61 protein-coding genes (2 of these 61 running past the window's edge) are annotated in these 54,463 nt (G+C 66.8%); 23 read left to right on the forward strand and 38 right to left on the reverse strand.

What is annotated here, in order from left to right; genetic code table 11:
- Positions 1-132, forward strand: partial view of a DUF7576 family protein gene (locus U5919_RS03410; protein WP_336022118.1) — the 3' portion only. Its footprint begins 57 nt before the window's first position; 132 of the gene's 189 nt are visible here — the last part of the coding sequence; its start codon lies off the left edge, out of view; its stop codon occupies positions 130-132.
- A 62-nt stretch (positions 133-194) separates the two neighbouring features.
- On the opposite strand, the gene U5919_RS03415 is transcribed toward U5919_RS03410, so the two are convergent.
- Both U5919_RS03415 and U5919_RS03420 read right to left on the reverse strand, forming a co-directional pair.
- On the reverse strand, positions 195-2,603 hold the full coding sequence (locus tag U5919_RS03415) for an ATP-dependent DNA helicase (RefSeq protein WP_336022119.1): 2,409 nt from the start codon (positions 2,601-2,603) through the stop codon (positions 195-197).
- Between the two features lie 121 nt (positions 2,604-2,724).
- Complete coding sequence (locus U5919_RS03420; RefSeq protein ID WP_336022120.1) at positions 2,725-3,111, reverse strand: ArsR/SmtB family transcription factor; 387 nt, start codon at positions 3,109-3,111, stop codon at positions 2,725-2,727.
- Positions 3,112-3,275: 164 nt separating this feature from the next.
- On the opposite strand from U5919_RS03420, the gene U5919_RS03425 reads away from it, so the two are divergent.
- Positions 3,276-4,709 carry an NAD(P)H-hydrate dehydratase gene (locus U5919_RS03425; protein WP_336022121.1) on the forward strand — a complete coding sequence of 478 codons (1,434 nt, stop codon included), beginning with the start codon at positions 3,276-3,278 and terminating at the stop codon, positions 4,707-4,709.
- Positions 4,710-4,759: 50 nt separating this feature from the next.
- On the forward strand, positions 4,760-5,284 hold the full coding sequence (moaC, locus tag U5919_RS03430; RefSeq protein ID WP_336023859.1) for a cyclic pyranopterin monophosphate synthase MoaC: 525 nt from the start codon (positions 4,760-4,762) through the stop codon (positions 5,282-5,284).
- Positions 5,285-5,332: 48 nt separating this feature from the next.
- On the opposite strand, the gene hflX is transcribed toward moaC, so the two are convergent.
- A complete protein-coding gene (gene hflX, locus U5919_RS03435) occupies positions 5,333-6,709 on the reverse strand; it encodes a GTPase HflX (protein ID WP_336022123.1) in 1,377 nt (458 codons plus the stop codon).
- Positions 6,710-6,942: 233 nt separating this feature from the next.
- Between hflX and U5919_RS03440 the strand changes: the two genes are divergently transcribed.
- Positions 6,943-8,007, forward strand: coding sequence for a DMT family transporter (locus tag U5919_RS03440; protein ID WP_336022124.1), 1,065 nt, complete (start codon positions 6,943-6,945; stop codon positions 8,005-8,007).
- 128 nt (positions 8,008-8,135) lie between these two features.
- Positions 8,136-8,282, forward strand: a complete 147-nt coding sequence (locus tag U5919_RS03445) for a hypothetical protein (RefSeq protein ID WP_336022125.1) — start codon at positions 8,136-8,138, stop codon at positions 8,280-8,282.
- A gap of 190 nt (positions 8,283-8,472) precedes the next feature.
- Here the strand turns inward: U5919_RS03445 and thrS are convergent, their stop codons facing one another.
- From thrS to U5919_RS03475, 6 genes are all read right to left on the reverse strand, one after another.
- On the reverse strand, positions 8,473-10,398 hold the full coding sequence (thrS, locus tag U5919_RS03450) for a threonine--tRNA ligase (RefSeq protein WP_336022126.1): 1,926 nt from the start codon (positions 10,396-10,398) through the stop codon (positions 8,473-8,475).
- Positions 10,399-10,476: 78 nt separating this feature from the next.
- Positions 10,477-11,025 carry a hypothetical protein gene (locus U5919_RS03455; protein WP_336022127.1) on the reverse strand — a complete coding sequence of 183 codons (549 nt, stop codon included), beginning with the start codon at positions 11,023-11,025 and terminating at the stop codon, positions 10,477-10,479.
- A 54-nt stretch (positions 11,026-11,079) separates the two neighbouring features.
- A complete protein-coding gene (locus tag U5919_RS03460) occupies positions 11,080-11,889 on the reverse strand; it encodes an endonuclease V (RefSeq protein ID WP_336022128.1) in 810 nt (269 codons plus the stop codon).
- An 8-nt stretch (positions 11,890-11,897) separates the two neighbouring features.
- Positions 11,898-12,833, reverse strand: coding sequence for a rhomboid family intramembrane serine protease (locus U5919_RS03465; RefSeq protein WP_336022129.1), 936 nt, complete (start codon positions 12,831-12,833; stop codon positions 11,898-11,900).
- A 100-nt stretch (positions 12,834-12,933) separates the two neighbouring features.
- Complete coding sequence (locus tag U5919_RS03470) at positions 12,934-13,128, reverse strand: hypothetical protein (RefSeq protein ID WP_336022130.1); 195 nt, start codon at positions 13,126-13,128, stop codon at positions 12,934-12,936.
- A gap of 163 nt (positions 13,129-13,291) precedes the next feature.
- A complete protein-coding gene (locus U5919_RS03475) occupies positions 13,292-13,825 on the reverse strand; it encodes an inorganic diphosphatase (protein ID WP_336022131.1) in 534 nt (177 codons plus the stop codon).
- 296 nt (positions 13,826-14,121) lie between these two features.
- Here U5919_RS03475 and U5919_RS03480 point away from each other — a divergent pair, with 296 nt between their 5' ends.
- Positions 14,122-14,481: a PadR family transcriptional regulator gene (locus tag U5919_RS03480; RefSeq protein WP_336022132.1), complete on the forward strand. Its 360-nt coding sequence runs from the start codon at positions 14,122-14,124 to the stop codon at positions 14,479-14,481.
- Between the two features lie 36 nt (positions 14,482-14,517).
- On the opposite strand, the gene U5919_RS03485 is transcribed toward U5919_RS03480, so the two are convergent.
- Both U5919_RS03485 and rnhA read right to left on the reverse strand, forming a co-directional pair.
- Positions 14,518-15,198, reverse strand: a complete 681-nt coding sequence (locus tag U5919_RS03485; RefSeq protein ID WP_336022133.1) for a DUF7108 family protein — start codon at positions 15,196-15,198, stop codon at positions 14,518-14,520.
- Positions 15,191-15,787, reverse strand: a complete 597-nt coding sequence (gene rnhA, locus U5919_RS03490) for a ribonuclease HI (RefSeq protein WP_336022134.1) — start codon at positions 15,785-15,787, stop codon at positions 15,191-15,193. Before rnhA ends, U5919_RS03485 begins: the two co-directional genes overlap by 8 nt.
- 200 nt (positions 15,788-15,987) lie before the next feature.
- Here rnhA and U5919_RS03495 point away from each other — a divergent pair, with 200 nt between their 5' ends.
- The 3 genes from U5919_RS03495 to U5919_RS03505 all read left to right on the forward strand — a co-directional run bounded on the left by U5919_RS03495 (position 15,988) and on the right by U5919_RS03505 (position 18,930).
- Positions 15,988-16,971, forward strand: coding sequence for a transcription initiation factor IIB (locus U5919_RS03495; RefSeq protein WP_336022136.1), 984 nt, complete (start codon positions 15,988-15,990; stop codon positions 16,969-16,971).
- A 163-nt stretch (positions 16,972-17,134) separates the two neighbouring features.
- Complete coding sequence (gene nreA, locus U5919_RS03500; protein WP_336022138.1) at positions 17,135-18,400, forward strand: DNA repair protein NreA; 1,266 nt, start codon at positions 17,135-17,137, stop codon at positions 18,398-18,400.
- A 131-nt stretch (positions 18,401-18,531) separates the two neighbouring features.
- Positions 18,532-18,930 (forward strand): TRAM domain-containing protein, encoded by a 399-nt coding sequence (locus tag U5919_RS03505; RefSeq protein WP_336022140.1) that lies wholly within the window; start codon positions 18,532-18,534, stop codon positions 18,928-18,930.
- A 27-nt stretch (positions 18,931-18,957) separates the two neighbouring features.
- Here the strand turns inward: U5919_RS03505 and U5919_RS03510 are convergent, their stop codons facing one another.
- The 12 genes from U5919_RS03510 to dapA form a co-directional block, all read right to left on the reverse strand.
- Positions 18,958-20,691, reverse strand: coding sequence for a radical SAM protein (locus tag U5919_RS03510; RefSeq protein WP_336022142.1), 1,734 nt, complete (start codon positions 20,689-20,691; stop codon positions 18,958-18,960).
- A gap of 207 nt (positions 20,692-20,898) precedes the next feature.
- Positions 20,899-21,684, reverse strand: a complete 786-nt coding sequence (psmA, locus tag U5919_RS03515) for an archaeal proteasome endopeptidase complex subunit alpha (RefSeq protein ID WP_336022144.1) — start codon at positions 21,682-21,684, stop codon at positions 20,899-20,901.
- Between the two features lie 4 nt (positions 21,685-21,688).
- The gene (locus U5919_RS03520; protein ID WP_336022145.1) at positions 21,689-22,168 is read right to left on the reverse strand and encodes an Rpp14/Pop5 family protein; all 480 of its coding nucleotides are present in this window, start codon (positions 22,166-22,168) and stop codon (positions 21,689-21,691) included.
- A 6-nt stretch (positions 22,169-22,174) separates the two neighbouring features.
- Complete coding sequence (locus U5919_RS03525) at positions 22,175-22,843, reverse strand: class I SAM-dependent methyltransferase (protein WP_336022146.1); 669 nt, start codon at positions 22,841-22,843, stop codon at positions 22,175-22,177.
- Positions 22,827-23,579, reverse strand: a complete 753-nt coding sequence (locus tag U5919_RS03530; protein ID WP_336022147.1) for an RNase P subunit p30 family protein — start codon at positions 23,577-23,579, stop codon at positions 22,827-22,829. Before U5919_RS03530 ends, U5919_RS03525 begins: the two co-directional genes overlap by 17 nt.
- Before the next feature lie 203 nt (positions 23,580-23,782).
- Positions 23,783-24,334 carry a BGTF surface domain-containing protein gene (locus U5919_RS03535; RefSeq protein ID WP_336022149.1) on the reverse strand — a complete coding sequence of 184 codons (552 nt, stop codon included), beginning with the start codon at positions 24,332-24,334 and terminating at the stop codon, positions 23,783-23,785.
- Between the two features lie 101 nt (positions 24,335-24,435).
- The gene (locus U5919_RS03540; protein WP_336022151.1) at positions 24,436-25,563 is read right to left on the reverse strand and encodes a M20 family metallopeptidase; all 1,128 of its coding nucleotides are present in this window, start codon (positions 25,561-25,563) and stop codon (positions 24,436-24,438) included.
- On the reverse strand, positions 25,564-26,496 hold the full coding sequence (gene dapF, locus U5919_RS03545) for a diaminopimelate epimerase (protein ID WP_336022153.1): 933 nt from the start codon (positions 26,494-26,496) through the stop codon (positions 25,564-25,566).
- Complete coding sequence (lysA, locus tag U5919_RS03550; protein WP_336022154.1) at positions 26,493-27,743, reverse strand: diaminopimelate decarboxylase; 1,251 nt, start codon at positions 27,741-27,743, stop codon at positions 26,493-26,495. Before lysA ends, dapF begins: the two co-directional genes overlap by 4 nt.
- Entirely contained in the window at positions 27,740-28,585 is an 846-nt protein-coding gene (locus U5919_RS03555) for a 2,3,4,5-tetrahydropyridine-2,6-dicarboxylate N-succinyltransferase (protein WP_336022155.1), read from the reverse strand. The genes lysA and U5919_RS03555 overlap by 4 nt, the downstream gene beginning before the upstream one ends.
- A complete protein-coding gene (gene dapB / locus U5919_RS03560) occupies positions 28,582-29,427 on the reverse strand; it encodes a 4-hydroxy-tetrahydrodipicolinate reductase (protein WP_336022156.1) in 846 nt (281 codons plus the stop codon). Before dapB ends, U5919_RS03555 begins: the two co-directional genes overlap by 4 nt.
- Entirely contained in the window at positions 29,428-30,342 is a 915-nt protein-coding gene (dapA, locus tag U5919_RS03565) for a 4-hydroxy-tetrahydrodipicolinate synthase (protein ID WP_336022157.1), read from the reverse strand.
- Positions 30,343-30,706: 364 nt separating this feature from the next.
- On the opposite strand from dapA, the gene U5919_RS03570 reads away from it, so the two are divergent.
- Together U5919_RS03570 and U5919_RS03575 are read left to right on the forward strand one after the other, a co-directional pair.
- Positions 30,707-31,204 (forward strand): LabA-like NYN domain-containing protein, encoded by a 498-nt coding sequence (locus U5919_RS03570; protein ID WP_336022158.1) that lies wholly within the window; start codon positions 30,707-30,709, stop codon positions 31,202-31,204.
- A gap of 117 nt (positions 31,205-31,321) precedes the next feature.
- Positions 31,322-31,816, forward strand: coding sequence for a PUA domain-containing protein (locus U5919_RS03575; RefSeq protein ID WP_336022159.1), 495 nt, complete (start codon positions 31,322-31,324; stop codon positions 31,814-31,816).
- Between the two features lie 26 nt (positions 31,817-31,842).
- Here U5919_RS03575 and U5919_RS03580 read toward each other — a convergent pair whose 3' ends face one another.
- A complete protein-coding gene (locus U5919_RS03580) occupies positions 31,843-32,862 on the reverse strand; it encodes a presenilin family intramembrane aspartyl protease PSH (RefSeq protein WP_336022161.1) in 1,020 nt (339 codons plus the stop codon).
- Positions 32,863-32,972: 110 nt separating this feature from the next.
- Between U5919_RS03580 and ddh the strand changes: the two genes are divergently transcribed.
- The gene (gene ddh, locus U5919_RS03585) at positions 32,973-33,926 is read left to right on the forward strand and encodes a D-2-hydroxyacid dehydrogenase (protein WP_336022163.1); all 954 of its coding nucleotides are present in this window, start codon (positions 32,973-32,975) and stop codon (positions 33,924-33,926) included.
- 64 nt (positions 33,927-33,990) lie between these two features.
- On the opposite strand, the gene U5919_RS03590 is transcribed toward ddh, so the two are convergent.
- The gene (locus U5919_RS03590) at positions 33,991-34,218 is read right to left on the reverse strand and encodes an H/ACA ribonucleoprotein complex subunit GAR1 (RefSeq protein WP_336022165.1); all 228 of its coding nucleotides are present in this window, start codon (positions 34,216-34,218) and stop codon (positions 33,991-33,993) included.
- 2 nt (positions 34,219-34,220) lie between these two features.
- Positions 34,221-34,502, reverse strand: coding sequence for a signal recognition particle subunit SRP19 (gene srp19 / locus U5919_RS03595; RefSeq protein WP_336022166.1), 282 nt, complete (start codon positions 34,500-34,502; stop codon positions 34,221-34,223).
- Positions 34,503-34,817: 315 nt separating this feature from the next.
- Here srp19 and U5919_RS03600 point away from each other — a divergent pair, with 315 nt between their 5' ends.
- The gene (locus U5919_RS03600) at positions 34,818-36,008 is read left to right on the forward strand and encodes a M24 family metallopeptidase (protein ID WP_336022167.1); all 1,191 of its coding nucleotides are present in this window, start codon (positions 34,818-34,820) and stop codon (positions 36,006-36,008) included.
- Between the two features lie 37 nt (positions 36,009-36,045).
- Here U5919_RS03600 and U5919_RS03605 read toward each other — a convergent pair whose 3' ends face one another.
- A complete protein-coding gene (locus U5919_RS03605; protein WP_336022168.1) occupies positions 36,046-36,549 on the reverse strand; it encodes a hypothetical protein in 504 nt (167 codons plus the stop codon).
- A gap of 340 nt (positions 36,550-36,889) precedes the next feature.
- Between U5919_RS03605 and U5919_RS03610 the strand changes: the two genes are divergently transcribed.
- The 3 genes from U5919_RS03610 (at position 36,890) to surE (ending at position 40,003) form a co-directional block, all read left to right on the forward strand.
- Positions 36,890-37,648 (forward strand): prephenate dehydrogenase/arogenate dehydrogenase family protein, encoded by a 759-nt coding sequence (locus U5919_RS03610; RefSeq protein ID WP_336022169.1) that lies wholly within the window; start codon positions 36,890-36,892, stop codon positions 37,646-37,648.
- Positions 37,645-39,132 (forward strand): small ribosomal subunit Rsm22 family protein, encoded by a 1,488-nt coding sequence (locus tag U5919_RS03615; protein WP_336022171.1) that lies wholly within the window; start codon positions 37,645-37,647, stop codon positions 39,130-39,132. The genes U5919_RS03610 and U5919_RS03615 overlap by 4 nt, the downstream gene beginning before the upstream one ends.
- A gap of 67 nt (positions 39,133-39,199) precedes the next feature.
- On the forward strand, positions 39,200-40,003 hold the full coding sequence (surE, locus tag U5919_RS03620) for a 5'/3'-nucleotidase SurE (RefSeq protein ID WP_336022172.1): 804 nt from the start codon (positions 39,200-39,202) through the stop codon (positions 40,001-40,003).
- Positions 40,004-40,046: 43 nt separating this feature from the next.
- Here surE and U5919_RS03625 read toward each other — a convergent pair whose 3' ends face one another.
- Positions 40,047-40,850 (reverse strand): class I SAM-dependent methyltransferase, encoded by an 804-nt coding sequence (locus U5919_RS03625; protein ID WP_336022174.1) that lies wholly within the window; start codon positions 40,848-40,850, stop codon positions 40,047-40,049.
- Positions 40,851-40,966: 116 nt separating this feature from the next.
- On the opposite strand from U5919_RS03625, the gene U5919_RS03630 reads away from it, so the two are divergent.
- Positions 40,967-42,289, forward strand: coding sequence for a HEAT repeat domain-containing protein (locus U5919_RS03630; protein ID WP_336022175.1), 1,323 nt, complete (start codon positions 40,967-40,969; stop codon positions 42,287-42,289).
- Positions 42,290-42,368: 79 nt separating this feature from the next.
- On the forward strand, positions 42,369-44,081 hold the full coding sequence (locus U5919_RS03635) for a phospholipase D-like domain-containing protein (protein WP_336022176.1): 1,713 nt from the start codon (positions 42,369-42,371) through the stop codon (positions 44,079-44,081).
- A 22-nt stretch (positions 44,082-44,103) separates the two neighbouring features.
- Here U5919_RS03635 and han read toward each other — a convergent pair whose 3' ends face one another.
- Positions 44,104-46,029, reverse strand: a complete 1,926-nt coding sequence (gene han / locus U5919_RS03640; protein WP_336022177.1) for a Hef-associated nuclease — start codon at positions 46,027-46,029, stop codon at positions 44,104-44,106.
- Positions 46,030-46,170: 141 nt separating this feature from the next.
- Here han and U5919_RS03645 point away from each other — a divergent pair, with 141 nt between their 5' ends.
- A complete protein-coding gene (locus tag U5919_RS03645) occupies positions 46,171-46,680 on the forward strand; it encodes a Mov34/MPN/PAD-1 family protein (RefSeq protein ID WP_336022178.1) in 510 nt (169 codons plus the stop codon).
- The gene (locus U5919_RS03650) at positions 46,677-47,162 is read left to right on the forward strand and encodes an FAD synthase family protein (protein WP_336022179.1); all 486 of its coding nucleotides are present in this window, start codon (positions 46,677-46,679) and stop codon (positions 47,160-47,162) included. Before U5919_RS03645 ends, U5919_RS03650 begins: the two co-directional genes overlap by 4 nt.
- 36 nt (positions 47,163-47,198) lie before the next feature.
- Here U5919_RS03650 and U5919_RS03655 read toward each other — a convergent pair whose 3' ends face one another.
- A complete protein-coding gene (locus tag U5919_RS03655) occupies positions 47,199-47,708 on the reverse strand; it encodes a hypothetical protein (protein WP_336022180.1) in 510 nt (169 codons plus the stop codon).
- 146 nt (positions 47,709-47,854) lie between these two features.
- Positions 47,855-48,571, reverse strand: coding sequence for a cytochrome c oxidase subunit II (gene coxB / locus U5919_RS03660; RefSeq protein WP_336022182.1), 717 nt, complete (start codon positions 48,569-48,571; stop codon positions 47,855-47,857).
- Positions 48,572-48,705: 134 nt separating this feature from the next.
- Between coxB and cyoE the strand changes: the two genes are divergently transcribed.
- Both cyoE and U5919_RS03670 read left to right on the forward strand, forming a co-directional pair.
- On the forward strand, positions 48,706-50,133 hold the full coding sequence (cyoE, locus tag U5919_RS03665) for a heme o synthase (protein ID WP_336022184.1): 1,428 nt from the start codon (positions 48,706-48,708) through the stop codon (positions 50,131-50,133).
- 1 nt (position 50,134) lies between these two features.
- Positions 50,135-50,809: a DUF7546 family protein gene (locus U5919_RS03670; protein WP_336022185.1), complete on the forward strand. Its 675-nt coding sequence runs from the start codon at positions 50,135-50,137 to the stop codon at positions 50,807-50,809.
- A 30-nt stretch (positions 50,810-50,839) separates the two neighbouring features.
- On the opposite strand, the gene U5919_RS03675 is transcribed toward U5919_RS03670, so the two are convergent.
- The 4 genes from U5919_RS03675 to U5919_RS03685 form a co-directional block, all read right to left on the reverse strand.
- Positions 50,840-51,028 (reverse strand): hypothetical protein, encoded by a 189-nt coding sequence (locus tag U5919_RS03675; RefSeq protein ID WP_336022186.1) that lies wholly within the window; start codon positions 51,026-51,028, stop codon positions 50,840-50,842.
- Positions 51,029-51,124: 96 nt separating this feature from the next.
- A complete protein-coding gene (locus tag U5919_RS03680; RefSeq protein ID WP_336022188.1) occupies positions 51,125-51,382 on the reverse strand; it encodes an MTH865 family protein in 258 nt (85 codons plus the stop codon).
- Positions 51,383-51,635: 253 nt separating this feature from the next.
- Positions 51,636-51,962, reverse strand: a complete 327-nt coding sequence (locus U5919_RS15860) for a DUF7521 family protein (protein WP_425604194.1) — start codon at positions 51,960-51,962, stop codon at positions 51,636-51,638.
- Complete coding sequence (locus tag U5919_RS03685; protein ID WP_336022189.1) at positions 51,962-52,303, reverse strand: ArsR/SmtB family transcription factor; 342 nt, start codon at positions 52,301-52,303, stop codon at positions 51,962-51,964. Before U5919_RS03685 ends, U5919_RS15860 begins: the two co-directional genes overlap by 1 nt.
- A 364-nt stretch (positions 52,304-52,667) precedes the next feature.
- Between U5919_RS03685 and U5919_RS03690 the strand changes: the two genes are divergently transcribed.
- The gene (locus U5919_RS03690) at positions 52,668-53,219 is read left to right on the forward strand and encodes a plastocyanin/azurin family copper-binding protein (protein WP_336022190.1); all 552 of its coding nucleotides are present in this window, start codon (positions 52,668-52,670) and stop codon (positions 53,217-53,219) included.
- Between the two features lie 134 nt (positions 53,220-53,353).
- Here the strand turns inward: U5919_RS03690 and U5919_RS03695 are convergent, their stop codons facing one another.
- The 3 genes from U5919_RS03695 to U5919_RS03705 all read right to left on the reverse strand — a co-directional run.
- Positions 53,354-53,935: a DUF7965 family protein gene (locus tag U5919_RS03695; protein ID WP_336022191.1), complete on the reverse strand. Its 582-nt coding sequence runs from the start codon at positions 53,933-53,935 to the stop codon at positions 53,354-53,356.
- Positions 53,928-54,359, reverse strand: a complete 432-nt coding sequence (locus U5919_RS03700; protein WP_336022192.1) for a CopD family protein — start codon at positions 54,357-54,359, stop codon at positions 53,928-53,930. The genes U5919_RS03695 and U5919_RS03700 overlap by 8 nt, the downstream gene beginning before the upstream one ends.
- 76 nt (positions 54,360-54,435) lie before the next feature.
- A protein-coding gene (locus tag U5919_RS03705; protein WP_336022193.1) for a glycosyltransferase crosses the window boundary here: on the reverse strand, positions 54,436-54,463 show its 3' end. It continues 1,031 nt past the right edge of the window; only the last 28 of its 1,059 coding nucleotides appear in the window; its start codon lies beyond the right edge, outside the window; its stop codon occupies positions 54,436-54,438.

The following is a 54,463-nucleotide window of genomic DNA, read 5'->3' on the forward strand; positions in this document are numbered from 1 at the left end:
TGTGCGGCCTGCGGTTCGAAGATCATCCAATCGCCGACGCACCGCGTCGTCACCCGGGTCGAAGACGGGACGGTACGGACGCAGCACTTCTGTTCTGACGCGTGTCGAACGGACGGCGACGCCGACGCGTAAGCGCTAGCATACGCCCGCCTATAGCGAATTAACGCCGCTCGTCGACCGATCGACTAGTTCGATTAACGCCGCTCGTCGACGCCCGTCCAGAACCGTTCGACGCCGTATTCGAGCATGTCCGGACTGACCGGATCGAACTCCGTCCGCTCGGTCTCGGGGAGATACTCGCGGACGCTGTCCCACGAGGCCCGCGCGTAGCGCGCGTCGACCAGCGCGCGGACGCCGACCTCCTCGCGCCCGCGGATGACCCGCCCGATGGCCTGTCTGGCCTTTCTGACCGCCGGGACGGTGAGTGCCGTCTCGAAGCCGCTTCGGCCGCCCCGTCCGTCTGAGCCGAACCGTCGGTCGTACGCGGTTTTCAGCGCGCGCGTCCGGGGACTGGACGTATCGATGATCGGGACGCCACAGACGACGGCCGCGGCCAGCCGGTCGCCGCGGTAGTCGACGCCCTCGGTGAGCGTTCCCCGGAGGCTGGTCACGAGAACCTTCGGCTCGCCGCCGAAGAATTCGGCCTTCAGCGACTCGGTCTCGTCGTCGCCGGAGGACTCATCGATGAGCACCGGGCGGTCGAGCCGTTCGGTGAGCGATTCGGCCATCCACGACGCCTCCGCGTAGTTCGGCATCCCGACGAGCACGTTCCCCGGCGATCGCGCGACGTCGCAGACGGCGTCGACGTGCGCGCGTCGCGTCGGGTTCTCCTCGCTCTGTCCCCCGCGGTTTTCGTGCGTGAACTTCGGGACGTCGACGGCGAACGACGCGCGGTTCTCCGGCGGGAACGAGAGCCCGTAGGTACGGGTCTCGACCGGCCGCCCCGCGTCGGCCAGCGCGTCCAACCCCGTCACTTCGCGGAAGACGTCCATCGGCGCGAGCGTCGCCGACATCAACACGCCGCCGCCGAACTCGCCGATCCGCTCGGCGATGGCGTCCCCCGGAACGCAGTTGTGCAGTGCGAGCCGGGCGTTGTAGGCGCGTCGCCACGAGTCCGGCTGCGCCGTCTCGTCCCACGTCCGTTCGAGTTCGATCTCGCGGAAGTACGCCACGTGGTCGGTCCGCGTCCAGTTCGCGAGCGTCCGCCCGACGCCGGGGGCAGCGCGGCGAACGTCGTCTTCCTCGGCTTCGTTGAGGATGCGGGCGACGACCGCGCCGACGGATTCGGCGCGCAGCCACGCCGCCTCGTCGTAACCGGATTCCTCGGCCCACCCGGTCAGCTCGTCGACGGCGGGTTCTTCCGGCTCGCGCAGCGGGATCTCGTCGTCGTCGAGCCGTGAGAGGTCCGCCCGCCAGTCCGGAAGCGTCCGATCGAGGTGCGCCTTCACGCGCCGGTCGAGTTCCGCGCGGAGGTCGGAGACGAACTCCCGCGTCTCGCGGATCTCCCGGAGCGTGACGTCCGCGTCGGCGAGTTCCCCGCGGACGAGGTCGGCGTCGGCGCTGCCGCCGCCCCCGTGATCGCCCCCAGCAGTCTCCTTCCCGGCGTCTTCGAACTCGACGGGCTGGATAACCCGGGTCAGTTCGTTCTCGGCGTCGCGGAGCGTCGCGTCGGCGACGCCGTCGCTCACGAGGTCGCGCACGCGTGGTTCGAGCATATGCGCCTCGTCGCAGACGACGAAGGTCGTCTCGTCGACGAGCGCGCCCGTGAACGAGCCGACCGTCGTCGGGTCGAAAGCGTGGTAGTAGTTACCGAGGACGACTTCGACGTGGGGGAGCACCGCGCCCATCACCGAATGCGGACACGTGCCGTAGCCAGCGCTCAGGCGGACGAGTTCGTCGGTGTCGACGTGGCCCAATTCGGTGACGTCGAACGGGACGGCCTCGATCGGGTCGCCGTCTTCGGGCACGTCGTCGAGGAACGTCGCGTAGAAGGGGCAGTACTCGGTGTCACCGTACTCGGCCGTCTCGGGGAGGTAGGGCGTCGGCTCGCCCGCTGTCGAGAGATAGTCCGGTCCCCGCGTCGATCCCGAATCGAGGAGGCCGGTCTGCGCCTGACGGGCCTCCGAGACGAGGTTTCCGGTCGAGGTCTGGCCGCCCTCTCCCACGAGATTCCGCGTTCGCTCGCGGAGCCCCTCGCAGCGGTCGTACACCGTCTCGTCGTCGACGCCCGCGACGCCCTCGCGGCTGTAGGGGCAGACGTCCGCCTTCCCGACGAGCGTCAGCCCCGAGACGGGGTTCCAGTCGTCCGGGAGGCCGTCGTTGATCGTCCGGAGGTCCGCCTCGAACTGTCTGAGTTGCTGTTTGACGCTCGTCAGAACCAGCACGCGCTCGTAGTCGGAATCCGGGTCCCGAACGCGGTCGATACCCGCGGTGAGCGCCAGCATCGTCTTCCCCGTTCCGCAGGCACCCTCGACGACCAGAAACCCGTTCTCCTCGGCGGTCCCGACCGCCGCGTCGATACCGTCGGCTTGCTCCGGATACGGCTCGTCGTGGCCGAAGACCGCCTGCCAACTCACGTCATCCAGTCGCTGCGCCGCGTTCATATCGGTGTCGGTGACTGGCGGCGTTCCCGTATTTGAACACTCGGAAGATCGGAGGAGGAACTCGTCGTCGAGCAAACGGGCTCTCGGCGGATCGGAGGACGGACTCGGAGGGCCGAAGCGATTATTCGAGCGATCGACCGACAGTCCGGACGTCGTCGTCGTCGCCGACGCAGACGACGAACGAGTCGCGCGTCGGCGCGTACACCGTCATTTCGCGTCCTTTGACGGAGTAGCGAGTGTTGACGATGCGGACCAAGTCGGCGTCTTGGAGGTTGTCGAGGTGGTGTCGCGCGTTCTGCAGCGACGTGTCGACGGCGTCAGCGAGTTCGGATGCGGTTGCGGGGTCGTCGTGGAGGGCCGAGAGTATCGACCGGGCGTTGTCGGCGGAGAGACAAGCGATGAGCTGAGCGGCATCGGGGTCGTCGAGCGAAAGCACGCGAACGTCGCCGCCGGTCTCGTCGGCGACGCGCGACTCTGTCTCTGCCTCTGCTGGGAGCAGGCTCGACATACTACTCGAATCCGCGTTCTTCAACCTATAAGTTTCGGATTTCCGACACACTTCCAGTCACGCGTGACCGGATAGGTCACACCCGCTTTCGGAGGGGCTCCTCCCGCGGAAGTGCCGACGGTACCCACCGCCTTTTAGGGCGTTTCGACGCGAACCAAGAGGTGATGATCACGAGCGACCGGATGGCCGCGGTCGATCGCAACGCCGAGGCGCTTTCGGTCCCGCGCAAACAACTGATGGAATCCAGCGGGAACGCCGTCGCCCGCGCGGCGCGTGACCTCGTCGAACCCGGCGGACGGATCGCGATCGTGGCCGGGCGCGGCAACAACGGCGGCGACGCGTTCGTCGCGGCGCGCTTTCTGGACGCGTACGACGTCACCGTCCACCTGCTCGGCCGCCCCGAGTCGATCGCGACCGACATCGCCCGCGAGAACTGGGAGGCGCTCCGCGCCGCCGAGTACGACGCGCGACCCGTCACCGACTCAGCCGACCTCGACCTCGGCGATCCGGATCTCGCGATCGACGGGCTGTTGGGAACGGGCGTGACCGGCGCGCTACGAGAGCCGGAGGCGACCGCGGCCGGGGCGATCAACGACCTCGACGCCGCCGTCCTCTCCGTCGACGTTCCCTCCGGCGTCGACGCCGACACCGGCGAGGCCGCGGGCGTACGCGTTGACGCCGACCGCGTGGTGACGTTCCACGACGAGAAGCCGGGGCTGTCGACGCTCGACGCCGAGGTGACCGTCGCCGACATCGGCATCCCCGAGGCCGCCGAGCTGTTCACCGGCCCCGGCGACCTGCTCGCGCTCGGCCGTCCGTCCGAGAGTCATAAGGGCGACTTCGGCCAGGTGCTCGTCGTCGGCGGCGGGCCGTACACCGGCGCGCCCGCGCTCGCCGCGCAGTCGGCGCTCCGGGCCGGCGCGGACCTCGTTCGGGTCGCCTGTCCCGACGCGGTCGCCCGCGAGATACAAGGCTACAGCGAGAACCTCATCCTCCGACCGTACGACGGCGAGCGTCTCTCGCCCGAACACGTCGATCGAATTCTCGAACTGGCGGCCGACCACGACGTCACCGTGTTCGGCCCGGGACTCGGCGGTCACGAGGAGACGCTCGCGGCGGTCCGCGACTTCCTCGAACGCTACGTCGGCACGGCCGTCGTCGACGCCGACGCGCTACAGGTGGTTCCGGAAGTCGACACCGACGCCACCCTCGTCTGTACGCCGCACCAAGGCGAACTGCGAAAGATGGGTGGGGAGACCGATTCGGACTGGCGGACGCGCGCGGACCTCGTGAGCGAATTCGCGGCCGACCTCGGGCACGTCCTGCTCGTGAAAGGCGCGTACGACGTGATCACCGACGGCGCGGAGACGCGCGTGAACCGGACCGGAAACCCGGGAATGACCGTCGGCGGCACCGGCGACGTGCTCGCCGGGGCGGTCGGGGCGCTCGCGTGCGTGCTTTCTCCGCTGCAGGCCGCCGCTGTCGCGGCGTACGCGAACGGGAGCGCCGGCGACGCGGCCGTCGAGGAGAACGGCTACGGACTCCTCGCGACGGACCTGATCGACAGGTTACCCGCGGCACTTCGGAGGGACGAATAGTGACGAGCGACGAGACCCCAGTAATGACGAACGACGAGGCCACAGACGAGATGACGCACGATCCAGACGAAGACCCCGAAGAGACCGACCCCGAGGCGAGCGAACTCACCCACGTCGACGACGCGGGTGACGTCCAGATGGTCGACGTCGGCGCGAAACCCGACACGAGCCGTCGAGCCGTCGCCCGCGGGACGATCCACCTCTCGCCGTCGACGATCGAGGCGATCACAACAAACGAGATCGGCAAGGGCGACGTGCTCGCGACCGCCCGCGTCGGCGCGGTACAGGCCGTCAAGCACACGTGGGAGACGATTCCGATGTGTCATCAGATCCCGATCACCAACGTCGACACCGACTTCGCGGTCGAGGACGACCGCGTGACGCTCACGGTCGCCGTCGAGACCACCGGCAAGACGGGCTGTGAGATGGAGGCCCTAGGGGGCGTTACGACCGGGCTGAACGTCGTCTGGGATATGGTAAAGGCCGTCGAGAAGGACGACGACGGGCAGTATCCGGGGACGAAGATCGATGCCGTCGAGGTCGTCTCGAAGGAGAAGCGGCAGCTAGAGGAATAGAGAAACGGCGGCCAGCAGAGAAGCGGCGACCGGAGGAATAGCGAGGGATTACCGGCGGTCGACGCTCGCTTCCGAGGTCATTTCGTCGGGCTCGGACGTCGTGTTATCCCCGCCTGCGGACTGCGCCGGTCCGCGGAGCGCGGCGGCCTTCGAGCGCGCTTTCTCGACGATCGCCGGGCGCGCGGCGAACTCGACGAGGACCTCCTCGTCGGTGTACTCCTCGCGCTCGACGTTCCCGTGATCGTAGATCCACGAGACGAGGCTCATCGCGTCGTCCGAGAGTGGCAAGAGCAGGCGTTCCTCGCGCCATTCGGGCAGTTCGGCCTCGATCCGGTCGGTCAGTTCGGCGACGTTCTCGCCGGTCAGCCCCGAGACAGTCACGGGATTCGGCGCGAGCGCGTCGAGCGCGGCGCGTTTTTCGGCTAGCTCCTCGTCGTCGACGCGGTCGATCTTGTTGAGGACCGTCACGATCGGGGCCTCGTTGCGCTCGTACAACGTGTCGTGACAGGTGATGAGCTTCTCGCGCATCTCCTCTGTCGACTCGGAGGCGTCGACGACGAGCAACACGAGATCCGCGCGGTAGACCGAATCGAGCGTCGACTCGAAGGACTCGACGAGCCAGTGCGGCAGGTCGGAGATGAACCCGACCGTGTCGGTCAGGAGGACGTCTCTGGTTCCGGTGTCGGCGCGGCGGGTCGTCGTGCCGAGCGTCGTGAACAGGCGGTCCTCCGACTCGGCGGTCGGGTCGAGGTCGGGGTGGAGGTCCTCGTTCTCGCCGACGTCGAGGTCGTCGGCGAGCCGTCGCATCAGCGTCGACTTCCCGGCGTTCGTGTACCCCGCGAGCGCGACGAGGTCGAAGCCGGACTCCCGCCGCTGCTCGCGTCGGGTCTCCTCCTTGTCGGCGATGGTGTCGAGCTCCTGTTTGATCCGCGAGATCTGGGCTTTGATGTCCCGCTCGCGACTCTCGTCGTACTCGCCGAGCCCCATGAATCCGGGGCGCTCGTCGCGCTTGGCCAGCGACGCCTTCGCCTCCGCGCGCGGGAGTTCGTACCGGAGTTCGGCGAGTTCGACCTGCAACTGCGCTTTCCGGGTGTTCGCGCGCTGGCCGAAGATCTCCAGAATGAGCGTGAAGCGGTCGATCACCCCGACGCCCTCGGGGAGCGCCCCGCCGATGTTGTACGTCTGGTAGGGCCCAAGCCGGTTGTCGACGACGACGGCCGCGGCGTCGGTCTCGCGGACCAGCGCCGCGAGTTCGTCGACCTTCCCCTCGCCGAAGTGGTAGGCGGCGTCCTCCTCGCGCGACTGCGAGAGCTGCCCGACGACCTCGTATCCGGCCGCGCTCGCGAGCTCTGCGATCTCGGTCAGATCCGCGATCTCGCCGCCGTCGACCCGCTTTGCGACGACGACGGGGTCCGAACCGCTCATAACTCCGCCGCGAACGCGGTGGGTTCGCTGTGTTTCACCTGCACTGTCTACCTAGGGGTACGCGGCCGAACCACTTGAACGCTACCCGAGACCAACTCGAAAACAGATCAACGTTTCGTGTCTGTGTTACGCAACCACTCAGCTAGAACACCACTTTCCCGTTTCTGAAACGATCTATCACTCGTATCTTGTAGTTAAATTTAAACCCGCGCAGATATAAGAGATGACACTCAATGATACGTCGGATTCGTTCCCAATTTCTCCCACCTGACGCGGCGTTGTTCGTCGCGCTCGCGACGGCGTGGGGGCTGTCGTTCGTCGCCATCGAAGCCGGACTCGCCTACGTCCCGCCGCTGTACTTCGCGGGCGTTCGGTACGCGCTCGCCGGGGTGCTCGTCCTCGCGTACGCCGCGCTCACGACCGATCGCGTGCGGCCGCACGGTCGAACCGAGTGGTTGAACGTGGCCGTCGTCGGCGTCTTCCTCGTCGGCGGGTACCACGCGCTCCTCTATATCGGGCAGCTCTCGGTTCCCGGCCCCGTCGCCGCGGTGATCGTGAGCCTCTCGCCGGTTCTCACCGCGGCACTCGCGGCGGCGCTCTTGGACGACTCGCTGGACTGGCTCGCCGGCGTCGGCTTCCTCCTCGGACTCGTCGGCGTCGCCGTCGTCGCCGACTTCAATCCCGCGAACCTCCTCGATAGCGACCTCCTCGGGATCGCGATCCTGTTCGTCGCCGCGGGCAGCTTCGCGCTCGGATCGGTGCTGTCGACGCCGCTTCGCACGACACTCGCGGACGTGTCGATGCAGGCGTGGGCGATGCTGCTCGGCGCGGCGGCGCTGTTCGCGGGCTCGATCGCTCGCGGCGAAGCCGTCGCGACCGTCGAGTGGTCGACGACCGCGCTGGCTGCCTTGGCGTATCTGACAATCATCTCGGGCGTGATCGGCTTCCTCATCTACTTCGCGCTCCACGAGCGCGTCGGCCCGACCGAGAGCAACCTCGTGAGCTACTTCCAGCCGATCGTCGCCGCGCTCGGCGCGTGGGTGCTGTTCGGCCAGACGGTGAGCGCGACAACCGTCTTCGGCTTCCTCGGTATCTTCGCCGGCTTCCTGCTCGTGAAACACGAGGTCGTCGGCGCGCGTCTGGGCGTGGGAGCGATTCGATTCGAACCGCGGAACCCGATACTGGCCTTTAGTTTCCGGGTGATCGAACGCGGACACGGCCTCACATTCGAGCGTGACGTCGCCGCCGAGGAGTTGTACGGGTCGACGACGAGCGGGTACGGGTACGACGCCGACTGACGACAGGCATCACAGAACGCGTTACGGGGTCGTTTTCAGTTTCAGTTCTAGGAGCCAGCGCGAGATCGCTCGTGCATATCGAGCAGACTGGGAAGCATCTATACCCGGCTGGCGACGGGAACTCGCGTATGGCAATTCGGTCGACAATCGGCTGGTCGCTCATCACGTCGGGTATCGTCACCCTCCTACTCGTATTTCTCCCGTATCCGTCCTTCTATTGGGGTCTCGGTCTCCTCGTCGTCGGGATTCTCATATTCGTCACCCGTCGGACGTAGCGAGCGGCTCACCGCCGACGAGCGGCCGAAGGCCGCGAGTTCGGCGGCATTTTTCCCTCCACCGTGAGACGCTTCGCGCCTCACGAGCTTCGCTTCGCTCCGCTCAGCGAAACAGGTTTTTGTACGGTGGGTTCCCGCAGCGAACGCAGTGAGCGAGGAAACCCACCGCTAGAAAAAGGTGGGTGGGAGTCTAGTGATCGATGAAGTCGGGCTCGATCCGCTTTTCGGCGTACTCGCTGTCGAGGTGCGCGCGGAACGTCTCGACGTCGACGTCCTGCCGCTCGCGCTCCTTGCGGTCGCGCACCGAGATCGTTCCCGCTCCCTCCTCGTCGCCGCCGACGACGATCATGTACGGGACGCGATCCTCTTGGGCCTCGCGGATCTTCCGGCCGAGCGTCCACGAGCGGTCTTCGACCGAGGTTCGAAAGTCGCCGAGTTCGTTCTTGACCCGGTGGGCGTAGCCCAACTGGTCGTCGCTGATCGGGAGGACGCGGACCTGTTCGGGCGCGAGCCAGAGCGGGAACTTCCCGTCGAAGTGCTCGATGAGCACCATAAAGAAGCGCTCGTAGGAGCCGTACAGGGCGCGGTGGATCATCACCGGACGGTGCTCCTCGTTGTCCTCGCCCGTGTAGGAGAGCTCGAAGCGCTCGGGCATATTGAAGTCGAGCTGGACCGTCGGCCCGTCCCACTTTCGCCCGAGAGCGTCCTCGAAGGCGAAGTCGATCTTCGGGCCGTAAAAGGCCCCGTCGCCGGGTTCGAGGTCGTAGTCGATGCCTTGGTTTTCCAGCACCGAGCGCAGTTGCGTTTCGGCCTGCTCCCAGATCTCGTCACCGCCGACTGACTTCTCCGGGCGCGTCGCGAGCGCGACGTGGGCGTCGAGGTCGAAGGTGTCGAGCACCTCGTAGATCGCGTCCATCACCTGATTGACCTCCCCTTCGATCTGCTCGGGGCGACAGAACAGGTGGCCGTCGTCGATGGTGAACGACCACACGCGCGAGAGCCCCGACAGTTCGCCGCGCTGCTCTTTTCTGTACACTTTGCCGTCCTCGAAGTAGCGAACGGGAAGGTCGCGGTAGGACCACGACTTCTGATCGAAGATCGTGGCGTGCCCTGGGCAGTTCATCGGCTTTAGCCCGTACTCCTCGTCGTTGACGTCCATCAGGAACATGTCGTCGACGTAGTTGTCGTAATGTCCCGACTTCTTCCACAGCTCCGTCCGGAACAGGTGCGGCGTCTCGACGGGGTCGTAGCCGGCGTCCAGATTCAGCGAGCGCGCGTAGTCGCCGAGTTCGTCGAGGATCTTCTTCCCGTTGGGGTGATACAGGGGCAGGCCCGGCCCCGTGACCTCCGGAATCGAGAACAGATCCAGCTCTTGACCGAGCTTTCGGTGATCGCGCTCTGCGGCCTCCTCCCGCAGCGTGAGGTAGTCTTCGAGGTCAGACTCCGACTCGAAGGCCGTGCCGTACACGCGCGTCAGCGTATCCTCGTCCTCGTCGCCGCGCCAGTACGCAGACGAGATGTTCAGCAGTTTCACCGCGCCGATTTCGCCGGCCGAATCGACGTGGGGGCCCTGACAGAGGTCTGCGAAGTCGCCTTGGACGTAGAAGGAGACGGGATCCTCACCGGCGGCCTCGTCGTCGAGAATCTCGCGCTTGTAGCGGTTGTCCGCGTACGTCTCGAAGGCCTCCTCGCGGGAGCGCATCTCGCGCTCGATCGGGAGGTCCTCCTCGATGATCGACTCCATCTCGGCTTCGATCTCCGCGAGGTCGTCGGCGTCGAGGTCGACGTTCGTCACGTCGTAGTAGAAGCCCTCGTCCGTCGGCGGCCCGATCGCGAGCTTCGCCTCGGGATAGAGGCGCTGCAGCGCCTGCGCGAAGACGTGTGCGGCGGAGTGGCGCAGGACTCGGAGGTACTCGTCGCTCTGATCGGTCACGATGACGATCTCCGCGCCGTCGTGAACGGGGGCGGCCTTGTCGACGAGTTCGCCGTCGACGACGCCCGCGACCGTGTCGCGACCGAGTCCGGGTCCGATCTCGTAGGCGACGTCCTCGACCGTCGCGCCCTCCGCGACGGACAGTTCCGAGCCGTCCGGGAGGCGGACAACGATTTCGCTCATACGCGTTCGGAGTGCGAGCGCACGAATAAGTGTTTTCGAGTCGCCGGAGACGGGACGCGAATCGACATCAGGGACCTGTCAGCAGATCGCGTAGTAGGGGTACAACTCGCCGTTCTCGGTGATCTCGACGTGAGCGCTCCCGTAGCATTTGTTCGTCTCGGTGGTCACGCTCTCGGTCGTGTTCATCGCGGTCGCGATCACTCGGAACGACTCGACGCCGTCGGGGTTGGCGTCAGCGAGGTTGTACACCTCGCGGTCAGCGCCCGGTTCGAAGGTCGACGTCTCGTCGTAGACGGTCTCGTTCGTCGCCTCTCGGACGACCTGAATGCGGATCTCGACGGACTGATTCCAGCGGTTCTCAACGTACACTGCCTTGTCGGGATCGGGCTCCTCGGACCAGCCCGCGGTCCCCTCGAACGTCGATGGCGGACGGGTCTGCTCACCCGGCGTCGGCCCGGGCGATGATCTGTCGGTCGCTGATGAGTCCGTAATCACCGTTCGGGGTTCCGCCGTCGGGGGCGGCGTCGGCGTCTCCGACTCGGGGCCGTCCGCTGGCACGCCGCCCAGACAGCCGGCTGTGAGCAGGAGAAGGCTCAAAACGATCGTCACGCGCTTCGGGACCGTCATACCGATTCCAACGGTGACTGGTAGAAAGGGCTTTGTGGTGATTCAAACGGCCGTTTAACTCTGTGCGTCCGGCAGTTCGCGCTTCACGTCGTCGGCGTAGGCGTCCGCGAGCCGGGTCGGTTCCGGGAGCTTGTACCCCTCACAGAGCCGCTCGACGAGGTCCGTCGCGGTGTCGACGCTCACGCGGTGACCGGGGCTCACGTAGAGCGGATTGACGATCGGTCGCGACTCGTACTGTCGGGACTGCAGGGCGTGACCGATTCTTTCGCCGGGTTCCGCGTTCTCGACGTCCTCGTCCGCGCGGATCGCCGTCCGCCATCCCTCGGGCCGTCCGTCGACGTCGGCGTCGGGCGTCCCGCAGAGCAGCCCCTTCGCGACGCCGACGCTCGGGAGGTCGAGTATGACGCCGATGTGGGTCGCCAACCCGGCCTGTCGGTAATGAATTCGACCGCTGCCGTCGAAGACGACGAGGTCCGGCTCACAGGACAGCGCCTCGAACGCGGCGAGGATCGGCCCGCCCTCACGGAACGCCAGCAGCCCGGGAATGTAGGGTATTTCGAGGTCGGTGACGGCGTGAGCCCGCTCGACGACCTCGTCGCCGCGGCGGACGACCACGACGCTGACGGCGCGGTCGTCGAGGAACGCCTGATCGACGCCGGCGACGAGGGGGGTGAAATCGGCGTCACCGGCCGTCGTGAGCCGTCGCTGGGCGTCGTCGACGGCAGCGGCTCCGACGCGCTCGGGATCGAAATCGAACGCGTCCGTCCACGTCGCCGCCGCGGCGACCTCCCGTTGCAGCGACTCCATCTCCTCGCGGGTCAGCGACGCGTCGGGGACGAACTGGGAATTGACGGGGGAGATCATCGCCGCTTTCAGAACCGCCGTCCGGGACCGCCCATCCCGCCGCCACCGCCGCCGCGCCCGAACTGCAGGGAGCTGGGGACGCCGACGCGGCCCTTCACGCGCACGCCGTAGAGCAATCCGACGAGGAGCCCCGCGAGGTGGGCGAGGTGAGCGACGTTGCCGCCGGTGAGGCCCGCTCCGGCGGCGACGCCGAAGCCAGCGATGATACTGAACGCCGCGAAACCGAAGGTCAGCACCCACAGCGGCATCGGGATGATGAAGTACAGATACACCTTCAGGTTCGGGTTCAACACGGTGAGCACGCCGAGGACGCCCATAATCGCGCCCGACGCGCCGACGACGCCCGCGCCGAACGGGCCGACGGTCAGCAGCGTCGAGAACACCTGTGCGAGTCCGGCGACGATCCCCGCGCCGAAGAAGAGCGCCGTGAAGCGCTTCGTGTCGAGATAGCGCTCGACGACGGGGCCGAAGAAGTACAGCGCGATGCTGTTGAACGCGATGTGCGTGAAGCCGCCGTGGGCGAACATCGACGTGATCCACGTCCAGACGTACTCGATGTGGCCGGGCGAGAGCACGAACACCGCCTGCCAGAGGCTGCTCCGCGGCGACGCGCCCAGCAGGATGGGAAAGACGAAGAACTGTAAGGCGAACGTGAGCCACATCGCGCCGAGGAAGACGTAGCTCATATTCCCGCGGAAGTACCCGAGGGGGCCGCCGGTCCCGGTGATCCGATCGAGGACGCCGTCGGACCCTGACGTTCTCCCGGTGTTTTGCACGGAGGCGTCGAACCCGCTGTCGAACACGCCAGAGGGGTCGTTCCACTCGGAGAGCCCCGGACAGTCGTGGTTCTCCGGAAGCCGGTGCTCGGCGCAGAAGGAGTTGCCGCACCGACGGCACTGGTACGGCAAGTTTTCGTGTGCCCCGCACTGGTCGCAGGTAGCCATCACTCCCCGTAGTCGCGGCGGAAGTAAAAGCGGTTCCCCTCGACTCGTCGGCGTCGCGTGAATATCTCCGCCGAGACTCGCTGGAGAGTTTTGCGGTGAACTACGCGTTCCCCGACTTGGATCGCCAGTGGGCAGCGTCGTCAGCAGGGAGTACGGCCTCGTCGGTCGATGCCTCTGCGTCGTCGGTCTCGCGAGGCGGTCGCGGGACGACCGTCGGGTGGTCGACGCCGAGGCGCGGGCGGTCTGCACTCATCGCGATGGGGCGTTCGAACGCCGCGATCAAAAGATTACCCATACGCATAATACATCGAAGAACGGGGGAGAGATTACCTGTAGGTATGTCGGAGAGAGACGAGTGTCCGAGAATCGACTGGCAGCGGAGTCAGTGCGCCCGCTCGTGGGCGATTCACAAAAAGCGAAAGTTTCAGATCGAATCCGCCGGTATCCGAATTTCTGCGTTACGCGAAGTTCTCTTCGTAGAGGTCCATCGCGTGCTCGACGGCGTCCTTCGCGGCGTCGGCGTCCTGCCAGCCGAGGGTCTCGGTCTGCTTACCCGCTTCGAGGTTCTTGTACGTCTCGAAGAACTCGGCGATCTCGGCTTTCTGCTGGTCGGTGAGGTCGTCGACGTCTTCGACCTCGTCGTAGCGCGGATCCTCTGCGGGCACGGCGATGACCTTATCGTCCTTCTCACCGTCGTCGTCCATTTCCATCAGCGCAACCGGACGCGCCTCGATGATGCAGCCGGGGAACGTCTGGTCCTCGACGAGCACGAGGATGTCGAAGGGGTCCTCGTCGTCGTAGTACGTCTGCGGGAGGAATCCGTAGTCGGAGGGGTAGTGGACGTTCGAGTGGAGGACTCGGTCGAGGACGACGCCCGGGACGTCCTTGTCGTACTCGTATTTGTTCCGCTCGCCTTTCAGACATTCTACGACGGCGTAGACGACATCCGGCGCGTCCGGGCCGGTCTCGATGTCTTCCCAGAGGTTCGTCATACCTGTGCTCTTTCCGAACGAGGAAAAAGGCCTTTCGCATCGTCGCCAACGACCGCTACCACCGAACTGTCCCGTATTACGGGACGGTATGACACGTGATATCAGGATATACTCCACTAGTATTCGTACAAGAATATCCAAATCGGACAACTGTCCGACAAGAACGACTCACTAGTGTCCAGAAGTGGTGACTGAAAGTGGATAAATCTAGAACGATGGGCCGTTAAACAGTCGAATTACCCTAACAAACGTCTGAGTTGAGAAGGGTTATATATCCCGACGCCATTCTCACTGGTATGTCAGAGGCACAAACAGTTACTGACAGAGATAGCGTGGTGCGCGACCTCACGGCGTTTCAGCAGAACATTCTGGTGATTCTCGCGGAGGAACCGATGTACGGGCTCGCGATCAAGCGACATCTCGAATCGTATTACGGGACGGAAGTGAACCACGGTCGGCTCTACCCCAACCTCGACGACCTCGTCGAGATGGGGCTCGTCGAAAAGAGCGAACTCGACAAACGGACGAACCAGTACGAGCTCACCGAGGAGGGCCACGACGCGCTCCTCGATCAGTTCGACTGGATGTTCGGGAAGTTCGTCGCCGACGACGACCGCGCCGACGAACTCGCAGACCTCGTCGAAGCGCACCGATAACGGCGTTCGACGAGCGAACCGACACCGGCGTCCAGTTCAGGTTCCGGGCACTTCGTCGCCGACGTCGTCCACGAGGGCGATGCTCTCGGCGACGATGGACTCCTGTTCTTTCGACGGCCACGCGTTGCGAGGGTAATACTCCGTGAGGAACTCCTCTCGCTCGTCGTCGGTGGCGTCGTCGACGCGTTTCAGGTAGTGATTTCCCATAAAGTCCGCGAACGCGCGGACGTTCGTGGCGTGATCGGGGCCGTATTCGGCTTCGACGGCCTCGACGATCGCCTGATTCGCCTCCTCGACGGCCTCCCAGTCGGCACCGAGGTCCGGGCCGGACAGCGACACCTCGACGGCGCGGTCGGTGTCGTCGATCCGATCGAACTGCACGACGCTGTCGTCGACCCACTCCTCGGGGTAGAGGACGAGCGTGTCGTCCTCCCCGCGGACACGCGGGGTGAAGCTATGTTCTTCGACGAGTTCGTCGCGGCGTTCTCGGTAGGCCGCCGCGGCGTCTTCGACGGCGGCCTCCTCGGCCAGTCGCGTCAGTCGCTCGGCCTCGTCGACGACGTCCTCGGGGACCTCGCTCTCCGTTTCCGTCTCGCTTGCTGTTTCTGTCTTTTCTTTGCCCTCCGTCTCCGCTTCGGCCGACTCGACTGCGGCCCCGTCCGTGTGAGCGGTCGTCTCTTCGTCGGTCTCACGCTTCGCCGGGTGTTCATCAGCCATCGTCCAACGCCTCGTTGGCCAGTGAGTCGGCGCGCTCGTTTACCTCTCTCGGTACGTGTTCGATCGACCACCGGTCGAACGACGAGAGGAGTTCCAGCACGCGAACGCGACGCTCCCGGAGCTCGGGGTTGTTGGTGTCGTACTCGCCGCGCACCTGTCGCACGATCAACTGGGAGTCCCCGCGGACGTCGACCTCGTCGAACCCGTAGTCGCTCGCGGCTTCGAGGGCCCGTTCGAGCGCCGCGTACTCCGCGCGGTTGTTCGTCGTCTCATCGATTCGCTCGCCGCCTTCGGCGACGATGCCGTCGCTCGTGACGATCGCCCACCCGATCGCGGCGGGGCCGGGATTGCCGCGGCTCGCGCCGTCGAAATACACGTGTGCTCGACCGCCCGCCTCCGACCGGAGCAGCGCGAGCAGGTCCGTCGGCCGCGACCCCTGCACCACCACCTTGTCGCCGTAGGCGACCGCGGTCGCATCGCCTCGCTCGGCGCGCCAGCGTTCGTATTCGGTGTTTCCCGCCTCGACTGCGACACCCGCGGCTTCGAGTCGCTCGCGGGCGACGTCCGGGTCGCACTCCACACTCGGCATAGCGGAGGGTAGCGGAGGAGCGGAAAGAAGGGTTCGATGTCGGCGACGGGTTGTCGATTTCGGACCGTGCGGCGGACATCGATGGCACCGCTGACCGCTCTGTCGTCGACACGCGGGGTGGTTGGCGGCAGTGGAGACGGGGCCACACCCCATTTCGGCAAAGGGTTTAAATTTCGCGAGACGGCGAATATAAAAATGCGATGACACGGCCCACCCGCCAGCGGGAACAGGACGGTGAGCGGACGCGATGGCAGGGAGCGCGCGAGGAAGCGGACGAAAACGAAACCGACGACATCGATTTCGAGGAAATGGACGAGGAGGACCTCGTCCGGACGGGAGACGGCGAACTCATCCACGAACCGACCGGCATCGTCGTCGAAGAAGAGCAGATCGATCCCGGTCCGGAGTGGCGGGCGTTCAACCACTCCGAGCGACAGGAGAAATCGCGCGTGGGCGCGCCGACCACGCAGACGATGCACGATAAGGGGCTGACGACGACGATCGACTGGAAGGACAAAGACGCCTACGGTCGCTCGATCTCCTCACGCAAGCGTTCGCAGATGCACCGCCTCCGGAAGTGGCAGGAGCGAATCCGGACGAAGGACGCGGGCGAGCGCAACCTCCAGTTCGCGCTTTCGGAAATCGATCGGATGGCCTCCGCGCTGGGCGTTCCTCGGTCGGTGCGGGAGGTCGCTTCCGTCATCTACCGCCGCGCGCTCAACGAGGATCTCATCCGCGGGCGCTCCATCGAGGGCGTCGCCACCTCCGCGCTCTACGCCGCCTGTCGAAAGGAGGGCATCCCACGCTCGCTAGAGGAAATCGCCGACGTCTCGCGGGTCGACAGAAAGGAGATCGGTCGGACGTACCGCTACATCTCCCAAGAACTGGGACTGGAGATGCGGCCGGTAGACCCGAAGAAATACGTTCCGCGGTTCTGTTCGGAACTCGAGCTCTCGAAGGAGGTCCAATCGAAGGCCGACGAGATCATCGAGACGACATCGGAGAAGGGACTGCTCTCGGGGAAATCGCCGACCGGCTTCGCCGCGGCCGCGATCTACGCCGCGTCGCTGCTCTGCAACGAGAAGAAGACCCAACGCGAGGTCGCAGACGTCGCGCAGGTGACCGAGGTCACCATCCGAAACCGGTATCAAGAGCAGATCGAAGCGATGGGGCTCCATAGCTGAGACTCGAGACGCGTGTCGCACCCTACGCTGCGACGGCGCACAGACCTCCGACGACAAGCGCGGAACGGTGACGACAAACATCCGCCGCGCGACCACGACAAACGCTCGCCGCGTGACCGCGAACGCCGAACCTTCATATCCGTCGACGCCGCAGTATCACCCGATGAAACTGGACGAGTACGTCGACATCGAGCGCAACGAGCGGGCGGAGCGTCGGCGACTCGCCGAGGAGAAGTCCTACGACATCCTCGATCACCTCGAAACGTTTCAGGATCGCTTCGAGGAGACGCTGCAGGGCGACTCGCTGTACGGCGGCGTCTCCCCGTCGATCTTCGTCGGCACGTCGAACTACCCGCGCGTCTCGACCGGCCTGCTCTCGCCGGTCGGTCACGACGAGGACGCCGAGCGGTTCGAGACGTCCGGCGCGTGGTACGACGAGGGCGTCTCGATCAACGACGTCTTCGCGCGGCGGACGTCGCTTCTCAACTCCAATCGATCCCAGAAGGTGACGAACGTCGCCGACTCGTGGAACGGGTTCCTCGGAACTCAGCGGGAGGTCGCGATTTCAGATCGGCCGGTGACCGTCGAAATCGGCCTCGACGAGCGCCCCGATCTCGACCTCGACGTCGGCATCGAGGACGTGGCGACCCCCGTCGGCCCACGCGCCCGCGCTCGCTCGGCGGATCTTGCTGAAAACCCGCACGTGCCGCGACTCGTCAAGAAGACACTCGAAGACGACGACTGGAACGCCGAGGGCGCGATGACGTACCTCTATCGCCGCGGCTTCGACGTCTACGACGTCAACACCATCCTCTCGGCCGGCGCGCTCGGACAGACCGAACAGCGCAGACTCGTCCCGACGCGGTGGTCGATCACCGCTGTCGACGACACCGTCGGACAGTATCTGCGGGGGAAGGTCAGACCGACCCCCGGGATCAACGAGGTCGAGATCCACCGCAACGAGTTTATGGGTAACGCCTTCTGGGTGATTCTCGCGCCCGGCAAGTGGGAGTACGAACTCGTCGAGATGAAAGCGCCGGGCAGCGTCTGGAACCCCGATCCCGAGGCGGGGATGTACCTCGCCGCCGACAGCGAGGGCCGAGAGGGACGGACGGGGTACGTCGATGAGACCGCCGGGGCCTATCACGCCGCGCGATTGGGCGTCCTCGAACACCTCGAGGAGCGCGGCCGCCAGGCGAAGGCGCTCGTCCTTCGGCACGTCTCCGACGACTACTGGGGGCCGGTCGGCGTCTGGCAGGTGCGCGAAACCGTCCGCGACGCCTTCGACGACGAACACGGGACGGCCGAGACGTTCGCCGACGCGCTCGCTGGTGTCGCCGAGCACCTCCCGGTGTCGCTGTCGACGCTCCGTCGAAAGTCCACGATGGCCGCCGGGCTCCAGACGACGTTCGGCGACTTTAGCCGGTAGGGATGTTAGCCGGTAGGGATGTTAGCCGGTAGAGTCGTCGCCTCACGGCGGCGATCGACCCTCGTTTCCGTCCCGAGTGCGGCGGTACTACTTTAACGATTCGCGGAGACGTACCATCGGAGGTCTGTACGGTGGAAATCTCAGATAAACTCTTGTGTCTGTTCAACGCGGATGTTCGTGAAGAAGGCGACCGCTATCTCGTCGAAGTGCCGAAACGCGAGGTCGAGACCGGGTCGATCGAACCCGGCGAGGCCTACCGCGTCGCTCTCATCTCTCGCGCGGTCGAATCGCCGTCGGAGGCGACCGAGACCGAACAGCCGACATCGGAACCGCAACCGCCGGTCGAACCCGGCGAACTCCGCTACGTCGAGATCGAAGACATCGGCAAGCAGGGCGACGGCATCGCCCGGGTCGAGCGCGGGTACGTCATCATCGTCCCCGGGACGGAGATCGGCGACCGCGTGAAAATCGAGGTCAGCGAGGTCAAATCGAACTTCGCTGTCGGTGAAGTGATCGAAGAGGAGATCTAAGCGGCGTTCGTCCTCCGCTTTCGATCGCTACTCTGCTTTCGGTCGCTCCTCGCTCGGGTAGCTTCCAGTGAAGGTCTCGAAGTCGATTTCGGGACTCCGAACAGCCGCCGCCGACTCGTATGGTCTGTTGATCACGATGTCGCCCGCGGTACGGTCGCCGATGCCCGGGATTGCCGTCAGTTCGTCCATCGTGGCCGCGTTCGGATCCAGCGGGTAGGGAACGGCCGTGACCGATCGGTAGCCGTGGTCGACGACCGCGACGTCGATCGTCCGTTTCAACTCCCGTTCTCCGGGAATCCCAACGAGGAGCGGGTAAGTGCCGAGCTGACGGCCGAAGGTCCGCCCGTCCTGATGGTACTCGAGGTGGACGTTCGGTAGCACCGTCCCGACGGGCGCGAGCCGCCGCAGCATCGGCCGGTCGATCTCCTCGCGTATCTCACGTTTGTACGCCTTGAAGCGCTTCTTGTGCGCGTTCGCGATGTTCGCGCCCTCGTCGGCCATCTCGGTGCCCTCGAAGGCCATCACCTGCCGGATGTTGATCCGTCGGACCATCAGCCCGGCGTCGTAGACGCGCTGAAGGAACTGCTTGTTGTGCTCGAACGTCTCCGCGCGCTCGCCTTTCAGCCCGTGGAGGAGGTTGATTCCGGGGAGGAGCTTCGGGAGACGATTCGCCGCGTTCGCGCCGTGTGTCGGCGCGTCCGCGGGGTCGTCGCCGGGCCGCCAGCCCGCCTCCTCGTTGACGATTTCGATAGCTCTCAAGCACTCGTCGGCGGTGACGTTCAGCGTGTTTTTCTCTTGGACGACCGGATCGGCAGATTCGAGGCCGAACGCGGCGGTGTCGCCGGGCGTGTTGTGCTCGGCGATGATCCGGATGCCCTCTCTGGCCGCCTCGGGCCACTTGACCACTGTAATCGGGTTCATATTGTCGAGGTGCAGCGTCCCTAGATCGGGGGCGACCTCGCGAATCCCGCCGTAGAGATCCCTGAGTGCGTCGGGATTCGGCGCTTCGCCGTCCCCACCGTACGCGAGGATGTCGGCTTGGCGGCCGATTCGGAGGTGGCGCACACCCCGCTCGTAAAGCGACTCGACCTCGCCGACGACCGACTCGGGCGTCCGGAAGGCGGGATCGCCGTACATCGGCTCCGTGCAGAACGAACAGCGGTACGCACAGCCGCGAGAGGTCTCCAGTTCGCAGATGAGATAGTCGGGATGGTTCGGGTGCTGCTCGACGACGAACGCGCCCTTCGCGGCCCATCGGTCCAGTTCGTCGTTGTCGCGGTAGCGGTTCTCGAACCCTTCTAATCCACTGTCGACGAGGTCGTGGGCGGCGGCCTCGACGTCGGCCATCGCGAGGAAGTCGTAATCGAGGTCCTGTCGCTGCATCTCCTGTGCACCGGCGTTCTCTTCGCCGACGCCGAAGCGGATCGGCCCGCCCATCACGGAAACACCCTCGGCTGCCCACGCGAGTTCGCGTACCTCGTCGGGTTCGGCGGGCGTCCCGCCGACGTACTTGCCGGGGACGGTCATCCCGCCGAGGTAGACGAGGAGGTCCGCGTCGGCGACGTCGGCCCACTTTCGCCGCTCGTCGCGTAGTTCGTCGATCGTGTGATAGGTGATGTTCGACTCCGGAACACCGGCGTCGACGATCGCACCGGCCGTGAACCGCGGGTACGTCGAGATGTACGGGGGCACGCCGAAGTGCGCCGGCTCGTCGACGTAGCCGTCGACGAGCGTCACGGAGAGATCGGCCGGATCGGTCATACCGTGGGAAAGAGCCCCGAGCGGTAAAACGCTCACTCTCTGGGGACGTCGGACTGGGGCTGAATTTTGACAGCTCCGGCCCCACAAGGGTTCGTCTGAAACGAGATCTCGCCCGCGAGCAGGGCGCGGCTCTCGGGCTTCAATCCGCTCGCGGCGAAAACGAAGAATACGTTCGCGAGGCGAACGAGGCCACCGAGTCGAGGCGAGTTACTCCTCGTCGGCGTCGGCGTCGGTGTCGGGGTCCTCGTTGACGTCCTCGTCACTCGGTTCGAGGTCGTTGTCGGCGATGTACGTCGCGATCTCGTCGTTCGAGAGTTCGACGAACGTTTCGGTTTCTACGGTGACCGTGGCGACATCGACGCCGTCGGCGGCGAGCTCGTCCTCGTTGGCCGAGGCGATCGCCCGAAGCGCGAGGCCGACGCCCTCGTCGAGCGTCAGGTCGTCCGCGTAGTTCTCTTCGAGGTGCCCTTGGAGGTCGCTGCGGTCCGCGCCGATCGAGACGGCCTTCCACTCGTAGGGCGTTCCCGAGGGATCAGTCTCGTAGAGTCTGGGTTCGCCGTTCTCGACGCCGCCGATGAGTAGCGCGACGCCGAACGGGCGCGCGCCGCCGACCTGCGTGTACTGCTGGATGTGGTCGGTGACGTTCTTCGTCAGCGTCTCGATACCGATCGCCTCGCCGTAGCGGAGTCGGTTGACCTGCGCCTGCCGCCGCGCGAAGTCGATGAGCTGACGCGCGTCTGCGACGTGGCCCGCGGAAGCGATGCCCGCGTGGTCGTCGGCCTTGTGAATCTTCTCGACGCTCGTCGGTTCCATAAGCGGCGACCGAGAGCGCTTGTCGGCCGCGAGGACGACTCCCTCGGACGTTCGGACGCCGACGCTCGCGGTCCCTCGCTTGACTGCCTCTCTGGCATACTCCACCTGGTAGAGGCGACCGTCGGGCGAGAAGATCGTGATTCCACGGTCGTATGCCTGCTGTTGGCCTTGTCCCTGCATAGTATCACTCGAAATCGAGCCGCGTCGCGCCCGCGAATCCGTCCCCGACCGCTACGTCGACGCGGTCGCCGCGAACGACGGCGGGGGTGGATTCGGTCTCGAACACGACGTCTCTCTGTTCTCCACCTCCGGTCCCGCCGTTCAAATACCTTTCCTCACAGGAACGCACGGTGCCCGAAATTCCGCGGACGCGCAGGCCGACGGGGTGACCGTCGAGGCGATCGAGCGCGGCGATCGCTGCGCGAGCGCGCTCTTCGGTTCCGCGGTGGGCGCGAACGATCGTCTCTCCGTCGCCGTCGCCGAAATGGAAGGCCAGAACCGTCAGGTCCGTCTCGGCGCTGCCGGCGTCGCCGTAGAGGTTCTGCGCCGCGTACCACAGATCGCGCTGGAAGGACCCGCGGTCGAGGTCGGCGTCGGGCCACGTCTCAATCCCGACCGCGAGATAGCGCCAGCGCGGCTGAAGGTGCTTCGGGAGGTGTTTCACGCGCGCTCACTCCTCCATCCCGTCCGGGTCGCGGTCCGCCGGCGTGACTCCCACGCGCTCGCTGGCGTCGCCGAATCGCTCGGCGACGAGCACGCCCACCTGATCGTGCACGCGCTCGACGGCCGTCAGCACGAACCCTTCGTCGGTCAGTGCGTCGACGAGCGTCCCGACCGTTGCCGGGTCGTCGACCTCGGGGTCGTAGAACGGTTCGTCGGGGTCGGGCGTCCCGAAGAACATCACGTCGCCGAGGACGAACCGCCGCGGGTTCAGATTCGCGATGACGGCGATCGCCTCGCGCTTTTCCGCATCGGAGAGGTGGTGCATCGCGAAGTTCGAGGTCACCAGATCGACGTCGCCGTCGTAGTTGGGCTCGCGGAATCGACCCTCACCGAACTCGACGTTGTCGATTCCCTCCGTCTCGGCCTTCGAGCGGGCCGTTTCGAGCATCCCCTCGCTGATGTCGCGGCCGATTACCGTCTTCGCTCTCGGCGCGAGCGCCAGTGCGATCGCGCCCGTGCCGGTCCCGAGATCGAGGACGACGTCGTCGGGGCCGGGCGCGGCGTGCTCGACGACGAGATCGGCGCACGCGAGGTACTCCGCGGAGTCCTGTTCGTCGTCGTACGAGGAGGCGAACTCCGAGAAGCGCTCGGCGTGCTCGTCAATCGTCTTCTTCATATCGACCACGTTCGACGCCCGGGGCAATGAACGACTCGGACAGGTGCTCGCGGTTGCGGGCGACGAGCCGTCTCCACTCGTCGAGTCCCTCGCGGGTCCACTCCCGGCCGAGGCCGACTTCCTCGCCGACCGCGGCCAACTCCCGCGGCGCGCGAAGCTCCAAGTGGGAGGTCGGGTTCGCGCTCACGACGTACGGCGCGTCGTAGTGATCGAGGAGCCGTTTCAGCTTCCGGAGTTTGGTGAGGTGGCGGACGCGGTGGCCGCCGCGCTCTCGCAGCACCGGCCCGAGGTTCACTTCGATCCGGACGTCGTTGTCGCGGGCGGCCTTCGCGAGCACGTGGTTGACGTCGCCATCGCCGTTCCCGTTTCGATTGACCCGTTCGCCGTCGCCGCCGTCGCCCGCGTCGATCGGTCCCTCGAAGGGCCGCGCGAGGATGTCGACGCGTTTCTGTTCGACCGCAAAGCGGTTCAGCGCGTTCGTTCCCCCGCAGACGATGACGACGGTGTGTTTGGTCCGGGCGTTGCCGACCGCACCGCTGGCGTGCTGTGGATCCTCGGCGACGATTTCGGCGGCGTCGACGACGTCGACGGGGAGTGCATCGCGGAGGCGTTCGTAGTCGGGTCGCGCGTCGTCAGCGCGGACGACCACGCCGTCGTACCCGTAGCGCTCGGCCGTCGCCGCGAAGCGAGCGGCCGTGCTCTGTCCGTCGGGGTGGGCGTGGACCGCCTCGTACATACCCGAGCAAACGCGTTCGGGGGGTATGGGGGTTACGACTCCGCCATCGACACGCACGGCGGCCCCGCGTGTCGGCCGAGCCGTAGACGGGCGGCCCGCCGTAGACAGGTCACCTCTGTCGAGGAGCTCCGTCAGTCACGTCCGAAAGCGTCGTTCAGTCGCGTCCGAAAGCGTCGTTCCGGTCACGTCTGAAAGAGCGCCGCTCAGCGTCGAGTTCGGAAGAGCGCCGCGCTCCCGACGATCGCGACGAGGGCGACGACACTGCCGAATCCGGGCGCGGACACCGGCGAATCACTCGTCTCCGTCGGCGTCGCTTGGTCGTTTTCGATCGGGATCTCGAAGTCGGCGCTGCGGTCGTCGCTCTCGCTCGCAACCGCCACGGAGACCGCGACGGTGTCGTGTTCTTCGACCGCCGAGAGATCGACCGTCGCGTTCCACGCACCGTCGCTTCCGACGGTCGTCGTCTTCACCTTCAGGAACTGGGGACTCGTCTCGCCGGTCGAGGAGATCCGGACCTGAATCGACGTCCCGGAATCGAGCGTCGACGTCCCGCTAACTGTCGCGTCTTGGACAGATTCGACCGCTTCGGAGTCCAACTCGATGGGGGCGTCCTCGGACTGTGCGGCGACGGGGGACGCAACAGCACCCACAGCGGAGACGACGAGAGCTGTCACGAGCGCGAGCGCGGTCAGCCGGCGAAGGTTCAATGCCGCGACGAGCCGCCGATACAGCGACTTCGATGGAGGGCGTGTCATTGCGTCCGGATCGACGGACGGACGGATCAAGTACTCGGGGATAGCTTAAACGCTCGCTTGAGGCCGCACTCGGTATGCGGCCGCGTTTCTCCGAGCGACCGTCAGCGTTCTCGACCGACGAGCCGCCGCGTCGCGTCGGTCAGCGCCGCGGCAGCGCGGCGCAGGTCGTCGACGTCGACGTACTCGCGGTCGGCGTGCGCGACGGCCCCCTCGTCGTCGGCGAGGTGGCCCGGTCCGAAGACCACGACCGGCGCGGGCGAGAAGTACGACGCCTCCGTCGCGGCGGTGAAGGGGCGCACGACGCCCGAGCCGCCCGCCCGCTCCGAGGCGTCCGCCAGCGTCCGAACGAGTTCGTGGGACGCGTCGGTCGCGAACGCCTCGAGGAAGGGCGTCGGCCGATCGGTGAGGGAAAAGTCGACGCCGACGTCGTCGGGAACGGCCTCGCGAACCGCAGCTTCCAGTTCCGCGCGGAAGCCCTCGGCCGTCTCGGGCGGAACGCTCCGCCGATCGAGGACGAGTTCGCACGCGGCGGGCACCTGATTCGTCGACTCGCCGCCCGACACGACCGTCGGGGTTAGGGACGCGGAGCCGAGTTGGGAGTGTGACTCGCGCCCGGCGTCGAAGGTTCGGATCGCCGCGAGCGCACCTTCCAGTCCGGCGATGGCGTTGACCCCCGAATCGGCCTCGGCGGCGTGCGCGGCCGAGCCGGTGAGCGTCAGCGTGCCCTGAAAGCGCCCCTTTGCCGCTGGGCAGACGTCCAGCCCGGTCGGCTCGCCGACGACGTACAGGTCGGCGTCGAGGTCGAGCGCGGCCGCGCCGGTCGAGAGGACTTCTTCGTCGGGTGTCACCGCGAGCGTCACGCGGGCGTCGTCGCGCGTTTCGATCGCGAAAAACGCCGAGAGGATCGCCGCGAGCGGCCCCTTCGCGTCGCAGGAGCCGCGCCCGCGGATCCGGACGAGATGGCCGTCGATCTGATCGCGCTCGAACGGGACGTGCGGCGAGACGGTGTCGATGTGGGTGTTGAAAACGAGGTGCGTCTCGGGATCCGTCGCGCCCTTCGAGGCCAGCGTGTTCCCGGCGTCGTCGACGCGGGCGTCGATACCCCGTGACTCGATCGTCTCGACGAGGAACTCGCGCATCTCGGCGACGTCCTCGTTCGAGGCGATCGGGACGGCGGCTTCGAGGAACGAAACGGCGTCGAACGCCGGTTCTTCGACGGTTCCGGACATCTACACCGACCGCATTACGGTAGCTAACTCGCCGACGAACTCCCGTTCGGCGGGACCGGCGAGCGTCGCCGACTCGCCGTCGGGGACGGTGATCCGGAGGTCGCCGCCGGGCGGGCTGACGGTCACTTCCTCGTCGCCGCCGATGAGTCCGAGCCGCTTGGCGACCGCGGCGACGGCGACCGCGCCGGTGCCGCAGGAGCGCGTCTCGCCCTCGACGCCGCGCTCGTAGGTGCGCTGACGGAAATGGGGTCCGTCCGTGTTCGTTCCCGCGTCGGTGTCCGCTCCGTCGGACGCTGCCTCGTCGGTTTCGGCGGAGGCGACCCGCGAGGCGACGGTGACGTTCGCGCCCTCCGGGAAGACGTCCGCGTGCCGAACCGCGGGGGCGACGGCTTCCAGATCCACCTCGTCGACGTCGTCGACGATCGCGACCGCGTGTGGGACGCCGGTGTTCACCGCCGTCACGGTGAGTCCCTCGACGTCCTCTTCGATCAGCTCCGTATCTCTGACGAGCGGGACATCGCGCGGAGCGAAACTCGGTTCGCCCATCTCGATGGTGACGCCGGTCTCGTCGACGATCGCGTGGCGCGTGCCAGCGGGCGTGTCGATCATCAGTTCGGTCGAGCCGGTGCGTTCGGCGGCCCACGCGGCGGCGACGCGCGCGCCGTTGCCGCACATCGCCGCGACGGAACCGTCCGGCTGGACGAGCGTCATAATCACGCGCGGCGGCGAGTACTGCGGCTCCAAGGCGAGAAAGAGCACGCCGTCCGCGCCCGTTCGCTTCGAGGCCTCGTGGTCGACACCGCTCTCGCGGTCGCAGTGCGTCGTCGCGAAGGCGGGGCGGTCGGGGATCGATTCGACGGCGTCGACGACGATGAAGTCGTTGCCGGTGCCGTGGTACTTCTCTACTGCTACTCGGTCGTGCTGTACGCTCATTGTTCCAGTGCGGTCAGGTCAGTCAGGGTCTCTCGCCGTCGGGCGAGGCGAACGGTCGTACCGGACAGCGCGACCTCCGCCGGTCGCGGCCGGGAGTTGTAGGTGCTCGACATCTCGTATCCGTACGCTCCCGCGTTTCCGACGGCCAAGACGTCCCCCCGGTCGGGACGCGAGAGCGGTCTGTGTTCACACAGTACGTCCGCGGACTCACATATAGGTCCCGCTACGGTCACATCGATCGGTTCAGCGTCCTCAGCCCCGGAAAGGTTCGATATCGCGTGATACGCGTCATACATCGCCGGACGGAGCAACGTCGTCATTCCAGCGTCGATTCCGACGACCGTCGCGTCGCGCGCTTGCTTGACCGTGTTGATCGTCGTCAGGAGGACGCCCGCGTCGGCGACGACGTACCGGCCGGGTTCGACAGCGAGTGTCGCCCCGACCTCGCCGAGCGCCTCGCGGGTCGCCTCCGCGACCGCTTCCAGATCCAGCGGCGGTTCGTCCTCCTCGTAGGGGACGCCGAAGCCGCCGCCGACGTCGACGAATTCGAGCGGGCCGACGCGCGATTCGACCTCGCGGGCGAGGTCTCCCATCCGACGCACCAGTTCGCGGTGCGCCGAGAGGTCCTCGCCGGAGATGCCGCTGCCGGCGTGGGCGTGGACGCCGACGAGGTCGAACTCCTCGGCCCACCGGGTAGCGAGGTCGGCGACGCGCTCGATCGGAATCCCGAACTTCGCGTTCGCACCCGTCGATACCTTCTCGTGGTGACCCGCGCCGACGTCCGGATTCGCTCGGATGCAGAGCCGGCCGTCGAAGCCGCGCTCGTGGAGCCGGTCGACCGTGTCTTCCGCGCCGACGGTGATCGTCAGTTCCGGGTGCTCGCGCCAGCGCTCGACGACGAGATCGAGGTCGCCGGCGGGCGGGTTGACCGCCGTGTACTGGACCCGGTCGCCGGGGAACCCGGCGACGAACGCGCGCTCGACTTCCCCGGCGGAGGCGCACTCAGCGTCGAGTCCCGCCTCGCGGACGGTCCGCAACACGGACTGACCGGCGTGGGCCTTCACCGCGTACTTGACGTCCGCGTCGGCGAACGCGCTCCGCAGTCGCGCGCAGTTCTCCGCGACTCGATCGAGGTCGACGACGTACAGCGGGGTCTCGTACTCCCCGGCGAGCGCGACGAGTCGCTCCTCGTCCCACGCGTCGAGGCGTCTGACCGCCGGCCCGCCGTCGGCCTCGCCCGCGTTCATTCCCGCAGCGCCTCCTCGCGACGGGTCTTATCGAGCGTGTCGTCCTCGATGTCGAGGGCGACGACCGCGGGCTTGTACGCGCCCGACTCGAAGAGGTCGTGGTCGCCGAGCGAGGACTCGACGTAGCGGGTGAACGCGCGGCGGTCGGACGGGAGCTCGCCGTAGATGACCTCCTCCTCGACGAGGTCGTAGACGGGAATCCGCGGGCTGAGAAGCGTGTTCTCGCCGACGACGGTGTTCTCGCCGACGTGGAACCCGGAGGTGACGCGGCAGCCCGCGCCCAGCGAGACGCCGTCCTCGACGATCACGGGCGCGTCCTCGACGGGTTCGAGCACGCCGCCGATCAGCGTGTTCGCACCGAGCTTGACGCCCTCACCGAGCTGCGCGCACGAACCGACGGTGTCACAGGAGTCGACGAGCGTGCCGTCGCCGACGTGCGCGCCGATGTTGACGAACGACGGCGACATCATAATGCAGTCGGAGCCGAGGTACGCGCCGCGGCGGATCGCCGTGCCGTCGGGCGTGTTGCGCGTGCCCCGGCCGCCGAGGTCCGTCGTCGAGCGCAGCGGCAGGACGTCGTAGTAGGTGACGTCGCCGTACTCGCGGGGGAGCGTCTCTCGCAGGCCGAAATTGAGGAGAATGCCCCGCTTGACCCACTCGTTGACGACCCAACCGTCCGGGCCGCTCTCTCCCACCTGCTCGGCCGCCCGCACGTCGCCCGTTTCGAGGGCCTCGAGGAACGCGTCGAGCGTCGAGCGCGCCGCCGACCCCGCGCTCGCGGCGTCGACCTCGTCGTCCTGATAGCGCTGCCACAGATCTTCTACGTCGGATTCCAAGCTCATCGTGAATCAGTGTCTCTGTCGTCGTCGTCTCCGTCGGCGTCTAAGACTTCGTCGAAATCGTACCGGCCCGCGTCGCGGCCGGCCAGCCACGTCGCCGCGTCGAGCGCGCCCGCGGCGAAGATGCCCCGGGAACCCGCGCGGTGGGTCAGTTCCAGTACTTCGTCGTTGCCGGCGAGAAGGACTTCGTGCTCGCCGGTCACATCGCCCGCGCGGCGGGCGTGGACGCCGATCTCGTCGCCCTCGCGGGGCTGCTCGCCCACGCGGCCGTGGACGCGCTCGGCGTCGTCCTCGCGGCTCTCGCTCGCTCCGCGCGCCTCGTCGATGTCGTCGAGGATCGTCAGCGCGGTTCCCGACGGGGCGTCGCGCTTGCCGTTGTGGTGCGTCTCCGTCACCTCGATGTCGTAGCCGGGCAGGGCGGCGACGGCCTCGCGGACCGCGCGCCGGAGCGCGGCGACGCCCCGCGAGAAGTTCGACGCGCGCAGGAAGGGAACCTCGCTCGCGACGGCGTCCAGCGCCGCCTCGCCCGCCTCGTCGTAGCCGGTGGTGCCGACGACGACAGCGACGCCGTTGTCCGCGGCCGCTCGGAGGTACTCGACGCTCGCCTCGGGGACGGTGAAGTCGACGAGGACGTCGACGTCGTGTTCCGCGAACGCCGCGCCGAGGTCGTCGTCCGCGACGACCGCGTCGGGTGCGTTCGGAGCGTCGCCGCTCGGGACGGCCTCGGGCGTTCGACTCGCCGCCAGCACGAAGCCGACGTCGTGGTTGTCGGCCGCGGCGGTGAGCAGTTCGCCGCCCATCCGACCGCTCGCGCCGGTGATCGCGACGGTGAGACCGCTGCCCATTCAGACGGCCTCCGTGGCTTCCGTTTCTCGGCCTTCGTCGAGGTCCGTGAGTACCTGTTCGAGTTCCGCTCGGTGTTCCGGCTCGATCTCGGTCAGCGGCGGGCGGAGCGCGCCGGAGTTGTGCCCGCGGATCTCCATAGCGGCCTTCACCGGAATCGGGTTGGTCTCGACGAACAGCTGGCGGAACAGCGGCGAGAGCTCGAAGTGGAGCTCGCGGGCGCGTTCGAGGTCGCCGTCGAGCGCGGCGTCGACGAGCGCGACGTTCCGCTCGGGTTCGACGTTGCCCGCGACGGAGATGACGCCGCGGCCGCCGAGCGAGCAGATCGGCAGCGTCAGCGCGTCGTCGCCGGCGAGCACCGCGAGGTCCTCCCCGCGGGTGTACTCGATCACTTCGGAGATCTGGCTGACGTCGCCGCTGGCGGCCTTATATGCTCGAACGTTCTCGTGGCTCGCGAGGTCGGCGACCGTCTCGGGCTCGACGTTCTGTCCCGTGCGACTCGGGACGTTGTAGACGATCTGCGGGAGGTCGACCTCGTCGGCGATCGTCCGGAAGTGCTCGTAGAGGCCGGCCTGCTCGGGCTTGTTGTAATAGGGTGAAATGAGAAGCAGTGCGTCAGCGCCCGCGTCGGCGGCGCGTCGCGAGAGGTTCAGCGCCTCGCGGGTCGAGTTCGAGCCCGAGCCGGCGACGACGGGGACGTCGTCGACGGCCGCGACGACCGTCTCGACGACCTCGATGTGTTCGTCGTGGGTCAGCGTCGCGCTCTCACCGGTCGATCCGGCGGGAACGAGGCCGGCGACGCCTGCGTCTTCGAGCCGCTGTGCGTCCGCGGCGAGCGTTTCGTGGTCGATTTCGCCATCTTGGTCGAACGGCGTGGTCATCGCGGGGAACACGCCGGTAAAGTCGATCTGTGTCATCGTTGTGGGGGTGTAGGGGTCTCTACCGTGTAGGGTGTATCGGTTGTCGGTTCGTCGATCGGCGGTTCGTCCGTGAACGCCGGATCGAATCTCGGTGCGCGCTCGGTCGGTGGGTCGCCAAGAACGGGGATGTCACTCCCGCTCAGAGCGTCGAAGGCGCGCGTTTTTTACCGCGGAAAAGAGGGCCACGCGTCGCTGCCTGACGGAGCGAAGCCGTCGAAGTCGACGTGGCGCAGGTCACACCGGAGAGTGGACGCTCCGGCATAATATACGTTTCGTCGTTCGTACGAGCCGCAGTCATCGCCGACAGGGTTCCGACCGACAGGACCGGACATTCATGTAGTAAGGCGTCCCCAAGGACAGTATGACCGAGATTCACCCGAGTCAGCGGGTGGCGATGCTCGCAGACGCACAGAACCTCTATCACACGGCACAGAGCCTCTACTCGCGGAACATCGACTACGCGTCGCTCTTAGAGAAGGGCGTCGCGGGCCGGGACCTCACGCGGGCCATCGCGTACGTCGTTCGCGCGGACTCACCGGACGAGGAGAGCTTCTTCGAGGCGCTCGTCGATATCGGCTTCGAGCCGAAGATCAAGGAGATCAAGACGTTCGGCGACGGCTCGAAGAAGGCCGACTGGGACGTCGGAATGAGCCTCGACGCCGTCACGCTCGCGAACCACGTCGACACGGTCGTCCTCTGCACCGGCGACGGCGACTTTTCCAGACTGTGCTCGCACCTCCGCCACGAGGGCGTCCGCGTCGAGGTGATGGCGTTCAAGGAGTCGACCGCCGAGGAGTTGATCGAGGCGGCCGACACGTTCCTCGACCTCTCGGAGCGTCAGGACACGTTCCTGTTGTGAGTCGCGTCGGGGGTGAGCGGCCCTCATCGACCCGGCCTTCCGACGTGGACCGCGACTGTCGGCGGCTGAGCGACGCGGACCGCGACTGTCTTGACGCTCCGCCGGAAACGACGCGGTATGAGCGATGCAGACGGCGAGACGCTGGCGGAGTTGCGGACCATCGCCGACTACCAGTTCGGCGCGGGCGCGGGCGAGGCGCTCTTTCCGAGCGACGGCGACGAGTCGCTGACGGTGCACCGGTCGACGAGCGGCCGTCCGCGACAGCTCGTCGCGCCCGGCGGTCGGATCGCCTCCTACCTCACCGACGGCCGGTTCACCCTCGGCGTCGCGGGCGGGCGACGCCTCGTCGGCGCGCTCGACTATCCGGCCGCCCGCGTCGTCGTCGGCGACGAGAGCGAGCCGTTCGTCCGCGACGGCAAGAACGCCTTCGCGAAGTTCGTCCGCGACGTCGACCCCGACGTCAGACCGGGCGACGAGGTCGCTGTCGTCCGCGAGGACGACACCGTACTCGCTGTGGGGAGAGCGGAGCTCTCCGCCGACGCGATGGCTGACTTCGAGACGGGGATGGCGGTCCACGTCCGCGACGGCGCGGGAACGGGCGACGAGGAGTAATCACCGGCGACGTCGCACCCGACGCCTCACAGTCCGATCGCGGTGAGAATCGGCACGCCGCTGACGAGCGCGCCGACGAGGTAGCCGCCGATCGCGCCGCCGTTCAGGAGCGGCAGGCCGGCGTGTGCACGTCCCTTCAGGACCATCCAGAGCAGAACGAACAGCCCGGCGAACGTGCCGATCATCGCCGTCAGTGCCGGCAGCGTCAGCGCCGGGAGCCACGCGACGCCGAGCGACGGGGTCAAGTCCGCGGGGAGGAAGAACGCCGCGCTCGCGATCATCACGGTCGGCATCACGGCGTCGCCGAGGCCGATGAAGAACGCGTCGCGAACGTCGTCTTCGTCGGCCGCGGCGTCTTCGGACTGCTCGCCGCCGCCGTCAGCAACCGACGCATCGGTGTCGGCGTCCGCCGCCGATGTCTCGTCGTCACCGCCGTCGCGCTTCGATTCTGCAACCGTCTCGCCGGCGTCGGTCTCGCGCAGCGAGTACGACAGCGTCGTCGGCACCACGAGCACGACCGGGAGCTTCAGATCCATCACGCCGGACGCCAGATCGAGCATATGTTCGGTGCCGTAGACGCTGATCGCGTCGTAGACGGCGAGCACCGAGAGGAGGAGAATCGCCGGTAAGAGGCCGAAACTGATGCCGAACAGCCCGGCCGCGCCCGCGCCCATCACGACGCCCGCGGCGTCGAGGACGTACCACTCTGGGTGGACGACGAGCAGCGCCGCGAGCGCGATCGATGCGCCAATGGCCGCCACAGGCGGCAGCAGCACGGAGAACACGTACCACGAGATCGACGCGGCGGCGACGACGACGAACGCGCGGACGACCCAGTCGAGGTCGTATTTGAACGCCGCGAGCATCGCCGCCGTGGCGACGAGGATCGCGACGATGTAGACGAGACTGTTCGTCGGATCGGAGGGGTCCTCGACGGTCTGGTACCCCGATTCGTAGAACGTCGGCACGAGCGCCAGTGCGCCGAGTTGGACGAGCAGGAACAGGAGGGCGGCGAACCCGACGCCGGCGGCGACGCGTCTTCGCATACCGGGCGTTGCGACCGCGGAACTATGGGGGTTGTGTTTCGGTCTGTGGACCCGATGGTCCGTCCGCAACGTCCGAAACACCCGTTAGGCGGGTCATCGTACGAAGGGGTATGCGTCTCGATGTCCTCGGCGTCGACCGCTCCGTGTCGGCGTTGTTCCCGCCCGAAGTACTCCTCGAAAAGCTGCAAGACTTCCCGGTCGAAACGGTGCTGATCGACGGGGATCCGGAGACGGACGCCGATTCGAATGCGACCTCGACGACGCGCTGCGACGGCGTCGTCACGTTCGCGTACCGGCCGTCGCTCCTCGAATGCGACTGGGTGCACTCGGTGCAGGCCGGCGTCGATCGATTCCCGCAGGAGCGGTTCCGCGAGGAAGGCGTGCTGCTCACGAACAGTACCGGTATCCACGGCGACGCGATCGGCGAGACCGTCGCCGGATACATGCTCGCGTTCGCCCGTCGCCTCCACGAGCACGTCGCAAACCAAGTGGAGAAACGCTGGTCGCGGCCGGCGTGGGACGAGCCGTGGACGATCGCCGGGGAGCGCGCGTGCGTCGTCGGCGTCGGGAGCCTCGGACGCGGTGTGGTCGACCGCGCCACCGGGCTGGGCCTCGACGTCGACGGCGTCCGCCGCACGCCCGTCCCGGAGCCGGGCGTCGATCGAATGTTCACGCCCGAGTCGCTCGAAACCGCGGTCGTCGACGCGCGCTTCGTCGTGCTCGCGGTGCCGCTCACGTCGGAGACAGAGGGGTTAATCGACGCCGACGTCCTCGCCGCGATGCGCGAGGACGCGTACCTCATCAACGTCGCACGGGGCTCGGTCGTCGATCAGGAAGCCCTCGTTCGGGCGCTCGAAGCCGGCGAGATCGCCGGAGCGGCCCTAGACGTGTTCGAGGTCGAGCCGCTCCCGGAATCCTCGCCGCTCTGGGAGATGGACGAGGTCATCGTCACGCCGCACGCCGGGTCGGCCACGCGGCAGTACTGCGATCACGTCGCGTCGATCGTCGCCGAGAGCGTTCGTCGCATCCGCGCGGGCGACGATCCGGCCAACCGCGTCTGTTGAGCGGAGACTGGTACGGTTGCCGACGCGTCTGTTGAGAGAAGACAGGTACGCCTGCCGACGCGGCTCACCGCGCGTACAGGCGCTTCCCGACGACCGACGCCGCGCTGACGTCGCCCGCGGGAGAGACGGCCACGTACGGGCGCGAGACGGGACCGAAAACGTCGACGACGCGGCCGACAGTCGACAGGGATTCGTCGACGGCCTCCGCGCCGATTCCGGGGTGTTCCTCGCCGTCGCAGCGGACGATGAGGAGGTTCTGCGCCGTCCGCGAGACGGTTCCGAGTCGTTGCATCGTCAGTCCCGCAGGATGCCGACGTAGGCGGCGACGGCCTGCACGAGGTCGTTCTTCGTCGAGTCCTCCGCGCCCTTCACGAGCACGCGACCGCGGTCCTCCCACTCCCGCGGGTGTGTCACGTCGCGTTCGATGACGGCGTCGTAGCCGATCTGTTGGACGGCCTGGGCGATCTCGTCGATCGTCGGGTCTTCGACGGCGTCGTCGAGCGGGACCCGGCGACCGTCGCCCCGCGAGACGGACGCGTCGAGGTAGCGCGGCCAGATGACGTTCTCGACAGCCATAGTCGAACCACCGCGGCGCGCCCGTAATACGGTTGTGGTCCTATCGCGATGATACGAATTAGTTATCGTAGCGTTTGCACTGGACTGGCTACCGTTGGTGAGGAGAACACTTCGGAAGCCCCCGCGCGCTCGCTGAGCGAGACGAAGGGAGCACTGCAGGAGCGAACGGAGTGAGCGACGAAGCGCGGGGCCCCTTCCATTCCCACCCGGTGGATCTCCGGCAGTCGTCGCGTGGATACCACCCGTCTTCGTCGTGAGCGTGGTACTAAGTTATCGATGCGACATTCTTTATCGGATTGCGACCGATCACGGGGTATGGAACCGGACCTCTCCTCGCTCGACTCGTTCCTCGCCGACGAGGGCCTTGACGGCTACCTCGTCGACGCCGATAGCTCGGATTCGACGCAGCGATACCTCTCGGGTTTCGACGCGCCCGACCCGTTCGTGACCGTCTACACCCCGGACCGGACGGCGCTTCTCGTCTCCGCGCTGGAGTTCGGCCGCGCGAAGCGGGAGGGCCGCGCCGACGACGTGTCGCGGCTGGCGGACTACGACTACCGCGAGCTTGCGGCCGAGCACGGATCGAAGGAGGCGACCGCGCGCGTCGTGGCCGCGTGGCTCGACGACCTCGGCGTCGAGCGCGTCGCGACGCCCGATCGCTTCCCGCTCGGGGCCGCCGACCGGCTCCGCGAGCGCGACGTCGGGGTCGTTCCCGAGACTGACGACGTGGTAACGGAGATCCGCGCGCAGAAGACGCCCGCAGAGATCGAGCACATCCGCGAGGCTCAGCGCGCCAACGAGACCGCGATGGACGCCGCCGAGGAGCTCATCCGCGAGGCCGAAATCGTCGCAGGCGGCCCCGATGGCGGTGACGTGCTCCGCGCCGGGGGTGAGATCCTGACGAGCGAGCGCGTTCGCGAGGAGATCGAAGTGACGCTCCTGCGGGACGGCTGCGCGCTCGACGAGACGATCGTCGCCTGCGGGACCGACGCCGCGGATCCACACGACCGCGGGAGCGGGCCGCTCCGACCCCACGAGTCGATCATCGTCGACATCTTCCCGCGCTCGAAGGCGACGAAGTATCACGCGGATATGACCCGGACCTTCGTGCGGGGCGAGCCGAGTTCGACGATCGATGAGTGGTTCGAGCTGACGCGCGAAGCGCTCGACGCCGCGATCGACGCGATCGAACCGGGTGTGACCGGCGGGGCGGTCCACGATGTCGTCTGCGACGTCTACGAGGACGCGGGGCTGCCGACGCTTCGATCCGACCCGCGGGCGGAGACCGGGTTCATCCACTCGACGGGTCACGGCGTCGGTCTCGACGTCCACGAACTGCCGCGACTCTCCCCCGACGGCGGCGAGTTGAAGCCGGGCCACGTCGTCACGGTCGAACCCGGGCTGTACGACCCCGATGTCGGCGGTGTCCGCATCGAGGACCTCGTCGTCGTCACCGAGGACGGACACGAGAACCTGACCGAACAGCCCATCGAGCTACAGCTCTGAGGCGGGAGACGCAGAAAGAATCGGAGCGAGTTCGGAGTCAGACCGACGATTCGCCCGCGCTCTCGGAGCCGTTCGACCTGCGGTTCTTCTCGTCGCGGTAGGCTTCGAGCAGTGATTCGAGCGCCTCGCCCGTTTTCGGTGTGAGGACGCCCGCCGCCTGTCGAACCACCTGTCCGTCCTCGACGAGGAAGGCGTAGATCGTCTGCTCGCCCAAGATTCCGAGTCGACGCCGGAACGCCTGTTTGTCGACCGAGAGGAAGATCGTGTTGTCGTGAACGCGCTGTCGGGCGTTCGTCGGCGACATCCCGCCGGTGACGTTCGGCGGGAGCATCCCGCCGGAGCTTCCGACGACGAGTTCGTAGTACGCGAAGTGCTCGAAGCGGTCGCACAGCTCCTTTGCGAACTGCCGCCACGAGTTGACGAGCGTCCGTTGTCGCAGGTGAAAACTCACGACGAGGAGCGTCTGCTCTCCGTCGAGATCGTCGGGCAACGTCAGCCGACGACCGTGCGTGTCTCTCCCAGGGACCGTGGGAAATTTCATCAGTGACTGCAGTCCTTACGTCCGTATTGTTATGGGGCGATTACGCGCGCATTCCCCGCCATACCGGACAGATTCGAGTATCTGTGTGTCAGCGGAGGGCCCCCTCGATGCGATCGACCGTTCGGTGCCGTTACGGTGCAGATTCCGTTCCCCCAACAGGGGTACTTTCGGCTCACCGGTTAAACATACGTATCGGAGTATCAAAACAGATAATTCGGTGTCGGCGTCGTAACACGAAACGAGTCGCAGGCGTCGGAATCGACAGTCCGGCCGTGCGATCGAACACGGTCGACCGTCGCACCGAACCCCTTTTGAGTGCGGCAGCGCGTAGTCGGCGGCGATGGAGGTACTCGTCGTCGGGGCCGGCGCGATGGGTCGCTGGGCCGGCGAAACGCTCACGACGGAGTTCGAGATCGCGTTCGCCGACAGAGACGCGACCGCGGCAGCGAGCGCCGCGGACGACGTCGGCGGCCGCACCGTCGCACTCGACACCGACGAGACGTTCGACGCGGTCTGTCTCGCGGTGCCGATCACCGCCGCAGAGGCGGCAATCGAAGCCCACGCCAATCGCGCCGATCGCGCGATGATCGACGTGACCGGCGTGATGGAGGGCCCCGTGGCCGCGATGCGCGCGTACCTCCCCGATCGCGAGCGCGTGAGTCTGCACCCGCTCTTCGCGCCGGAGAACGCGCCGGGCAACGTCGCCGCCGTCGTCGACGCCACGGGGCCGGTAACGGACGCCGTACTGGATGAGATCGGCGACGCCGGGAACCACGTCTTCGAGACCGACCCCGACGAGCACGATTCGGCGATGGAGACGGTGCAGGCGGGCGCACACACCGCGGTCTTGGCCTACGCGCTCGCGGCAGAGGACGTCCGCGAAGAGTTCGCGACTCCGGTCTCGGAAGTGCTCGCGGATCTCGTCGGAACCGTGACCGACGGCACGCCGCGCGTCTATCGGGAGATTCAGGAGTCGTTCGAGGGTGCCGACGACGTCGCAGACGCCGCACGACGCATCGCCGACGCGGACGGCGACGCGTTCGAGGAGTTGTACGACGAGGCCGGGCGTCGCCACCGCGGCGAGGAGACGGATTCGTGATCGACCGCGACGCCGTCCGCGCGAACGCGCAGTACCTCCGTAACGTCCGCCCGATCGACCCCGAGGAGATCCACGAGTACGTCGACGGCACGCCACACCCCGCAGTCGTCCGACGGACCCTCAGAGCCGAGGCGTTCGACCTCCGCATCCGCGAGCGCGACGACGGGACGTTCGTCCCCGCGAGCGAGGAACCCGCGCCGCAGCCCGGCTGGAACCCCGAAACGTTCCCCGAGAAGTACGCCTTCGCCCTCGAAGACCTGCTCGTCGAGCGCTACGGCGCGAACTGGCACCGCGGCGAGAGCGGGAGGCGACTCCGAGAGACGATCAGCCGTCTGAAGGAGGATTACTACCGGCAGAACGCCGTCGAGTACGACGAGGTGGCCGCGCTGGGGTATGCGATCTACCATCTGCCCGATTATTACGCCGCGATCGGGTACGTCCTCGACGACCTCGCCGAGCGGGCGTTGCTCCCGCGGACGCTCCGGGTCCTCGACGTCGGCGCTGGCGCGGGCGGTCCCGCCCTCGGTATTTCCGAGTACCTCCCCGAGGACGCCGTCGTCGACTACCACGCCGTGGAGCCGTCGGCGTCGGCCGACGTCCTCGAACGGATGCTCGAAGAGACGAGCGAAAACTTCCGGACGACGATCCACCGCGAGACCGCCGAGGCGTTCGACCCCGACGAGATCGCGGGAGAGGCCGGGATCGACCTCGTCCTCTTCGCGAACGTGTTGAGCGAACTCGACGAGCCCGAGGCGGTCGCCGCGCGCTATCTCGACAGCGTCGCCGACGACGGCTCGTTCGTCGCCCTCGCGCCCGCGGATCGGAACACGAGCATCGGACTGCGCGAGGTCGAGCGCGCGCTCGTTCCCGCCGACTCCCCGCACTCGGTTTACGCGCCGACGCTCCGACTGTGGCCGGGTGAAGCGCCGAGCGACCGCGGCTGGTCGTTCGACCGGCGCGACGACATCGCGGCCCCGGCGTTCCAGCGTCGGCTCGACGAGGCGGGGGAGGCGGACGCTGTCGAGAAGGCCGGCGAAAGCGACGACGGCACCGACGGCGATCGCGCCAGCGGCCGTGAACCGGGCGACGGCACGTTCACGAACGAAACGGTACAGTTCTCCTACGCGATCGTCCGACCGGACGGGACGCGCCGCGCGGACGTCCGCGCCGACCCCGACCGACACGCGAAAATGGCCGAGATGGAGCGACACGTCACCAACCGGATCGACCTCTTGACGGTCAAACTGAGCCGCGACTTGACCGACTCGGAGGGTCGAAATCCGCTCTTCAAGATCGGCGATGGGAGCGAATCCGTCGAGCACTACGCCGTCTCGACGACCCGAGACTCGCTGAACGAGGCGCTGCTGCTCGCAGACTACGGTGACGTCCTCGCGTTCGAGAACGTGCTCTGCCTGTGGAACGGCGACGAGGGCGCGTACAACCTCGTGGTCGACGATCAGACGTTCGTCGACCGCGTCGCCTGAGCACGAAAACGCCGACGGCGATCCGTCCGAGCGGTACACATTTCTTTCCTCCCGCAAAGCAGCGATTATGAGCGATTACCTCTCGGTCCTCCTCACGAACGACGACGGCATCGACGCCGTCGGCTTCCGGGCGCTGTACGAGGCCATCTCCGAGTTTGCCGAGGTGACGGCCGTCGCGCCCGCCGACGACCAGAGCGCCGTCGGACGCCAGCTCTCGAACGAGTTCAGCGTGCGCGACCACGAACTCGGCTACTCCGTCGACGGCACGCCGGCCGACTGCGTCGTCGCCGGGCTCGAATCGCTCTGTTCCGACGTCGACGCCGTGGTCGCCGGCTGCAACAAGGGCGCGAACCTCGGCGCGTACGTCCTCGGCCGCTCTGGAACCGTGAGCGCGGCGGTCGAAGCCGCCTTTTTCGACGTTCCGGCCATCGCCGCGTCGCTGTACGTCCCGGGCGGCGGCGACACGCCGTGGCACGAGCAGGCCACGGAGATCGACGACTTCCGGAACGCGTCGCGCGCGACGACGTACCTCCTCCGACACGCGCTCGACGCGGGCGTGTTCGAGCAGGCGGAGTACCTGAACGTCAACGCGCCGCTGGCCGAAGGCGACGACCCCGCTCCGATCGAGATCACCGCGCCCTCGACGCTGTACGAGATGACCGCCGAACACGACGGCAACGGCACGGTGACGCTGCACGACGGCATCTGGGACCGAATGCGTTCGGGCGAGCTCCCCGACCCCCCGGGAACCGACCGGCGGGCCGTCGTCGAGGGTCGGGTGTCTGTTTCACCGCTCACCGCGCCGCACACGACGGAGCACCACGAGGCGCTCGACGCGCTCGCGGAGACGTATCTGGAGACTGCGGAGTGAAATCTGGAGACGCAGGGGTGAGCCCAGCCGCTCCGGCTCTGGTCTACGCGTCGAACACGGCGACGAACCGAAGCCGTCGGTAGTCGGCGGTCCACGCTCCCGCGTCGGCGTCGTAGAGATCCCCGCGCAGTCGGTCCTCGACGTCGGCGACGACGGCCGAGCGCTCGTCTTCGGGCACGTCCGCGAGCAGTCGGTCGCCGAACATCCCGATCCACGCGGCCATTCCGTCGTCGTCGTCTTCGAGTTCGGTCGGCCGGTCGAAGAGCCGCGCGTAGCGGACCTCGAAACCGTGCGCCTCCAGCGTCGTCGCGTGCTCGCCGACGGTCGGGAAGTACCACGGCTCCGACGCGGGCTCGTACCCTCGCTCTCTCAGTTCCGCGGCGACGGCGGCGACGATTCTAGCGACGTTTCCGCTCCCGCCCAGTTCGGCGACGTAGCGACCGCCGGGGGCGAGCGCGTCAGCGACGGCCTCGCTGACGGCGTCCTGCTCGTCGATCCAGTGTAGCGCCGCATTCGAGAAGACCGCGTCGAAGGGCTCCTCAACCACGAAGTCGCGGGCATCCGCCCGCCGGAACGCGAGGTCGGGGTACGTCTCCCGGGCGGTTTCGATCATTTCTTCGGACTGATCGATCCCCACCACCTCCGCGCCCGCGTCGGCGATGCGGTCGGTCAGGTGACCGGTTCCGCAACCTAGATCGAGGATTCGCTCGCCCGGCCTCGGATCGAGCAAGTCGACGACGTCGGCTCCGTACTCGTAGACGAACGAGTGTGAGCCGTCGTAGGCGTTCGAGTCCCAGTCGTCGGCCTCGTCGTTCTCCTCGACACTGCCCTCAGTCGGCGACGTCATTGCCGGGAGATGCGGCCGGACCGACTTAGAACGTGCCGATCGCCGTGAAGCGCGACGACCGGACCGAGAAACGAGAAGGGAAACGCTCTTTTCGGGTACGGACGGATATCAGCCATATGAGCGACGGGGACGACGAGACGGCCGCTGATTCCGACGCGGCGGCGTCCGACGAGACCGCAGACGTGACGCCCGACACCCTGAACGAGCGCCTCGACGGCGTCGAATCCGCCCTCGAAGACGCCGAGACCGAGGCCGACCTCGACGACGTCGAAGCAGATCTCGACGGGATCGAGTCGGATCTCGAAGCCGCCGACCTGCCCGAACCGGACGAGGACGACGAGGACGCAGAAGACCCGCGAGAGGAGCTCGAATCGCGCGTCTCGGAGCTCCGCGACGACCTCGAATCGAAGCGCGGTCCCTACGCCACAGACGTCGTCGAGGATGTCGAGGCCGCCCGCTCGAAGATCACCGACACGCGCTGGACCGAGCAGGGCGCGGGCGAGATCGTCGACGTCGTGGCGGCGTTCGCCGACAGCGTCGGCAGCACACTCGACGTCGATATCGCCGTCGACCAAGACGCAAGCGGCGAGGAACAGGAGGAAGCGCTCGTCGACGCGCTTGAGGAAACCATCGCGGCCGTCGAGGACGCGGACCTCGACGCAGACGAGGACGCCGACACGATCGCGTCCTTGATCGACGCGACCGACGAGCTCGAATCCGGGCTCGAAGACGCCCAAGAGTGGGACGATCTGGAAGTCAACGAACAGCTGATGGCAGAGGGATTCTACGACGTCCTCGGGCACTACAAGGACTACCCGCCGGAGCTGTCGGCGCTCAAGGAGTGGGAGAAGCGCGACCGCGTCGATATGATCCTGCTCGCGAAGGAGAAGCTCCAGTCGGAGTTCATGCAGGAGCACTGTATGGACGCGCTGATCCGGATGGCGAACCCCGAGGCCTTCGAGGAGATGCACGAACTCGCCCAGCGCCGCGACAAGCCCGCGATCACGGCGCTCGGTCGGATGGGCGAGGGTGCCGAGGAGGCCGTCGAGACGCTCGTCGAGTACGTCGACGCCGATTCGGACCCGGCGCTCCAGAAGGTGACGCTCCGCGCGCTCGGCGAGGTCGGCTCGACTGAGGCGACCCAAGCGATCGCGGACAAACTCGAGATGGACAACGACAACGTCCGGCCGTACGTCGCCCGCGCGCTCGGCCTGATCGGCGACACCCGCGCGGTCGATCCACTCACGGACACGCTGGCCGAAGACGACAGCGAAACCGTCCGCGCGGCCGCCGCGTGGGCACTGCGACAGATCGGTACGGAGGACGCGCTCGAAGCCGTCGCCGAGTACACCGACGAACGTTCCTACCTCGTCCAGCACGAGGCCGAACTCGCGGTCGCCACGCTCGGCGAGAGCGACACCAAAGCGCCGACGGCGTAACGAGGACGGTTCCTCCCTTGGCGGTCTCTCTCTTTTCGACCGGCGAGGGTTTATATCCGAACAGGGGACCAGAGGCCCCGTGTCACGCCGAGTGCGACAGCGTCGTCCCGAGCCCGAAGCGACGCGACCGCCGAGCGACCGCGCCGTGCGCGCGCTCTTTCTCGCAGTCGTCGTCGCGCTCGCGGTGATCTCCTCTGCGGGTGTCGTTTCAGCCGACGCTGAACCGCGGGTCGTCGGCACCGACGCAGCAGTGCAGACTGCCGTCACCGACGACGCCCCGCGGATCGTCGCCGTCTTTCCGGATCCGGTCGCGGCCGACGATGTCGGCGAGTACGTCGTCGTCGATGCCGCGGGCGCGTCGAATCTGACCCTGTCGGACGGGGAGTCGACGGTCCCGATCCCGCCCGACGGCGTCGTCGCCCTCTCCGTGGCTCCGAACGCGACGCGCGAACTCGTCGACGTCCCCGTCGTCGACGCCGGGCTCGCCCTCTCGAACGCGGGCGAAACGCTCGTCCTCCGTCGCGACGGGGTCGCCGTCGATCGACTCGAATACGGGCGATCGCGGGAGGGAGAGCGGCTGAACGCTTCCACCAACGGGTGGACGCCGCGGGGGTTGACGCCGCGCCCGGTCGTCGCGACCGGCCCGGCGAACGCGACGGCGTTCGTGCTCCCGGACGCGCCCGACGTGCCGATCGAGACGCTCGAAGGGGCCGACGAGCGGATCCTGCTCGCGGGGTACACGTTCACGTCACCGAGAGCAACGGAGGCTCTGCTCGCGGCCACCGACCGCGGTGTTCGTGTCCGCGTGTTGCTGGAGGGCGGGCCGGTCGGCGGGATGACGACCGCCCAGCGCGAGCGACTCGACCGACTCGTCGCCGGCGGGGTCGACGTCCGCGTGATCGCCGGCCCGTACGCTCGGTTCGTCTTTCACCATCCGAAATACGCCGTCGCCGACGGCGCGGCGCTGGTGATGACGGAGAACTGGAAACCGTCGGGGACCGGGGGGAGAAACAGTCGCGGCTGGGGCGTGCGCGTCGATTCCGAAGCGACGGCCGACGAACTGGCCGCGGTCTTCACCCACGACGCCGACGGGATCGACGCCCTCCCGTGGCGACGGTATCGGACGAACGCGACGTTCGTCGAGGAATCGCCAGCGAGCGGCTCGTTCGACGCCGAGTTCGAGCCCGAAACAGTCGCCGTCGACGAGGTTCGCGTCCTGACCGCGCCCGGGAACGCGGGCGCGGCGGTTCGGAAGTCGATCGCGGCGTCCGAGGAGCGCGTCGACGTTCTCACGCCCCGACTCGATCCCGACGGGGCGTACTTCGCCGCGCTCGTCGACGCCGCCGAGCGCGGCGTCCGCGTCCGAATTCTGCTCTCGAACGCGTGGTACGACCGAGAGTCGAACCGGGCGGTCCTCGAGCAGGCGGACGCGCTCGGAGAACGCGGCCTCCCGATCGAGGCGCGAATCGCCGAACCGAGCGGCCGATTCGGGAAGATTCACGCGAAAGGCGCGGTGATCGACGGCGAGACGGTGCTCGTCGGCAGTCTCAACTGGAACGCGCACGCGACGACCGAGAACAGGGAAGTCGTCCTCGCGCTCGATGGCACGGAACCGGGGGCGTACTACGGCGAGACGTTCGTCGCTGATTGGAAGGCGTCCGCCGCCGACGCTGACGGCGGGACCGGCGCGCCGGAGTCGGACTGGAAAACGCGGACGACGCTGGCGCTCGGGGCGCTTTCGGGTGTCGCGATCGCGGGGTCGCTGCTCCGGCGGACGGTGAGATTCGAATGACGGGTGTCCCGCGGATGCGGCCTCAGACCTCGGTGTCGACGATCGCTTGCGAGGAGAGCTCCTCGTCGAGTTCGGCCTCGGCCATCTTCTCGACGAGGCTGTCGATGACGTCCTCGCGCATCCCCTTGACGAACTTGATCGACCCGACGACGAGGTGGCCGCCGCCGGAGACGCCGCCGCCGACGACCTCCTCGTTCAGTTCGGCGACCATCCGCGGGATGTCGAGGCGGACGCCGTCCGAGCGGAGGACCGCGAAGTCCGGCCCGTAGCCGATCGTGATGACCGGTTCGCCGTGCTCGCGGACCTTCAGGTCGTGGAGCTTGCCGGTGGTCTTGCCCGGTGCGGGGTACGTGAAGCGGTGCGCCCACTCGTCGAGATCGACGGTGTAGAGGTGCGCGTCCGACGCCAGCCGCTCGTGTTCGAGGTGCGACGCGGCGGCGTCCATCTGCCGTTCGACGTCGCGCTCGGCGCGGGTCGCGAGGAACTCGACGAGCTCTCGATGCCGCGACTCGTCGTCGCAGCCGACGTTCAGCACGTCGTTGACGAGCGACTGGCCGTCGTTGTAGCGCAGCCAGTGGGCGGCGTAATCGAGCGCCTCGCCGACGTCGAGCAGGCGGTCGCGGTCGTAGCCCTCCGCCTCGGCCAGCGCGATGTACTTCTCCATCGCGTCGGCCTTCGAGCGGTCGGCGAGTCCCGCGACGGCGGGGACGTGCCGCAGGTCGTCGGTGAGGTCGGGATCGATCATCCGCGCGAGTTCGACGCACATCATCCCGGTGGTGATCCGGTAGTCCTCGTCGTAGAGGTAGGGGTTGACGTGCGCGTCGAGGAGGTCTTCGACGGCGTCGGGGTCGGGGTGGTGGTGGTCGACGACCGCGATGGGCATATCGTAGTGCGCGAGGTTCTCGTAGGCGGGGACGTCCTCCTCGGTCGAGCCGTTGTCGAGCATCAGGAGGAACGGGAGGCGCTGGCCGTGGCGGGCGCGTCCTTCGAGCGCGAAGTTCAGATCGCGCGTGACGTCTTCCATCTCGTAGAAGGGGGCTTTCGAGGGGAGCCGCTTGACGAGGTGTCGCGAGGCACCCGCGTCGTCGTGGACGGATTCGATGAAGTTCGAAAGCGCTAGTTGAACGGGGACCGACGCGCACATCCCGTCCCCGTCGGCGTGGTGACGGACGCGGATCGGCCGCCCTTCGAGGACGGTCCGGCGAAGCAGTTGCGCGAGGTCTTCGAGGTCCTCTCGGAGCTTCTCGAAGGCGGGCCACTCGACGAGCGGTTCGACGCTCACGGGAGAAGCGCGCTCGTCGAGTGCGGCGTCGAGGCGCTGGCGGGCCTCCATAGCCGCCTCGTCGTCGAGGCGGGTCAGCGAGTCGACCTCGATCTGGACGGAGCCGTCGTGTGATTCGACCGTCCCGCCGACGCGAACGACGTCTTCGACGTCGACCGCGGGGTAGGCACGAACGCCAGCTTCGTGGAACGCCGCCGCGGAGACGATTCCGGTCTCGTCGACGACGCGGAAGAGCGTCGGGCCGCCCGTCTGCTTGATCTGTGCGACCTGCCCTTCGACGTGGACGGTGTCGCCCGCGTTCAGGTCCTCGATCGGCGTGATGTCGGGCTCGTGATCGACGACGACCGTCTGGTACGTCGACCCCTCGAAGACGTCGAACGCGAGATCGCCGTTCTCCTTGACCTCTTCGAGCGTCACGGTCAGGCGGTCGCCGACCTCGTAGGAGCGGTTCAGGTTCGACTCGTGAACGAGCCCGGACACCTCGTCGGAGACGTCGACGAAGATGCCGTACTCGACGACGCCGTTGACGACGGCTTGGTAGTGCGCGCCCGCCTCGACGTCTTCGAGCGTGCAGTTCGGTGCGAGATCGTAGACGACAGGTCGCGCGTCGCCCTCCGAATTCGGAGCGGACTCGCCGCCGGAATCCCCGGCGTTCTCGGCAGTCATACTGGCAGAAAGTGGTGCGTCGCGGTTAAGACTTTACAATTGCCGGCGAACGATCCTCTCCAATCGCCACCGAGCGCCCCGCTTCGGCGAACTGACGTCGCCCTCGAAACCTTTAGAAGGAGACGACACCGAGGTCCGGCTATGCGACTCTTCCGGTCGAGCGGCGTGCTCGGCATCGCTGCCGACGCACTCGACTTCGCACGGGAGGCCTCCCAAGAGACCCACCCCGACGAGTATATGGGATTTCTCCGTGGCGAGGACGCCAGCAACTTCGATCTGGACCGCTCCGGAACGGTCATTACCGAGGTGTTGATCGTCCCGGGGACGCGATCGAACCCGGTCAGCGCCACCGTCGACAACAACATGATTCCGAACGACCACCACTCGGTGGGATCGATTCACTCGCATCCGAACGGCGTTCTCAGACCGAGCGACGCCGACCTCGACACGTTCGGACAGGGCGAGGTCCACATCATCCTCGGCCACCCGTACGGCCCGCACGACTGGAAGGCGTTCGACCAGAACGGCGACGTCCGCGACCTCGAAGTGCTCGACATCGACCTCCCGGACCCCGAGGAGTTCTTCGATTTCACCGAAGCCGACCTCGACATCGACTACACCGAGACCGACACCCGGAGGGACCGTTGGTGACGCGCCGCATCGTCGCGCAGGGGACATTTGATCTCGTTCACCCCGGGCACATTCACTACCTCTCGGAGGCGGCCGCGATGGGGGAGGAACTGCACGTCATCGTCGCCCGGCGACAGAACGTCACCCACAAGGAACCGCCCGTCCTCCCCGACCGACAGCGGCGCGACGTCATCGACGCCCTCGAGGTCGTGACCGAGGCCCACCTCGGCCACACCGAGGACATCTTCGTGCCGATCGAGCGCATCGACCCCGACGTGATCGTTCTCGGCCACGATCAACACCACGACGACGACGCCATCCGCGACGCGCTCGCCGCGCGCGGACTCGACTGCGAGGTCGCGCGGGCGTCGGCCAGACCGAAGCGCTACGACGAGGAGTTGCTGTCGACCGGCCGGATCGTCGATCGGATCCTCGAATCGCGGGGTTGCGACGACGAGTCGAATCCCGAGGGATCGGTGTCCGACGCCGATTCGAGCGCGTAGCCGCCGACTGTCCGTCCGCACCGTCGCCACCGGTCGTTACGGTCGTGTGGGAACCGATCGGCTCACGAGCGCGTACACCGGACCAAGGATGACACCGTAGACGATGTGTGCAAAGCCGAATGCGAGTGCGGACCCGAAACCGCCGAGTCCGGGAATCGGGACGAACGGCAGAGGCAGTCCCGCGTCGATGCCGGCATTCACCCAAAGCGGAAAGATCACTCCGCCCGTCACGAGGCCCAGAAAGGCACTGTAGCCCACGCCCAACCCGACGTACGTCGAAAGCGACATCGACTCTCGACGGACGATCGGCCGGGAGAGGACGGCCGCGAAGACGAGCGCGAACACGACGCTGTTCGCGAGGTGGGCGACCCACCCGCCGACGAACGATCCCATCCCGTAGAGGGCCCCGATGAGCGGTAACAGCCGCGTCCCGACCGACAGTATCAGGCCCATCCCCGTCCCCGCCACGAGCCCAGCGACGACGGCGGCGACCCACGGGTGGTAGCTGTCCCCGCCCTCCTCGCGCTGCTGGAACTCGGTCGTCATTCTCCCCTAAACCTAGGACGATTTACAATATTAACGTGCCGGCGGTATCGGGCGTGACGACGGATATCGACGGGTGCAGAGCAGGTAGACGAATCGGTCAGAAGGGCAGAAGAGACATGTGCGATCGGACCGAGCGGCCGGAATCGTTACTCTTCGCTGCTGTTCTGCTGTTCGTCGAGCCAGTCTTGGTACTCATCCTGAGAGACGACATCGAGCGTGAAGTACATCTGCGAGTGCGCCACGCCGCAGTACTCCGTGCAGTAGCCTTGGTAGGTACCCTCCTCGTACGGAACGGTCCGGACGGTGTTCACCTGACCGGGCATCGCGTCCACTTTGAGCGCCAGTTCCGGCACGTGGAACCCGTGGATCACGTCCCGCGAGGTCACCTCGATGACGACCGGGCGGTCCTCCGGCACGACGATCTCGGTGCCGGTCGAGAAGTTACCGCTCTCTGGGTACGACATCTCCCAGCCCCACTGGTACGCCTCCGCGTGGACGACGACCGGTTCGCCGGAGGCGTCCTCGACCTGCGGCGGGCCGGCGACGTTCTCGTTGGCGAGCACGCCGTAGGAGGCGACGCCGACGAAGAGCAGGATGACCGCCGTCGCGATCGTCCACGTGATCTCCAAGCGCCGGTTTTCCTTCGTCGGCGACGGGTCGTCGTTGTTCCGGAACTTTACGATCGTGTAGATCAGAATGCCCTCGACGAGCAGCGTCACGGGAACGGCGATGTACAGCAGCTTCCCGTTCAGCCCGTTGATGAGCTCCGCGCTGGCGGACGCCTGCGCGGCGACCGGGTCCGCAGCGAGGCCTGCCACCAGAACCGTGAGCAGTGAAACGAGTGCCAAACGCGTCTTTCGCATCGATCTGGAGTTGGGAACTGCAACGTAAATAGTTGCTGACTTTCGCCATCGACGCCCCCGTCCGGCCCCGCGGGTTGCCCCCGAAAGCGGGGTTTCTAAGTACGGTGATCTCCAACGTCGCGTAGGTGTACTTCGTGGCGTCGACCGCAACTCACAACCCGTCGACCGCAACCCACAATCGGTTTCACGGCCTGCTCGCGGCGACGGCTATCGGCGTCTATCTCCTCTTGCTCGTCGGCGCGACGACCGCGCTGACGGACGCCGCCGCGTCGTGTGCGGCGTGGCCCGCGTGCGGGAACGGATGGACGACGCCGGACTCGGCGGTCGGATGGCTCGCGCTCGGGCACCGGATCGGCGCGGTCGCCGTCGGGCTGCTCGGCGTCGCGACGATCGTCGCGGGCATCCGAGCGAACGTGAGCCGTCGGGTTCTCGGCTCGATGCTACTGGCGGGCGTGCTCTATCCCGTGCAGGCCGGCCTCGGAGCGCTCGTCGCCCTCGGCGGCGCGAACGCGACGCTTTCTGCGGTCCATCTGACCGTCGGAACGGGGATCTTCGTCTCGCTCGTGGCCGCGCTCGCGTGGACGCTGGAGGCGGAGACCGGCGACCCGAACGAGGAGCCGGTCGACAGTGTCGACCTCTCTCCGCCCGTCGAGACGACGTACGAGCCGACGGTCCCGACCGACCGCCGGGAGCGACTCGTCGCGACGGCGAAAGCGTACCTCCGGCTGACCAAGCCCCGACTGATGTGGCTGCTCTGTCTCGTCGCGGCCGCCGGGATGGCGCTGGCGGCGACGACCACCGGCGGGCTGACCGTGCCCGTCGTGCTCGCGACGCTCGGCGGCGGCGTGCTCTCGATCGGGGCGTCGGGGACGTTCAACCACGTCTTCGAGCGCGACATCGACAGACGGATGCAGCGGACCAGCGACCGCCCGCTCGCGACCGACCTCGTCCCCGTGCGCAACGCGCTGGCGTTCGGACTCCTCTTGGCCGCCGGGTCGGTCGCGCTGTTCGCGTGGGTCAACGTCCTCGCGGCCGTTCTCGGGGTCGCCGCGATCCTCTTTTACAGCGTCGTCTACACGCTGCTCTTGAAGCCGAACACGGTCCAGAACACCGTCATCGGCGGTGCGGCCGGGGCGCTTCCGGCGCTCATCGGCTGGGCGGCCGTCGCAGGCGACATCGGATTCGGCGGGCTCGCGCTCGCGGCGGTCATCTTCCTGTGGACGCCCGCGCACTTTTACAACCTCGCCTTAGCGTACAAAGACGACTACGAGCGCGGCGGTTTCCCGATGATTTCGGTCGTCCGAGGCGAGACGGAAACGAGAAAACACGTCCTGTGGTACCTCGCCGCCACGCTCGTCGCCGCCGGCGCGTTGGCCTCGATGAACGCCCTCGGCCTGCTGTACGCGCTCACGAGCGTCGTCTTCGGCGGCCTGTTCCTCTACTTCGCCGTCCGCCTGCACTACGAACAGGACGAGTCGGCCGCGTTCCGCTCGTTCCACGCGTCGAACGCGTACCTCGGCGCGCTCCTGCTCGCTGTCGTCGTCGACGCGCTGGTGGTGTGAGATGTCGACGACTGCGCACGTACGGGATATCGACGCGAATGACCTCCTCTACGGTGCGCTCGTCGGCAACACGCTAGCCGCGCTGGCGATCGGGTACGTGTTGCTCGCGAGGATCACCGTCACCCAACCGCGCTATGCGGTGTACGGGCTGTTGTGGATCTTCGTCGGATTCCTCGTCTTCTGGAAGACCGACCCCGAGCCGACCGATGATCGGACCCGCCGGCGCGCGCTCGTGGTCGCCGGGCTGTACTTCGTCGCCCTCGCGGTCGCCGGCGGGGTCGTCGTCACCGCGATGCGCCCCGGGGCGGGCGAGTTCGGGATCCGGCTGGCGACGCTCGCACCGGGCTGGGGACCCGCACCCATCCTCTGGACTCCGTGGGCGGCGTTCGTGTTGATGCCCGCCCGCGTCGTCGGCTACCTCGCGCTGGCGTATCTGGTGTACGCGACCGTGATCGACGCCGCGGGTGCCGCCGTCTCCGGTATCGTCGGCCTCTTCTCGTGTGTCTCCTGTTCGTGGCCGATCCTCGCGTCACTGCTCTCCGGCGTCGCCGGCGGCGGATCGGCGGTCGTCGCCGCCACGTTCGACTTCTCCTACGACATCTCGACTGCGGTCTTCCTCGTCACGGTCGCGCTCCTCTACTGGCGGCCGCTCGTCGTCGGGCGTCTGGGGAAGTAAAAACGTAGCCGGGGCCGAACCGGGTCGGTCTCAGGCGAAGCCGACCGGTTCGGGACGTCGCGTCCGGTCCGGAGTCGGGTTCTCGGGTTGGTGCTCTTCGGTCGGGTCGTGGTCGTCGTCCGATTCGCGCGCGTCGGTGCGGTCCTCGGTCGCTTCTCTCGGGCCAGTCTCGTGTTCCAACCTCGCCAGCGCCTCTCGCCGCCGGGTATGGTAACACATACCAAATTAAACGTTAGCGATAGACGAATAAAAAGCTACCTGCGAGCGCCGCGATCACGTTCAGACGGGCATTTGTCGGTTTGATCGCCGCCGGCGTCAAATCATCCCTTCGGCTTTGAGCCCCTCGATGACGTCGTCGACGAGCGATTCGACGTCGTTGTAGGGGAAGTCTTGGTGACTGCCGAGTTTCGCGGCCATCTCCATCGCGGTGAGCGTCACGTCGCCGGCCTCGAACTTCGTGCCCGGACCGTTCGGGAGCGCGGGGACGAGATCCATCTGGCTGCTCACGGGAAAGTCTGCGCCACTGAACGCGTCGGTGAACTGCTGGCGGAGTTCCGCCTCTACGTCTGCCATAGCCGTCACGTCCGAGACAATCCGCAAAAGCGTTGCGAAACCACCTTTTTACTGCGGAGGGGTCCAGTGGACCCCTCCGCGCAAAAACCTGGAGGGAAAAACTTCCCGCGAGGCTCGCGTGCGCTCGCCTCGCGGTACAATCGCTGGCTGACCGTAACAGCACGCAACCGCGACTACAACACGGCTCTGCTGGAATATTATTTTTCAGACAGAGATTTGTGTGAAACACCCATTTGGTAGAGGTGCGTGTTGATCACGTCCGTCTACTGTGGAGTGAGTAGATGACAATGCTGATACCAACCGCTTCGGAGAGCCGTGAGACGGTCAGTGTCAGTGAGATTGCTCCCGTTCCAGGAGTAGTATACCGCGCGACGAACCAGGGGATAACAATGAGTTCAGCCAGTGTAGGGATCACTGTGATAAGTAGCATCCCGACCGCGAGTAGTAGCATTGGACGACTTTCGTTGCGTCGGTATCCCTGATAGGCTCGCCAGCTAATAACGAATCCAAGGATAACTACTACTATGCCAATGGCGAACGCGATGGCATCTGGAGTTGGAATCAGTCCACTCTGAATCATTAGAGGTTCTCCCAGATGTCCGTGAACCGGTCTGCTGGATGGTCACGCCGAGTGACTGTCACCTCAAAGTCGTCCTCGGTCAGTTCCACGACGATCCGGTCCAATTGTGCTTCGTAGACGCTTCGATGATGCCCGTTAGGACTCAAGTCGGTCGATTCGATTAAGAGATCTACGGCTTGCAACTGCTCAATTCGTTGGTACACGGTCGAACGAGAGGCGTCGAGTTCCTCTGCAAGTTGGCGGGCTGGCATAGGTTTTCCATTTGTGGCCCTGAGGATACCCCGTGCATACTCGTCGTCAAGGAGGGCAAACACATCAGCGGGAACGGTATCCTTGGCCACAAGACCACTATTTAGCGGGAGGTAGTTAATGTGGAAGGCAGTGTTTCCTGCTCACGGACAGTCACTGTCCCTTTTTATGCATATTCACGTGGCTTTCCGTTGCGCGGCTTTGCAGCGACCTCGGATTTGCGATAATCCTCGCCAATTTAGTTGATAGAATAGTTCTCTGTACTGAGGAATCGATCCCTTGCTGAGGATTTCAGAAAGCCCAACATACAATATCCGCATCCGCCAGTGCATCGCACCCACGACTACAGCGACGACGTGTCGCAGGCGCTGCGATCTACAGAACGTCCCGCTCGCCACATCCCGATCGACGAGACAAACCAAAGTATTCACTACAGCCGACTCCCAACGGCCGTGTATGACTGACGGCAACGCGGATATGTCCCGTCGCGCCTTCCTCACGACCGCGGCCGGAACCGCTGCGGTCGCCGGCGCTACCGGAGCCGCTGCGGGGCAAGAAGGCGGTGGATCCGAACAGGTTCTCGTCGGCCCCGACGGATCGCTCGTGTTCACGCCCGGGACGGACGAAACGCTCGAGATCCTTCCGGGGACCACTGTCGAGTTCGTCTGGGAATCGGACAACCACAACATCGTCGTCGACAGCCAGCCGGAGGATGCCAACTGGGAAGGCCACGAGACCCTCGAAAACACCGGGTTCACATACGAGCACACGTTCGAGACGCTCGGCACCTACGAGTACTACTGTGATCCTCACGAGGTCTCGGGAATGGTCGGCACCATCGACGTCGTCGAAGAGATCTCGACGCCCGAACCCTCGAACGTGCCGCAGGTGCCGGACTCCGCGAAGACGCTCGGCGTGGCGACGACGTTCGCGATGGTCGCGACGCTCGGCCTCGCGTTCTTCTTTATGAAGTACGGCGGCAACTACGAACTCGAAGACGACGAATAGCCGCCCGATTCGAACGGTTCACATCCGTTCGAGCACTCACCGCTTCGGTGCTTCGAGGATTGACAACCTCCGAGGCTCCGAGAGCCACACTTCTCCGATACTTCGAGAACCGCACGTCTCCCTCCGCGTCCGTTTCAACCGCCCTCGACCGGCGGGATCACCCACTCGCTCGCTCTGAGGAGCGCGACGTTGACGACGGCGAACAGCGCTCCCACGATCGCACCGATAATCGCACTGACGACCGCGCCGATACCTCCCAACAGCGCGATCGACGTCACGATGGAGGGATCGTCGACGGCGACGACCGCGCCGCCGACGAGAATGATACCGACGACGAATCCGCTGCCGACGCCGGCTCCGCCGAGTGCACCCCGAGAAAGCAGCTGCAGTACTCCGGGTCGCCGGGCGAGGCCGCCGTCGGCGAGCACCCATCGGACCCCGGCGACGACGAGCCCCCACAGGTACCCGAAGAGCAGCAGGCCGGTGACCGTCCCGAGTCCCGCGAGCGCGTCACCCAACGCGCCAGAGAGGTGCACCGAAAGCAGGAGCAGCAACGCGAGCGCGACGAGATCGAACGTCGCGACCGACAACGCCTCGAAGGGGGCGGCGCGCTCTCGGGCGGTGTCGCCGTCCGCGTCGACGTTATCGGCGTTGTCGGCATTACTGGCGTTGCCTGCGTCGGCGACGGTGTCGGCCTCGTCTGTCCCGTTATCCATGGGCCAGTACCTCCGCGAGAACGACGACCACGACGAGGACCCACACCGTGTTGGCGTACAGCAAGCGGAGCCTGTCAGACGCGAGGTCGGTGACCGATTGCCCCCGCGTCCGCACCCGAAGCACGGCGAGCGAACGGACGATCGAGAGGACGACGAATCCGAGCACGACGAACAGCTTGGCCGTCAGCACGCTCCCCCATCGGGTCGACGGTCCCGGCGGTCCGAGCGCACCGAGGTTCCCGACGCCGGTCGCGACTATCAGGCCGATCGCGACCCAGAAGACCGACTCGAAGCGCCGCAGCGTCGCGACCGGGGTTCGGTCGTTCGCGCGAAGCGTCTGCCAGACGGCGGCGGCACCGCCGAGAACGACCGCCATTCCCAGCACGTGTACGACTCGAACGAGCGTGTGGAGGGCACTCGACATCGTCTCCCCGTACGACAGACCGGGACGTAACTCTGGGGGACTACACCGGTCTCGTCGCTCTCGTCCGAAAAGCCGCTCAGAAGAACCCGTAGTCGTCGATCGCC

Source organism: Halobellus sp. LT62 (assembly GCF_037031285.1).
GTDB lineage: Archaea > Halobacteriota > Halobacteria > Halobacteriales > Haloferacaceae > Haloquadratum > Haloquadratum salinisoli.

What these genes read in the sequence shown, in the direction of transcription:
- U5919_RS03415 (WP_336022119.1), bottom strand. Translation starts at nt 2,603, where the DNA reads ATGAACGCGGCGCAGCGACTGGATGACGTGAGTTGGCAGGCGGTCTTC.
- U5919_RS03420 (WP_336022120.1), bottom strand. Translation starts at nt 3,111, where the DNA reads ATGTCGAGCCTGCTCCCAGCAGAGGCAGAGACAGAGTCGCGCGTCGCC.
- U5919_RS03425 (WP_336022121.1), top strand. Translation starts at nt 3,276, where the DNA reads ATGATCACGAGCGACCGGATGGCCGCGGTCGATCGCAACGCCGAGGCG.
- moaC (WP_336023859.1), top strand. Translation starts at nt 4,760, where the DNA reads ATGACGCACGATCCAGACGAAGACCCCGAAGAGACCGACCCCGAGGCG.
- hflX (WP_336022123.1), bottom strand. Translation starts at nt 6,709, where the DNA reads ATGAGCGGTTCGGACCCCGTCGTCGTCGCAAAGCGGGTCGACGGCGGC.
- U5919_RS03440 (WP_336022124.1), top strand. Translation starts at nt 6,943, where the DNA reads ATGATACGTCGGATTCGTTCCCAATTTCTCCCACCTGACGCGGCGTTG.
- U5919_RS03445 (WP_336022125.1), top strand. Translation starts at nt 8,136, where the DNA reads ATGGCAATTCGGTCGACAATCGGCTGGTCGCTCATCACGTCGGGTATC.
- thrS (WP_336022126.1), bottom strand. Translation starts at nt 10,398, where the DNA reads ATGAGCGAAATCGTTGTCCGCCTCCCGGACGGCTCGGAACTGTCCGTC.
- U5919_RS03455 (WP_336022127.1), bottom strand. Translation starts at nt 11,025, where the DNA reads ATGACGGTCCCGAAGCGCGTGACGATCGTTTTGAGCCTTCTCCTGCTC.
- U5919_RS03460 (WP_336022128.1), bottom strand. Translation starts at nt 11,889, where the DNA reads ATGATCTCCCCCGTCAATTCCCAGTTCGTCCCCGACGCGTCGCTGACC.
- U5919_RS03465 (WP_336022129.1), bottom strand. Translation starts at nt 12,833, where the DNA reads ATGGCTACCTGCGACCAGTGCGGGGCACACGAAAACTTGCCGTACCAG.
- U5919_RS03470 (WP_336022130.1), bottom strand. Translation starts at nt 13,128, where the DNA reads ATGGGTAATCTTTTGATCGCGGCGTTCGAACGCCCCATCGCGATGAGT.
- U5919_RS03475 (WP_336022131.1), bottom strand. Translation starts at nt 13,825, where the DNA reads ATGACGAACCTCTGGGAAGACATCGAGACCGGCCCGGACGCGCCGGAT.
- U5919_RS03480 (WP_336022132.1), top strand. Translation starts at nt 14,122, where the DNA reads ATGTCAGAGGCACAAACAGTTACTGACAGAGATAGCGTGGTGCGCGAC.
- U5919_RS03485 (WP_336022133.1), bottom strand. Translation starts at nt 15,198, where the DNA reads ATGGCTGATGAACACCCGGCGAAGCGTGAGACCGACGAAGAGACGACC.
- rnhA (WP_336022134.1), bottom strand. Translation starts at nt 15,787, where the DNA reads ATGCCGAGTGTGGAGTGCGACCCGGACGTCGCCCGCGAGCGACTCGAA.
- U5919_RS03495 (WP_336022136.1), top strand. Translation starts at nt 15,988, where the DNA reads ATGACACGGCCCACCCGCCAGCGGGAACAGGACGGTGAGCGGACGCGA.
- nreA (WP_336022138.1), top strand. Translation starts at nt 17,135, where the DNA reads ATGAAACTGGACGAGTACGTCGACATCGAGCGCAACGAGCGGGCGGAG.
- U5919_RS03510 (WP_336022142.1), bottom strand. Translation starts at nt 20,691, where the DNA reads ATGACCGATCCGGCCGATCTCTCCGTGACGCTCGTCGACGGCTACGTC.
- psmA (WP_336022144.1), bottom strand. Translation starts at nt 21,684, where the DNA reads ATGCAGGGACAAGGCCAACAGCAGGCATACGACCGTGGAATCACGATC.
- U5919_RS03525 (WP_336022146.1), bottom strand. Translation starts at nt 22,843, where the DNA reads ATGAAGAAGACGATTGACGAGCACGCCGAGCGCTTCTCGGAGTTCGCC.
- U5919_RS03530 (WP_336022147.1), bottom strand. Translation starts at nt 23,579, where the DNA reads ATGTACGAGGCGGTCCACGCCCACCCCGACGGACAGAGCACGGCCGCT.
- U5919_RS03535 (WP_336022149.1), bottom strand. Translation starts at nt 24,334, where the DNA reads ATGACACGCCCTCCATCGAAGTCGCTGTATCGGCGGCTCGTCGCGGCA.
- U5919_RS03540 (WP_336022151.1), bottom strand. Translation starts at nt 25,563, where the DNA reads ATGTCCGGAACCGTCGAAGAACCGGCGTTCGACGCCGTTTCGTTCCTC.
- dapF (WP_336022153.1), bottom strand. Translation starts at nt 26,496, where the DNA reads ATGAGCGTACAGCACGACCGAGTAGCAGTAGAGAAGTACCACGGCACC.
- lysA (WP_336022154.1), bottom strand. Translation starts at nt 27,743, where the DNA reads ATGAACGCGGGCGAGGCCGACGGCGGGCCGGCGGTCAGACGCCTCGAC.
- U5919_RS03555 (WP_336022155.1), bottom strand. Translation starts at nt 28,585, where the DNA reads ATGAGCTTGGAATCCGACGTAGAAGATCTGTGGCAGCGCTATCAGGAC.
- dapB (WP_336022156.1), bottom strand. Translation starts at nt 29,427, where the DNA reads ATGGGCAGCGGTCTCACCGTCGCGATCACCGGCGCGAGCGGTCGGATG.
- dapA (WP_336022157.1), bottom strand. Translation starts at nt 30,342, where the DNA reads ATGACACAGATCGACTTTACCGGCGTGTTCCCCGCGATGACCACGCCG.
- U5919_RS03570 (WP_336022158.1), top strand. Translation starts at nt 30,707, where the DNA reads ATGACCGAGATTCACCCGAGTCAGCGGGTGGCGATGCTCGCAGACGCA.
- U5919_RS03575 (WP_336022159.1), top strand. Translation starts at nt 31,322, where the DNA reads ATGAGCGATGCAGACGGCGAGACGCTGGCGGAGTTGCGGACCATCGCC.
- U5919_RS03580 (WP_336022161.1), bottom strand. Translation starts at nt 32,862, where the DNA reads ATGCGAAGACGCGTCGCCGCCGGCGTCGGGTTCGCCGCCCTCCTGTTC.
- ddh (WP_336022163.1), top strand. Translation starts at nt 32,973, where the DNA reads ATGCGTCTCGATGTCCTCGGCGTCGACCGCTCCGTGTCGGCGTTGTTC.
- U5919_RS03590 (WP_336022165.1), bottom strand. Translation starts at nt 34,218, where the DNA reads ATGCAACGACTCGGAACCGTCTCGCGGACGGCGCAGAACCTCCTCATC.
- srp19 (WP_336022166.1), bottom strand. Translation starts at nt 34,502, where the DNA reads ATGGCTGTCGAGAACGTCATCTGGCCGCGCTACCTCGACGCGTCCGTC.
- U5919_RS03600 (WP_336022167.1), top strand. Translation starts at nt 34,818, where the DNA reads ATGGAACCGGACCTCTCCTCGCTCGACTCGTTCCTCGCCGACGAGGGC.
- U5919_RS03605 (WP_336022168.1), bottom strand. Translation starts at nt 36,549, where the DNA reads ATGAAATTTCCCACGGTCCCTGGGAGAGACACGCACGGTCGTCGGCTG.
- U5919_RS03610 (WP_336022169.1), top strand. Translation starts at nt 36,890, where the DNA reads ATGGAGGTACTCGTCGTCGGGGCCGGCGCGATGGGTCGCTGGGCCGGC.
- surE (WP_336022172.1), top strand. Translation starts at nt 39,200, where the DNA reads ATGAGCGATTACCTCTCGGTCCTCCTCACGAACGACGACGGCATCGAC.
- U5919_RS03625 (WP_336022174.1), bottom strand. Translation starts at nt 40,850, where the DNA reads ATGACGTCGCCGACTGAGGGCAGTGTCGAGGAGAACGACGAGGCCGAC.
- U5919_RS03630 (WP_336022175.1), top strand. Translation starts at nt 40,967, where the DNA reads ATGAGCGACGGGGACGACGAGACGGCCGCTGATTCCGACGCGGCGGCG.
- han (WP_336022177.1), bottom strand. Translation starts at nt 46,029, where the DNA reads ATGACTGCCGAGAACGCCGGGGATTCCGGCGGCGAGTCCGCTCCGAAT.
- U5919_RS03645 (WP_336022178.1), top strand. Translation starts at nt 46,171, where the DNA reads ATGCGACTCTTCCGGTCGAGCGGCGTGCTCGGCATCGCTGCCGACGCA.
- U5919_RS03655 (WP_336022180.1), bottom strand. Translation starts at nt 47,708, where the DNA reads ATGACGACCGAGTTCCAGCAGCGCGAGGAGGGCGGGGACAGCTACCAC.
- coxB (WP_336022182.1), bottom strand. Translation starts at nt 48,571, where the DNA reads ATGCGAAAGACGCGTTTGGCACTCGTTTCACTGCTCACGGTTCTGGTG.
- U5919_RS03670 (WP_336022185.1), top strand. Translation starts at nt 50,135, where the DNA reads ATGTCGACGACTGCGCACGTACGGGATATCGACGCGAATGACCTCCTC.
- U5919_RS03675 (WP_336022186.1), bottom strand. Translation starts at nt 51,028, where the DNA reads ATGTGTTACCATACCCGGCGGCGAGAGGCGCTGGCGAGGTTGGAACAC.
- U5919_RS03680 (WP_336022188.1), bottom strand. Translation starts at nt 51,382, where the DNA reads ATGGCAGACGTAGAGGCGGAACTCCGCCAGCAGTTCACCGACGCGTTC.
- U5919_RS15860 (WP_425604194.1), bottom strand. Translation starts at nt 51,962, where the DNA reads ATGATTCAGAGTGGACTGATTCCAACTCCAGATGCCATCGCGTTCGCC.
- U5919_RS03690 (WP_336022190.1), top strand. Translation starts at nt 52,668, where the DNA reads ATGACTGACGGCAACGCGGATATGTCCCGTCGCGCCTTCCTCACGACC.
- U5919_RS03695 (WP_336022191.1), bottom strand. Translation starts at nt 53,935, where the DNA reads ATGGATAACGGGACAGACGAGGCCGACACCGTCGCCGACGCAGGCAAC.
- U5919_RS03700 (WP_336022192.1), bottom strand. Translation starts at nt 54,359, where the DNA reads ATGTCGAGTGCCCTCCACACGCTCGTTCGAGTCGTACACGTGCTGGGA.